Here is a 57671-nt window from a genome sequence, read left to right as displayed (position 1 = left end):
AAAAAATCGTTTGAACGCCTAATAATGATCGATTAGCCTGCCCCATAATCCGGAGATTAATTGAATAAATTGCCGTCATCGTTAAAATTCCGGCTAAGAGAATTGGCACTTTTCCTTTAGTGTAAAGTAAACCAGTTACTAGACCAGCAAGGGCCCCCGCTAAGGCTGCCAGCAGACTAGCTAACAAGGGATTCATCCCTTGCGCAATTAAAGTAACGCCTGTAGCCGCACCAAGCGGAAAGGTTCCTTCAACTGTCATATCTGGAAAATCTAAAATTCGAAAGGTTAGAAATAAACCAATCCCCAATGTCGCCCAAAGTAGGCCTTGCCCAATTGCTGAAATAATTAACTGCATCTTACTCTCCTACAATCTTTGCCTTGTTGTATTCATTTGGAATTGTCAAACCAAGCTTGTTTGCTTCGGCTTTATTAATTACCAAATTACCCTTTTTCATAAATTCAACTGGCATCTTGCCTGGTTGCTTACCCTTTAAGACTTGGGCAATCATCTCACCAGTCTTAACACCAATTTCTTTTTCGTTAATTGATTCAGCAGCAACACCGCCCTGCTTTACCATCGTATCAACCGTTGGGAATACTGGTACCTTTGCATTATCGGTATTTTTCAATAGCGTTGTGAAGGCTCCTGCAATAGTGTTATCAGTTGGTACGAAGACGGCTTGCACGTTGTTATTATTAACCATTTGTAGTGATGTTTGATTCAAATCATTTGAAGAAGCAATCGTGTATTCCTTAACTTCGATACCAGCGGCTTTTGCTAAACTAGCCATCTTTTTTGCTTCAGTGGTTGCTGAATCATCGGATGAAGTATAAATAATTCCTAGCGTCTTTAAATCAGGCATGAAAGTCTTCATCATCTTTAATTGAGCAGCCAATGGAGCTTGGTCAGAAACACCGCTAACATTACCACCTGGGTGGCTATATGACTTAACTAATTTTGCACCAATTGGATTGGTTGAAGCCGAGAAAATCACAGGCTTACTAGTAACTGTATTTGCTACGGCAATTGCGGCTGGAGTAGCAATTCCAACTGAAACATTTGCTTTTTCATTAGCAAACTTCGTTGACATTGTTTTTAGATTGCTCTGATCTCCTTGGGCATTTTGAAAATCAATTTTCACATCCTTGCCTACTTTATAGCCAGAATCAGCTAACCCAACTTTAATTCCGCTATAGATTTGATCCAAGGCGGGGTGTGACATAAATTGCAAGACGCCAACGGTTGGCACCTTAGCCTTTTGAGCATTAACCCCTGAATAAATACCGGCACCAGCTAAAACGGCTACAATTACTGCTAAAGTTCCTACAATCTTCTTGTTCATAACGCTTCTCCTAAGCTTAGATAAATTTACGTGCAGACAAAACAAAAAGGTCTGCACGTATCCGTGCAGACCTCTCAAGAAATCCTTATGTCAGCACAGATTCGATATGCGAGCTCTAAAAAGAGCACGTACCGAATCTGCTTATTTCACAGTCCGGCCGTGTTAACGGCGCCACCAACCATTTAATTGTGAAATATGCTTACTCATAATAATCTCCTGTTAAATCTTTAATAAATTTCTATGAGCTAAATGATAAACGCTCTAATTTACTTTGTCAACCCTTTTAATTAATTATCAATACCATAGTTATAATCGGCATCTTCCATTGTCTCCAACTCACCTAAGCGATAACCATTACCAACTTGTGAAAAGAAGTCATGATTTGAAGTTGTCGTTGAAATTCCATTCATCACTACTGGGTTAACATCATCCGCAGTATCTGGGAATAGTGGGTCTTGACCAAGGTTCATTAAAGCCTTATTGGCATTGTAGCGTAAGAAGGTCAATACTGACTCAGACCAACCCACTTCATCATAAATTGCGTGAGTAAAGTTCGTTTCATTGCTATACAAATCCATTAGCAAATCATACATCCACGTCTTTAATGCTTCTTGTTCCGTCTCTGGTAATTCAGCCAAACCACGTTGGAACTTGTAACCAATATAAGTTCCATGAACTGATTCATCACGCAAAATTAATTTAATTATTTCGGCAACGTTGTTCAATTTATTGTGACCTAAATAATATAGTGGTGTATAGAATCCTGAGTAAAATAAGAAGGTTTCCAAAAAGACAGACGCAATTTTCTTTTGCAAAGGTGTGCCTTCGGCATAAATCTTTTCAATCCGTTGGGCTTTATATTGTAAAAACTCGTTTGAATTTGTCCAAGCAAAAATCTCATCAATTTCGGCCGGTTGATTCAAGGTCTCAAATATTGAAGAGTATGACTTAGCATGAACTGACTCCATGAATTGAATGTTATTTAAGACTGCTTCTTCATGTTGAGTCCGTACCGACGCCTTCAAAGAGGCCATTCCATCTTGTGATTGCAAAGTATCAAGCAGAGTCAACCCACCAAAAACTTTACCCACTAAGTCTTTTTCGGCAGTACTGAGAGTCCGCCAATCATCCAAATCATTTGAAAGTGGAATTCGTGTATCGAGCCAAAACTGCTCAGTCAACTTTTCCCACGTTGCTTTATCTATTGCATCTTCAATTGCATTCCAGTTGATTGCAATATAATTATCACTCATTTAAACAATCCTCTTTTTCTCCACTCCGTACAAAACTAAAATCCCTAGTTATCTTAGCTATGCAAAAAACAAATAACTCATGTTCAGGTTAAGTCAACTTACCATCAATCGTACGCGAATTATTGCTCTATGCTGTACTCTGACTCATCTTCTCTAAATCGAGCAAGATTCGCATTCATTTACGCCAAACTCTTCCATATCATCTGTATAAGTACGTACGTAATAAATTGATTTCACGCCCTTATTATAAGCATACAACCGTAAGATATTTAAGTCACGTGTTGTCATCTTATTTGTATGACCAATTTTCCATTCGTACAAGTCTGCGGGGAGTGTTGCACGCATAAAGAAAGTCATTGCCATTCCTTGATCAATGTGCTGTTGAGCGGTCGCGTAAACATCAACAACACGACGCATATCAATATCATAAGCCGATTGATAATATGGCAAAGTTTCATTACTTAGGTATGGTGCTGGATAGTAAATCTTACCGATTTTCTTTTCTTGACGTTCTTCAATTCGATTAACAATTGGCTGTAATGATGCAGTTGCATCATTAATGTAAGAAATCGAACCAGTCGGTGCAATTGCCATCCGATAGGCATTATAAATGCCATGTTCCATAATTGATGCCTTCAAGGCGGCCCAATCAGCTTGATCAGGGAAATGATGCTTAGCAAAAATTGCTTGCACCTTAGCCGTCTTAGGTTGCCAATCTTGTTCTACATATTTATCAAAGTAACTTCCTGACGCATAATCTGAATCGGCAAAGCCAACAAAACTTTCACCACGCTCGATTGCGATTTGATTTGAAGCTTTAAGCGTATAGTAGTTGAGCATTAAGAAGTAAGCATTGGTAAAATCAAGCGCTTCAGCATCACCATACATCATCTGATTCTTAGCAAAGAAAGCATGTAAGCCCATTGCACCTAAACCAATTGCATGCAGCTCATTATTACCGTTTTGTACACTAGGAACAATATCTAACTGTGAACTATTTGATACGAAAGTTAAAGCCTTAACCATTGCTGTAACGGATTGTTCAAAATCTGGCGTTTCCATCAAATTCACAATATTAGTTGAGCCTAGATTACATGATACATCCGTACCCAAAATCGTATACTCTTGTCGATTATTGATCGTTGAAGGTCGCTGAACTTGTAAAATCTCTGAGCATAGATTTGATGAGATTACCTTACCGGCAATTGGATTTGCCCGATTGACCGTGTCGATATTAATGATATATGGATAACCTGATTCTTGTTGTAACTTTGAAATTTCATTTTCAATATCACGTGCCCGAACCTTCTTCTTGCGAATATTTTCGTTAGCCACCATATTGTCATATTCCGCCGTAATATCAACGTAATTAAAAGGCTGGCCATACTCGCGTTCAACGTCGTAAGGTGAGAACAAAAACATATCTGCATTCCAACGTATTAAGTCATAGAACTTATCTGGAACAGTAATTCCCAAAGAAAGCGTTTTTACCCGGATTTTTTCATCCGCATTTTCCTTTTTCGTGGCAAAGAACTCCATAATATCTGGATGAAAAATTGATAAATAAGCTACTCCGGCTCCATTACGTTGCCCCATTTGATTTGAATATGAGAATGAGTCTTCCAAAAGTTTCATAACTGGCACAACTCCAGAAGCAGCATTTGCTATCCCTTTGATTGTTGAACCTGCTTCCCGTAAATTAGAAAGATTAATTCCAACACCGCCACCAATCTTCGATAGTTGTAAGGCTGAGTTAATCGTCCGACCAATCGAATTCATATCATCAGTGCTTTGCAGGATAAAACATGAGACTAGTTCACCCCGCCGCGAACGTCCGGCATTTAAAAATGATGGTGTTGCTGGTTGATAACGTTGATGCACCATCTCATCAGCCAACTGTAATGCTAGTTTTTCGTCACCAGCTGCATAAAACAAGGCATTAATTGCTACACGATCGGTATAGCTCTCTAAATACCAATCACCATCATTAGTTTTTAGAGCATATTGAGCATAAAACTTATATGCTGCCATAAAAGATTTAAATTGGAAATTGGCATCAGCTAAAAATTTAAACAAGCGCTCGATAAAAGTAAAATCATATTGCTCGATTGTCTTTGCATCCCAAAAATCATTTGTCAGCATATAAGATACACGGTCAGCTAAACTACTAAAGCTTTTCGTATTTGGTTGCACGTTTTCAGCAATAAAGGCGGCAAGCGCCTCGTCATCCTTTTGTAATTGAATGCTACCATTCAATGGTATGTTGACTTGATTATTTAAATCAAAATAAGTCACTTTATTAGTATCAAGCGTTGATAAAGACATATATTCCCTCGGTTCCTGTTCTCAAAGTAAAGCGGAATTTCACGAAAATTGCACCGATTCTTTGAGAGCAATGTTTGTATAATTTAAATTGCTTCCATCAAAGTAGCCAGCAAATCAGGTCTAAAACCGTTAATCGGTTCAAAGTCTTGTGCCATCACAACGGGAACTGATTGGTACCCTTGTCCCTTTAGAAATTTTAAGGCCTCAGCATCCTGAGAAACATTACGTTCCTCAAAGGAAATACCATATTGTTCTAATGTCTTTTTTGTCATCTTGCACTGAATGCAGTTATCTTTTGTAAATACAGTTATATTAGTCATATCGACACCTCACTTAGTCATCTAATTAAAAACCCTGTCATGAGTTTACCAGTGAATATAACAGAATGCAAATTTTAAAATTTTCGGCTTAAAGCTTGATATATAAGGGTTTATGATGATTATTTCATTTACTTTACAAGAATTAAAATAACTTTCCGTTAGCTAACTTTAACACAAGCCTTGTCGTTACTGACTTATCTTCATTTAAAAAAAAATGTGGATATTTTACTCAAAAATTATGCTTTATGTCCCTGTTGCAATGCAATGTCAACTAGCGTAATCTTTATTAATAACTAGATATCTTCGTGATACAATTCATAAGTATGGGGTTTAATATGATCGTTCGGATTTTATACATTTCACTTGGTGGTAACACACGTCATTTTATAAAAAAATTACAGGCTTATGGTCAACAACTTGATACTTCTATACAAATTGAAGCGAAAGAAATTACTGATGCTAGCTTTGATTCGATTGAAACAACGCCTTATTTTGTGCTTGTTCCTACTTATCTGGATGGTGGTAATGGAATTGATAATGGGGTCAAGGAGATTATGACTAATCCACTTCATGAACAACTTAGCTACCAAAATAACGCTGACCAATTGATTGGGGTTGTTGGTTCAGGTAATAAAAATTTTAACGTACAATATGTCCTAACTGCACGTCGTTACGCAGAAATTTTTAATGCTCCCCTAATTGGGGATTATGAATTGCGGGGCAATGATCAAGATGTAAAAAGGATTTTTAACGCTTTAGTTACAAGGCAAAAAGAATACCTAAGCACTCAAAAAGACTAATCTATAAAAAAATCGCTTTAAAACAGCAAAAAATATTTGCCGTTTTAAAGCGATTTTCATTTGTCGATTAAATTATCTTACTTAATCATTATGATTTCACGCTCAATCAATTCTTGTAAGTAAAAATGATATAGTTCGATCAATTCAGGATCTTTTTGAGCCAACTTAAAAATATCAACTATCGCAGTACCGCTTGAATTAACGGTTTTAATCTTCATTCCCGTCAACTCTTTATTAATCACTACCTTTAATTTAATTGAATGTGCCAGGCCTTTACTTGGTTCTAAAGCCCGTTGCATTACATAAGCACCAGCGTTATTTTGAATAAAACCGGTATCACTCAAAGCATATTTTTTTAAAGCTGGGTTAAAAGCATAGGTTTGCTCATCGCCAGTAACTTTAACAATTTTTTCAAAGGCCATCAATCTGCTCCCTAAATAAAAAAAGACTGAACCCAAAACGGTCCGGTCCAAATTTGTAAACGAATCGCTTACTTGTTAACTGCGTCCTTCAATGACTTTCCAGGCTTGAATGCTGGAACCTTTGATGCAGCAATTTCGATTTCTTCACCAGTTTGTGGGTTACGTCCCTTACGGGCAGCACGCTCACGAACTTCGAATGAACCGAAACCAACGAATGAAACTGTCTCGCCAGCAACCATAGTCTCTTGGATTGTCTCCAAGAAGGCGTTTACTGCCTTTTCAGAATCTTTCTTAGTCAATTCTGTCTTGTCTGAAACTTTTGCAACAAATTCTGCCTTTGACAAACTCATGTTAAATACCTCTTTCATGTTTGTAGCCTTATTATACTAATACTATCAAGAAAAATACAACCTTTTAAGCAAATTTAGTCGTTCTTTCTAAGAAAACTTATATTATTCAACATTATTTTCCCAGTATTGCCGATTTTCTTTGTAGCGTTTTCACTGTGTTTTTATATTATTTAACTACTCTGGCAATTAAGGTGTCGGTAAACTGCTTTAATTCTGCTTTAGCAGTCGTATTGGGGCTCAAATTTACCCGTACGCTAGGAGCGCCTTGGCTTGCTCCTGCTTTGATAAACTGAGCTTCAAATTTATCAACAGCTTTAGCAAAATCTGCACCATAAAACACATCTCCCGAACCAGCAACCCCAAAAATTTGACCATGTAAATCAACCATTGCTAAATCTTCATAAAAATCTAGCGCTTCATCTGGTAAGGAACCTTTATCAAAGGTATATGGTACTACCACCACAATATCATTTGTGGCTGCCTGTAAGTCATATGGGTCAGCGTTGATGATATCTTCTTTTGTCACTTCTACACCGTGGCTTTGAAAGTTTTTGATAATTTCATCCGCAACATCCTCATTATTACCTGTGATTGTCGCATATAAAACAAGTGCTCGCACCCTATTCCCCCCTATCTACTTTCGGCTTAAAACGGATGATTATCATATTCAACCCATGAACCGTGGGAATCTTGAATCCGTTTAAACATTTTTTCCATATCAATCAAAGAAAATGTTACCACAACTGGACGGCCATGCGGGCAATTAAACGGATTTTCACTCTTAGCCAATTGTTCCAATAAGCCGCGCGCCTCGAAGTCATTCAAAGCATGATTAGCCTTAATAGAACGTTTACATGCCATCATAATTGCCGTACGCTCACGGAAATCAGCTACTGTCATCTGACCTTCTCGTAAAATCCAATCAACCATTTCACGAACCGTGCTTTCTTCTTGACCAGCAATAAACCAAGCTGGGTGTTCGCGAATTATCAACGACTTATCGTCAAAAGGCTCAAGATTAATTCCAACCGCATTTAATTCCGCTTGATGCGCCTGAATTTTGATAATATCAACTGGCGCATATTCTAAAATAATTGGTACTAAAAATTGTTGTAATTCTTGCCCTTGGCGTCCAATTTCATCACGATAATACTCATATTTAACCCGTTCTTGCGCCGCATGTTGATCGACTAAATATAGACCATCTTCTGCCTGTGCAAACAAAAAGGTACCGTGCATTTGCCCAATATAGCTTAATAATGGGAAGCGTTCTTGGCCATCACGCTTCGTTTGCTTATCAAAGTCTAATTGAGCTTGACTACCAGCAAAAGGTGTACCACCTTCATTAAATGGTGTAAGGTTCTCTGAATGAGCATAACGAGCTGCAAAGGCCTGCAATTCGCTAGCATGCAAATCTGCTTCTGCATGGATTTCCAGTGGCTTGTGCGCCAAATCTGCAAATTCAGTTAAATCAACATCTGCTAGAGGCGTCTGATTGCTTGTTTTATCATGCAAACTTGTATTTGATTCTCCAAACTCACTAGTCGGACTTACAAAGACAGCTTGGCGTTGTTGTGATATATCATTCAACTGCATAATGAAGGGTTGGTCAGCTTCATTCTGGGTCTCTTGCTTTGCACCCATATAATTATCATAAGCATTTGGAATTAAATTTTCCGTTTGCAAGCGTTCTTTTACCGCTGTTTCAATTAAGTCCATTAATTGCGTTTCTTTAGATAGTCGCACTTCTTGTTTTTGTGGATGAACGTTGACATCAACTAATAATGGGTCCATTTCAATTGCTAAAACTGCCATTGGAAAACGACCGACCATTAATTTTGAACCATAACCTTTGATTAAGGCCTTTGTCAACTGATAGTTTTTAATATAACGCCCATTAATTAAGACTGAGATATAATTTCGACTCGCTCTGGTTAGTTCAGGTAAAGAAACATATCCAGTCACTTTAAAGTCAGCATCCTCCGCTTGAATCGCTAACATCTTTCGTGCTTGTTGCACACCATAAATGGCCGCCAGTACCTGTTGAATATTGCCATTGCCAACTGAACTGGTCACTGCTTTATCGTTATGTACTAAGCGAAAAGCAATCTCGGGATAACTTAGCGCCAAACGATTAATAATATCAACAATCTGCGCCAATTCAGTTTGCTGTGATTTTAGATACTTTAGCCGCGCTGGTGTATTAAAAAACAAATCTTTTACTGTGATTGAAGTTCCTTTTCGAGCATCGGTTCCGCTCTCCTCTAGCAGGCTACCACCACGATAGTGTACTAGCTTTCCCTGTTCAGCTCCTGCTGTTGCACTTTTTAAAATGACATCAGCCACTGAAGCAATTGACGGTAAGGCCTCGCCCCGAAAGCCTAGTGAATGGACACGAAATAAATCGTTACGGTCAGTTATTTTTGACGTTGCATGCCGTAGGAAGGCACGAGTTACTTGCCCAGCTTCAATTCCGTCACCGTCATCAATCACCGTAATGGTCTTAATTCCCGCCTCTTCAACCAAAACATCAATTTTACTAGCATTGGCATCGATTGCATTTTCAACTAATTCCTTAACTACTGATGCAGGCCGTTCAATCACTTCACCAGCTGCAATTTGATCAGCTAAAATCGCTGACAATTCATGAATATCTGCCATTAGTACCCCCCTTTAACTATTTTTTAACTTATCTTGCCAATTTTGTACTTTTAACATAGCATCAAGCGGCGTTGTTGTCGCAAGATTCAAGGCCTTTAGAGCATCTAAAACTGTTTGCGTATTAGCATCTAATGGTGCTGTTGCAAACAAATCTAGTTGTTCGTCATCAGTTGAGCTAGGTGTTTTCACTGGCAAATCAGATACTGGCTCTGCCAATGCACTGGTTAAATCAACATTAGAATCATGCGCCTCTAAACGGGCCAAAATTGTATCAGCCCGTTTAATCAAACTTGCAGGTAAGCCAGCCAATTTAGCGACATTAATTCCATAACTTTGATCAGCCGGTCCTGGCAAAACACGATGTGAAAAGACTAAATTACCATCTTCCTCCGTAGCTCCTACATGCACATTTTTAAGTTCTGCTAACTCTGCTTCAAGGGCGGTCAATTCATGATAATGCGTTGAGAACAATGTCTTAGCATGGACATTGTTATGTACATATTCAATAATTGCTTGGGCTAAGGCCATACCATCATATGTCGCTGTTCCCCGACCTAATTCATCAAAAAGTATTAATGAATTAGCAGTTGCTTGTTGCAATGCTGTATTTGCTTCTGCCATCTCAACCATAAAAGTCGAGTTACCAGAAATCAAATCATCTGCTGCCCCAATCCGGGTGAAAATTTGATCAAAAATTGGTAATGAAGCTGACTTTGCAGGTACATAGGAGCCAATTTGCGCCATTACAACCGTTAGTGCAAGCTGTCGCATATAAGTTGACTTTCCCGACATATTAGGGCCTGTAATCAATAAAATTGTATCATTAGCAGTCATTGTAACATCATTAGCTACATAACTTTGTTGACCCAAAACCTTTTCAACAACTGGGTGACGACCATCAACAATTTTAAGTTCATGTTCATCAACAAGTTCTGGTCGTACAAATTGTTCTGCCTCAGCCACTGTGGCTAGTGATTGTAGAACATCGAGCTCAGCTAAGGTAGCAGCTAATTTTTGCAGTCGTTCAATATTTTGCTTAATTTGGTCACGTACTTGCGTAAATAATTGATATTCTAACTCGCTTGACTTGGCCTCAGCCTCTAAAATCTGCTCTTCACGTTTTTTTAACTCAGGAGTTGTAAACCGCTCAGCATTAGCCAAGGTCTGCTTTCTGGTGTAACGTGTTGGGTCTAAACGTGGAATGTTTGCCTTCGTAACCTCAATATAGTAACCAAAAACCTTATTAAAACCAATTTTAAGCGATGATATACCAGTTACTTGACGCTCTTTGGCTTCCATTTCAGCCAACCATTGCTTGCCATGTTTCATCACATCCCGATAAGTATCTAGTCGCGAATTATAACTATCCCGAATTACCCCACCATCTGTAACCGAAATTGGTGGCTCTTCTGTAATGGCTTGGCTAATAAGCTTTTCAATATCTGTTACTGGGTCTAACCGAGCTAATAAATCGCCAAAAATCGCTGCGTCAAAGTTTCCAAGTGTAACCATAATATCTGGTACTTGCCGAAGTGAATTTCGCAGTTGTAACAAGTCACGACCATTGGCCGTTCCGTAAGCAACTCGACCAACCAATCGTTCTAAATCGTAAACTTGTTTTAAAGCTGTTTGCAATGCATCCCGGCCAAAAAATTCACGATTTAGTTCGCCAATTTTATCATAACGATGTTCTAGCGTTGCTCGATCCAAAAGTGGCAGCTCTAACCACTGTTTAAGTGCCCGACCACCCATTGCTGTCATGGTATGATCTAACAACCACAAGAGTGTCCCAGAACGTTTTTGCGTGCGTAAATTTAGCGTTAATTCAAGATTAGCACGTGAATTACGATCTAGCTTTAAATACTGTGATATGGCGTAGGCTTGGGCAACTTGCAAATGGTCTAAAGAGCGTTTTTGCGTGGTAAATAAATAACTTAGTAACGTATCAAGTGCTGCTAATTGCTCGGCTTTTTCAATTTTTTGTCGTAAATACGAAATCTCAGCATTACTATTTAACTCACGTTGATAAGAAATTAAAATTCCTAAACTAGTTAAATTGGCTTGCAAATCAGCTGGTAGATTAGTTGTCGTAACGACTTCTTTGGTTTCCAAACGACTTAATTCATTTAAAACTGTGTTTACACTGACCGCAGTTGTGACCTTTAATTCACCAGTTGAAAGGTCTGAATAGGCTAAGCCAAATTGACCAGCGCCAGCTTGAGCGATTGACACTAGATAATTATTCTCTTTTGCACCGCTAACAGAAGTTGACATCCGAGTTCCCGGCGTGACTAGTTGAATTACATCACGGCGTACCATGCCTTCTGCCTCAGCTGGATTCTCCATTTGCTCAACAACGGCTACTTTATAACCTTTATCAACTAAAATATCAATGTAATTTTGAGCTGCATGATGAGGCACTCCCGCCATTGGTATTGGGTTTACTGAATTCTTGTTACGTTGCGTCAAGGTTAATTCGAGCAATTGTGACCCCAAAATTGCATCATCGTTAAATAATTCGTAAAAATCGCCTAACCGGTAAAACAGGAAGGCATCTGGATAATTTTTCTTTATTGCATTATATTGCTGCATCATTGGCGTTTCTTTATTTTTTGCCATTATTTTCCTCACCTTAATTTTTAAAAGCACAAATAACTATTTTTGCTTAATTAATTTTATTTTAGCGATTTAAAAGAATAATTAATAGAGCTAGTCTAATTCTAACTAAAAAACGCTCACTGAAAAGAATTCAGCGAACGTTCATCAAGACTAATTTTTATCTGAATCAAACAAGCCCTTTAAACCAGCTAATGGCGTGTTGGTACTTTCTGGCTCTTCAACTTGTTGCTTTGCAAAATCATCCTCAGTTAAAACAGCCCAACCCTCACCGGCTGGTAGTGGTGCGCTTACATCTTCATCAGCTAAAATTTGCAAAGGTACTTGTAAAACGGTGAATTCAATTACTGCCTGCAAAAAGTCGATGACACCATCCTCAACTAGCATGACCGAATCTTCAAGTTCGTACTTTTCTTCGTGTCCTGCATCCTGTAAGTATACCTCGTCAATTGCAAAATCAACTGGTAACTCTACTGGTGTCAAAGAACGTGATGACGGTACTTGCAGTGTCCCTTTAACTTGTGCATGCACGATGATATCGGTTTGGTCCGCTTGCGCAAAGCCAGTTACTTCAAGTGGACTTGCATCAATAATTAAATCGCCAAAATCTTTTTTGAATGTCTCTTGTAAATTGACCGTTTCTTTAAACGGAAAAGCTTCTTCTCGATACTTCGCTAATTCGCTAAATTGCCATTTCAGCATTGTACTCATTCCCCTTTTATCAATAATGCTTGTCTTTTGAAATCCTGCTCCAATTTCTGGGCATATGGTTTACTCATTTGCTGATAAACTTGTCCAGCACGAATATCTAATTTCAAACGACCATGCACATCAGCTTTCGTCACCCGATTAATTACCGGTAAAGTGATGTTCTCACGTTCCTGCTTAAGATACTGACGACCGCTTACAGTAGTGCCTAATATTCGTAAATAAGGTGTCTGCCAAGCATCCATCATTTCTTCAGTCGTTATGTTTAATAAAACATATAATAAAGTTCGTTGTAGCCGCGCCCAAGTATAACGTTTGCTTTTAAAAGCTTGTTGAAATTCGGACCAACTAATCGAAATTGTAAGCATCTTTTTTAGACGATAAGCCAAACCATCACCTAATTGGTAGATTTTTTCTAACTCTGCGACCGGCGTCGTTAAAACCTTATATTTAAGATAATCAAACCAAAAATCCATAAATGGTTCCACCTGACCGCCTAACGCTAATTCCTTAGCCAGGCTTTCAGGTAGGTAATTAGCTAATTCCGCTACTTTGCCTGTTTCAACTAATGCTCGCAATGCTGACGCCGATGCAATCGTTTTATCTTGAATTTTTTGGTCATGATAGCCCGCTTTAATCCGCTGAATCGGTTGCAACTGAATCTGTTCAGTTAGTCCTAGGTCATTAATTGCTGTTGCGTAGGCAAAAGCAAGCATATCATTAGGCTGTTGAATTTTAATACCCGTTTGCTCATAAATTACTTGGTTAAAACTAGTTGCATAGGTTTCATTAAAGGAAGTAAATTTTTGACTTGCTTGCAAACTATCTTTTGCTTGCTTAGCTAAGGTTAGAAAATCAAGTTCAGCATGCTCAGCACCAAAAACTAAAGTTTTAACTTGCATTGCTGCTAAACTTTGAACTGCCCCTTTAGCAAAAATATGCGCTGCTTGTACAGCATATTGAAAAGGTAGTTCAAGTACAATATCAACTCCCGCTTGCAGGGCAGTGTCAGCTCGTATCCATTTATCAACGATGGCTGGCTCGCCACGTTGAACAAAATTACCACTCATAATTGCAATCACAACATCAGCACCACTTGCTTTTTTGGCTGTTTGTAAATGATGAATATGACCATTATGGAAAGGATTGTATTCTGTTATTAAACCGACTGCCTCCATCTGTCACCTTTTCTACTTCTTTTTTGCGTTAAAGAACCAACGAGTTGTCTTTGCATCAGGTGCCTGTTTTCCAAAATCTGCTGTTACTTCAATATCCGTAAAGCCTGCCGCTGCTAGCAAGTTTTTATATTGTTCAAGCTCGTAGGTGCGCTCTGTATGAATTTCTTGGACTTGTTGAAAAGCATCTAGTTCATTTTGATAAACAAAGAACGTCAATTCGTGCTCAACCGTATGCTGCGCGGCTTCAACGCCATAAGAAGACCACATGAAAGCTCGTTCGTCGTCATGCCAATTATACATATAGCCTGGGTAGACTACATCAGTTTGATATGGCGTGATTACATCAAAAACAAATTGTCCTTGATCGACTAAGTGGTCAGCAACTTGTTTAAATGCTGCTAATAACTCAGCCTCATTGGCCAGATAATTGAAAGAATCCGCAAAGGACGTAATTGTGGCAAATTTTGCCGTATAATCTGACCATTCCCGCATATCACCAACAATTAATGGCAATTCAATGTCCGCTTCATCTGCATGTTGTGCGGCTAAAGTTAGCATTTCTTCCGACAAATCAAAGACAGTAACATCTGGAAAACCAGCCTGCTTTAACATAATTGCTAACCGGCCAGCCCCACCAGCAAGTTCCAAAAGTGGACCTTGTGGACTCTTTACAGTTGCCACCGTATAAGTTAGCCAATCTTCATAAGCGCTCTGGTCAAAAAGTTCATCATATAGCTTAGCAAAGGTTGTGTAATTCATTACAACTCTTCCTTAACCAACCATTGATCGATTGCTTGTTCAGGCGCCTCACTCCAAAGCTTTTCTAGGTTATAGAATTGACGGGCATCCGTCTTGAAAACATGAACCATAAGGTCACCAAAATCAAGGAGGACCCACTCGGCTTCATTACGTCCTTCATGACGCCGTAATTCGATCCCAGCTTCAGCCAATTTATCTTCAATTTCATCAACAATTGCCAAAACTTGGCGGTTAGTTGGTGCATCCATAATCAAAAAAGTATCAGCTACTAGGCTTACTTCATGAATATCTAAAGCAATGATGTTTTCAGCACGTTTTGCATCAGCCGCTTTAACAGCAATTTCTAGGGTTTCTTCTAATGTCATTATATACTCCATGTATTGTAGGTTTCTAAAGTGCCTGGATATACCGGCACCTGTTTATCAATTAAATAGCTTAAGGTATGACGCGTTTGCCAACCAACGCTAGCAGCTAAATCTTCAAAAGCAAGTGCCCGAACTTCCGCAACACCTGGAAATTCGCGACCAACTTCAATGTAATCTGCCATGTAAATTATTTGGCTTAACTTAGACATGTACACTGCACCAGTCGTGTGGTTACGCACGGCATCTAAAATATCTTCATGCATAATTTTTAAATCATCTTTAATCATCTCAGCCCCGACAATACCATGCCAAATGTTATTACCCCAAGGAATCAAAGTTGGACTAAGTTGCTTTTCTCGTATAACAGTTAAAAAGTCACCATCTGAGCGTTCTTTAGCATAATCATGAACCAAAGCCGCAATTGACGCTATTTCAGCTGGCACACCCCACTTTTCAGCTAATTGTAAAGCCATTGTCTCTACTCTTAACACGTGCTCATAGCGTTTTACTGACATTGCTGCCTTAATTTTCTCTAATAAATCATTACGGTTCCCCGCAAAAATGTTCATTTGATAATTAATTTCCGTCATTTTAAATAAAGTCCATTCTCAAAAATATATGCTGCCACCATATCCGGTACTAAGTACCGAATACTTTGCCCCCGCTGCAACCGTTGTCGAATATCTGTTGAGGAAATGCCAATATCAGTAACTGTTACAAAATTAACCGGATAATTAGTCCGAACCACTTGCCCTGGACGATTAACTCCAACAAAATGTACTAACTTGAGTAAATCATCAATTCGATACCATTTTGTCAAATAGTTTACTTCGTCAGCGCCAATTATAAAATAATATTCATAATTAGGATGTTCCAATTTTAACTGCAACATTGTATTGAAAGTGTAACTTTTCCCCCCGCGTTGTACCTCTAAAAGCTCAAGTGCAAAACGACTATTACCAGCAATCGCAGCTTGTACCATACTAGCCCGGTGCCTTGGATCTAATGCCACTTTAGGATCAATATGAGGTGGCATTGCATTAGGCATAAACATCACCATATCCAAATCCAACACATTAGCAACCTGTTCTGCAATTAGCAGATGGCCTAAGTGTGGTGGATTAAAGGTTCCCCCTAAGATACCTATACGCTTTTTCTCACCAGTAAAGTCAAATTCAACCTTAGTTTGTACTTGTGCTTTTAGTGAACTTACCATCTCACTTCCTCCAGCTAATTCTAATTAAATATTTTGAACCTGGGCTGAAATTTTTCGGTTCTCAAGATCTTTAGATTCACCAAACAAAACCAAAGTATGGCCAATTGTTTGTACTACTTGAATATCACTGTTTTCCTCAATAAAATTCTTTGCTTCAGCTACTTCAACATCAGAATTTTGAAGAATCGCTACCTTAAACAATTCACGTTTATCAATGGCACTTGCCAATTGATCTAACCAATTTTCGGTTAGTCCTTGCTTACCAATATTAAATAGTGGGCGCATCGCGTGTGCCTCAGCCCGTAAAAAGCGTTTTTGTTTGCCGCGTAAAGTAATCATTAAATCATTGCCTTTCTAATTAAAACGGAAACCCCTTCAGGGGCCCACCCGGCGATTACAACATTTGCCGGTACAGTAATCCAACCAAGCCCATCAATCACAAGATCTGACTTTTCGGTAATCTTATACTCATGTCGAACTAACTTTGGCAAACTTGCCAAGTTTTCAGTTGTTGGTGGTGCTAGTAGTTCACCAGCATGCTTAGCATAAAATGCATCCGCATTTTCTGATTTTGTCCGATGAATCATCAAATTATTTTCAAAATAAGTCGTAATTCCAGTCCGTGGACCTTGGATATAATCAAAACGAGCAAGTGCCCCGAAAAATAAGCTTTGCTCATCGTTTAATTGATAAGTTCGTGGCTTAATTTCTTTTTGTGGCGCTACATACTTTAAATCTTGCGCAGTTAAGTAATGCGCAATTTGATCTTGGTGAATAATTCCTGGTGTATCAATGATAAAAGTTTCATCATCAAAAGGAATTTCGATACGGTCTAAAGTAGTACCCGGGAAGCGCGATGTAGTAATTACATCCTTTTTCTCACCAGTTACATACTTGATAATTTGATTGATTAAAGTTGACTTTCCGACATTAGTCACACCAACTACGTAGACTGACCGTCCCTTACGGTATTTTTCAATTAATGCCAATAAAGCTGGTACATCAGCCCCACTCTTTCCTGAGGTTAAGGCAATATCCATTGGTCGTAAACCAGCAATATTTGCCTGTTGACGAATCCAATCTTTAATCTTTGATTGTTTCAAAGACTTTGGTAGAATATCAATCTTATTACCAACCAATAAGATTGGATTATCACCAACAAAACGATGTAATCCAGGAATCAAAGAACCTGAAAAATCAAAAACATCAACAACATACACTACCAAAGAATCGGTCGCTGAAATTTGGGTTAGCATCCGGCGGAAATCATCATCCGTTAAAGAAACCGGCTGAATTTCGTTATAATTACGTAAACGGAAGCAACGTTGATCCAAAACCTCACCATTTTCTAGGCCTTTAATCAAAGCTGACATGGGTGTATACCCAGCTGCCGTCTTATCAGTTGTTTGAATTAGAGCACCACAGCCAATACAGCGTAGCCCTTCATCAAGATATTTTTGTACTTCTAACTCACTAATCAAGCTCATTCCTCCAAGTTAAATCTGGGTTTGCTGCTAACATTGCTTTTTTTATTCCTTTTTCAAAAAAGCGATTGATTTGGGTATTCCACTGATCGGTTTCAATCAATGGTTTAACTAAAATCGAGCGAATCCCATAGTTATGGGCAGACCATACATCCGTTATTAATTGATCACCAACCATTACAACTTCTGATTTTTTTAGGCCTAGTTCTTTTACTGCCGCATTCAAGCCACGTACCATCGGTTTTAATGCCCGGGCAACGAATGGTAAGTTTAATGGATTAGCTACGCGCTTAATCCGACTAGCAGAATTATTTGAAACAATCATTACTGGTATACCGGCCTTACGCATTGCGTGTAGCCATTCATGTAATTCGCTAGTGCCATCTGGGTTATTCCAGGCAATTAAGGTGTTATCTAAGTCAGTTAAAACTGCTTTAATTCCTTGTGACTTCAGCTGTTCGGGGGTCAACTTGTAAATGGCTGTCACCATCCAAGTTGGTGTAAACTTGTCAGTCATGCACACTCTTCCTTTATAATTTGTCTCTTATATTATACGCAAATTATCTTACAAACACAAAGTAAAACAAACCAAATAAAAACTATCACTTTCACATCTTTTCCTAGGTCGCCTTAAAGACGCAACTAAGTTCATTTTTTGTGAAATGATAGTTTTGCTTTAAATTATTTAAGCTTCGTTATATTCTTTATGGCCCACTTTTTCTTCACCAAGTGCCACAAAATCATAAGATAATTTTGAATTACGGTCAAATTCAGCAATTGCATACTCAATAATTGCATCAATCAACTTTGTGTATGACAATCCTGAAACTTCCCACATTTGTGGGTACAAAGAAATATTTGTAAAGCCAGGTAAAGTATTTGGTTCCCCTAAGTATGGTACGCCATCGGCATCAAGCATAAAGTCCATCCGCGTTAAACCGACCAAGCCCAAAGCTTTATAGGCATCCAAGGCCATTTGAGTAATTTCTGCTGCTAAAGCTGGCTCCAAAATTGCGGGTAACTCAAAGGTCATACCAGAGGCATCAACGAACTTATTCTCATAATCATACCAACCATCTTTATCTGGTAGCACAATTCCACCAATCTTTGATGCGCGTGGTTGCTCATTACCCAAGATGGAAATAAAGACTTCGCGTGGTTGGTTTAAGCCAGCTTCGACCAATACCTTGTAATCATATTGGAAAGCATCGGCTAATCCCTTTTGATATTCCTGTTCATTAGTTACTCGATGAATTCCGACCGAAGACCCCTGCTTGGCAGCCTTAACAAAGAGCACCTCAGTCCCTAACTCTGCTACTAATGTTTCATAGCTATAAGCATCCTTATTTTGATCCGTCAAAAGGACGTACTGAGTATTACGAATACCAGCTTGGTTCAAAATACGCTTGGTCAAATCTTTATCAAATGATAGCGCTGATGCTGCGGTACCTGCACCAATAAAAGGTTTTTGTAGGATTCTAAACAAAGCTTGTAATGTTCCATCTTCGCCTAGATTACCGTGTACAACCGGATAGAATAAATCAATATCTTTCATCTCAGCTAAGGCAGCAATTGGTGCCAATGGGTCGTGCAAATCAACTTCGGCCATTGCTGCACTAACTAACGGATCCTCATCAGCCCCTTCAAATACCGCCCAAGAAAGGTCCTTACCCATAAGGTAACCAGCTTTAGAAATTAAAAACACCGTTACATTGTACCGGTCTTTATCCATTGCATCGTAGATATTACGAGCAGAACGCTTTGAAACATCATGTTCTGAAGAATTTCCACCAAAAAATAGAGCAATATTTAATTTTTCTGACATTGTTTAGCTCCTGTCAATTCGATTTTGTCTTAGCCTTTAGTATAGCATACAATTCGCCTGACTTGTGTATATAAACCAATAGGCCTTCCCAAGTAAAAATACCCGTCTGCAAAGCGCAAACGGATATTTTTAAACTTATTATTTAAAACGACACACTAATCAATTTACACTGCGCATTTCATCGCAATTTTTTAGTCGTCCTCTGCTTTCTTCTTACGCCGCTTAGCTGCAATCATCCAGCAAGAACCGGCCGCAACTGCTACCGCAGCCTCAGCTGCAATTGTTGCATCTTTTTGCAGATCGTCGGTCTTACCAAGATTCTCCTGACCTACAGCCTTAGTAAGCTTATGGTCAGTATTATCAGAGCTCGTTGCGACTTTGCTTGCTGAATTAGCCGAACTAGCCGCTTCATTTGCAGCGGAGCTAGTTTGTGCTGCGGTACTAGTCGTAACGGTTGCACTTGCATTTCCCTTACCTAGATGAAGCAGTTTCAAAGCTTCGACCCAAATTCGATGTCCACTTGATTCACTGATAATTCCAGCTTCCGCCACTGGCGTTTGTGAATTCACCTCAGTTACTGCCGGTGCTTTCCCACTATCGTCATTGGTAGCTAGACTATCGCTTACTCCTACATTACTACTCATTGAATTGCTACTAGTCTGCGTACTTGATGTGTTTGCATCACTCGTACTCGTCGTTGGAGCCGCATTTGACTGAGCGGCTGAATCACTTTGCGCTAGCGCAAAAGCACTAGTCAAAGCAGTACTTGTCGCTGAAGCAAGTGTGTCAAGTGCGCTAGTGGCAGCAGCGGCGGCACTTGCCACAGTACTGTCAGCACTCGCAGCAATGGCACTGGCATTTGAAACAACCGCAGCAGCCGAACTTACCAAGGCACCGTAACTAAGTTCTGCGGCACTATCACCAGCTGCCAAAGCACTAGCAGTAGCACTTTGGGCACTCGCTACAATTTGAGCCGCTGAATCTGCTAGGTTAGCCGCTGACATTGCAACACTCGCGGCGCTAGTGGCAATACTAGTAGCGCTGGTCAACGTGTTTTCAGCTGTCTGCGCTAGACTCAAAGCAACATTGGCAGTATTTGCAGCGCTACTTGCAATGCTATTCAAACTTGCAAAACCACTATCCGTTGGATAAGCATTTGTTAATGAACTAATTGTTGCGGTTGCCTGATTAGCAACACTGGCTGCTGATCTAGCGGCAACTGCATTGGCAGTCGCCACATTGCTCTGGTCCACCATACTGTTAGCTAAGCTATTAGCTGTTACGGCGGCTAAGCTGGCCGTGCTATTGGCCGCCGTTGTACCAGCAATCGCATTCGCATTTGTCAACGAATTGGCAACTGAACCAGCACTCGTGGCAACAAATGCGGCTGAATTGGCAATATCTGTGGCTGAGGTTACAACCGTAGCCGCGCTAGCAAGTTACTCGTAGCAACACTATTCGCACTCGCCGCAATACTAGAAGCATTATTTGCAACTTGGGCGGCACTCAAAGCAATTGCATATTCACCATTTGAAGTTGCAATTGCCGCCACGCTATTAGCGCTGGCTGCCACACTCGCTGCTGACTCAGCAATCACAGTCGCTGAATTAGCGACTGATGCGGCACTAGTTGCGCTGGTCAAAGCAGTCCCTACAACATTGGCGGCTGAACTAGCAACTTGTGCGGCTGAATTGGCTACTAAAGCAGCTGAGCTGGCAGCGTCAGCCGCACTGGCCAAGCTACTATCATTTGGATAAAGGATTGCATCCGAAAGTACAGTTTGTGCGGTTTCACTTGCTTGGGTTGCAGCCGTGCTAGCTGCTGCAGCTTGTGAAACCGTACTTACACTAATCGTTGTTGCATTGGTAACCGTTGAGTTAGCTGTATCAGCTGCGGCTGAGGCCGCACTAACAGCAGTCGAAGCATTGAGATAAGTATCATTGATTGCCAATGATTCTGCGACTAGCGCTGCACTATTTGTGGCTACCATTGCACTGCTTGCCGCGGCTAAGTCACCATCTGTAGCATAACTAGCAACTGTTTGCGCCAAACTAACGGTTGCACTTGCCGCTAAACTCAAAGCTGTATCGGTTGGATAAGTTGTTGCCTGACTTGCGGCCACCCCAGCTTTAATCTGTGCAAGCGATGTATCACTGGCCAAAATGTTCGCAGTTTCTGATGCTGCTGCCGCTAAGGCACTCTGCGCTAAGGCTGAGGCCGAAGTTGCCCCCGCCGCTGCATTCGCAACTGTTGTAACTACACTTTGTGCAAAGACGACATCAGCAGCCACTTGACTGGTTGCTTGAATTGCTACACTTTGTGCGCTAGCGGCTGAACTAGCATTACCAGCTACGGCATAGCTTTGTGCCGCAGCCGAAGCACTATCAGCAATACTTGCCTGTACTGTTGCATCACTAGCGGCTGAACTAATCAAAGCGCTGCCACTCGATACTGCCTGTACCGCACTATTTGCGTCAGCCGTTGCCGAAGAAACTGCTTGAGCTAATGAAGCTATGACCGTATCATCGGGCACGATGGCCGCTTGGCTAGCAAGTTCACTGCCAATCACCGCTGTTAGGCTGGCCGCACTATTGGCTGTATCACCCATAGAACTAGCAGCCGCTGCGTAATTATTTACCATCGCGGCATTACTATCCGCATTGTAGACGACACTAGTTTGCGTAGCATCAATGGCGGCCATCGAATCCGCAAGACTAGCAGCCTGTTGAGCTGCACTGGCTGCACTGCTTGCAACACTCGCTGCATAGCTAACCAAAACCAAAGCGTTGCTTGCTGCAACGGCGGCACTACTTGCCGTACTTGCCGCAGAGCTAATCAAAGCAGCATCGCTGCTAGCAGCCGCAGAATTGCCAGCTGCTAAATCACTAAGCAAAGTTTTTTCACCACTGTTAGCAATATCAGCCGCACTATTGGCCAACTGCGCCATTGAATTTGCGGTATCAACTGCTGTACTTACTGCATTCGCGGCGCTATTTGCCACTGCATTGGCACTAACGGCCGTTGCAGCGACTGATGATAGGCTGAAATCAACTGGATAGGCACTTGCATCAGCCACTGCTGTCGAAGCTGCCGTATTAGCCAAGGTCACACTACTATCCATGTCACTGACCAAACTACTAGTGGCCGTTGTAATTGTATTGACAGCATTAGTGGCATTACTTGCCGTATTCACATTTGCACTTACAATACTCGTCAACTCACTTGTTGCTAATGAGTTTGCCAAACTCAAAGCACTACTGGTTTCGCTGGCTAATGAACTGGCCACCACAGCCAAACTATTAGCAACTGCATTAGCATCTGAGGCAGTACTTAATTCACTACTGGTCATATTTGCATAACTAGTTGCAATTACCGCTGCACTTGAAGCTGAGGCCGTATCACCCGCATTGGCATAACTATCAGCCAAACTTGCCGCACTATTCGCTAAGCTAGCATCTAGTTGTGCATTTGAAGTAGCTAAAGTAGCCGTGCTGGCAGCACTATTTGCTAAACTTGTCGCTGAATCGGCCAGGGCCTCATCCCCTGTCACCAAATTGGTTAGTGAGGTCAAACTTGCATTATCACTGTAGTCATTTGCAATTGAGGTCACATCATTAGCGTTTGAAGTAACCAGCTGGGCAGCACTACTTGTTGCATTAGCGGCATCAACTGCTGTGCTAGCCAGCTGATTGGTAACTGTTGCATTGCTCGTTGCTTGGTCAGCTGCTTGCATTGCCTGACTAGCTAAGAATGAGTTGGCGACACTATCGGCAAGACTGGCAGCACTGGTTGCCACACTAGTTGCTGACGTCAAAGCAATTGCGGCTGAACTTGCTGTACTTAAAGCACTTGATGCTAGTGCATTATCACTGATGGCTGCATCTGCGTAACTATTCGCATTGGCCGCTGCGCTTGAAGCAGCCTGATTATCCCCAGCCGCCACGAAACTTGCAGCTTGTGCAGCGGCAGAACTTGCATTGGCTGCTGCCGTATCAGCTGCTAGAGCGGCAGAATTAGCAACGCTATCAGCTGTCATAATTGTGTCTGTTGCACTGTTTACGATGCTATTAGCGCTAGTTGCATCACTAGCTGCACTTGCAAGCAGACTATTATCTGGTAGATTTGTCACCTGTGATAAGGCATCGCTGGTCGCTAAACTAGCGCTGGCATTCTCATCCACAGCCGTACTTGTAATTGCATCAACATTCGTTGCCGTTACACTAGCATTTTGGGCATTATCCGCAGCTGTACTTGCAAGCACATCTGCCATCGACACTGCATAACTGCCAGCCAAGGAAGCGGTCGTATCTTGGGCTGCCGCCGCCACAACTGCTGTACTACTTGCAACACTAGCGGCGCTTTGTGCTAATGAATTAGCACTACTTGCCAAAGCATTAGCGGTGTCAGCAGTAGCAGCTGCGCTTTGTGCCACACTTGCCAAGGAAGCCGTAACAACACTCGCACTCTGGGCTAATGAGTTAGCATTACTTGCAGCAGCACTGGCTAGCGTTGCTGCGGTGCTATCAGTTAGGTTAGCACTGGCTTGATTAGCTAAACTAGCTGCATTGCTTACCGCAGCACTAACCGCCGTATTCAAACTATCGGCTGCACTGGTGGCACTACTTGCCTCCTCAATTGCGCTACTTACCACGCCTGCTTCTGCACTAGCAACACTAGCCGCACTACTTGCCAAACTAGCACTACTATTCGCAGTATTTGCGGCACTAACCGCAATCGCTGCCGCATCAGCCAAGCTAGTATCCGCTGGATAAGCACTAGCAATACTCAGGGCCGTGCTAGCAGCCTGGCTCGTGATGACTTGGGCACTAGCTGCCTGCGAACTATTGATTCCTGCCACACTAGCGGCGCTATTGGCAGTATTAGTTAGGTTGGCTGCCGTATCAGCTTGACTAGCCGCTTGACTAACTAAAATTGCATTAGCGGTTGTGTTAGCTGAATCAATTGCGCTTGCTGCACTCGCAACAACACTAGTTGCACTACTAATTATCGCTGTGGCCGTCGTAGCAAGACTCACAGCCGAGCTGGCCTCGCTAGCCGCTAATGAAGCCACGCTTGCTGCACTAACTGCTACGATAGTTGCACTTGATGCAACATTACTTGCGCTGGCCAAGGTAGCTGAATCTAGCGTGGCCTGTGCGTTGGCGGCGCTGATTGCTGTCGAATCGCCGGTCGTGGTTGCACTAGTCAAAGCGCTATTACCACTTAAGACTGCTAAATAGGCACTATCAACCACATCAGTTGCTGAACTCAAAATAGCATTAGCGCTACTTGCAACATCTGCGGCACTGCTTGCAATCATTGAATCACTACTTGCAACACTATTGGCCAAATCAGCTTGCTGAGCAGCTGAACTAGCTTGTACTGCGGCCGTGCTTGCTTGTTGCGCAATCACACTTGCAACGCTAGCCGTTGAAGCCAAACTAGTATTAGCTGGATTATTCGCGGCAATCGTACTAATCGTGTTAGCTGTATTAACCACGCTACTTGCCAATAAACTTGTTGCTAGGGCATTTGAATCAGCAACCGTTGCGTGGCTTTGATTAGTATCAGCAGCCACAGAAGTTACATCAACTGCACTCACTGCAGTTGAATTGGCCTGCGAACCTGCCAGTGAATTAGCTACGGTTGTTGCACTATTTGCCAGCGCACTATCACCAGTCGCTGCCGCAGTTGAAGCAGCTGCAATTTCAGCTGCAATCAATGATTGGGTCAAACTATCATTAACTGAAGTCGCCAGGCTTTGCAACGTGTTAGCCGTACTAATCGCAACCGTTGCATTCGACTGGGCAGCTGATGCCAAACTTGTAATTCCACTGGCACTATTTGAAATGGCAATTGCCAAACTTTGCGCAGCTGCTAAATCACTATTAACAGTCGCTGTATCGCCCGCAATTGCCGCACTCTGGGCATCACTTGCATAAGTGGCCATTTGTGCTTGCATACTTGCTACGCTCGTACCGTCAGTCCAAGCCGTTAAGGAACTAAGCGTTGCCGTATCCGTATAACTACTTGTAGCCGTTGCGGCAACATCGGCCAAACTATTGGCGGTACTAGCCGTTGCCGTAAAGTCACTATTAAGACTAGTGGCTGATGCAATTAAACTATTGGCACTTGTTGCTGTACTTGCAGCCGAATTTACAGCCCCACTCAATGCTAAGGCAGCCGCGGCTAAACTATCAGCTGTGTTTATATTTGCCGTAATACTATTTGCCAAAGATTGTACCTGCGCAGCTGATGCTAAGTTAAGCGCTAAAGGACCGATTAATGAATCAGCGACGCTGGTTGCACTTGTAGCAGTCACATTAGCCGAACTAAGGGTTACAGTTGCATCACTTGCTACGTTTGCAGCTGAACTGGCTCCACTCAAATCATTCAAAGCGTTATTAGCATAACTTGCCGCTACTTGTGCCGCACTAGCGGCTTGATTTGCATCACCTAAGCTTGCATAACTGCTTGCCAGTACCGCGGCGCTGTTAGCAGCACTCGCAGCATTGGTTGCATCAATGGCATAACTACTTGCAATTGCATTGGCAGAATTTGCCAGTGTCAAAGCCGTATCAGCTACCTGTGCAGCACTCGTTGCCACACTTGCTGCACTGGCAATTGAAGCATTATTGCTACCATAAAGGCTAGCGGCACTAGCCAAAGAATTAGCTAAAGAATCGGTAACACTGGCAGTACTCTTAGCCGTTGTTACATCTGCGGCTATCGAACTAGCCAGCAGATTTGTTGCTGGTGCGGCACTGCTTGCTAGGCTGGCCGCACTAGATGCAGCCACGGCGGCTGAGTCTCCACTAGCCAAAATTGTTGCCTGACTTTGCGCACCAGCAGCCACAGTACTAGCACTTGTAGCAACCAACATAGCGCTATTTGCTAGGCCAGCGGTGCTACTTGCCAAACTATCATCAGTCGCGATTGTGGTTGCATAACTTGTGATTGCACTAGCATAACTACTTGCAGCTAATACATCACCAGCAGCCAAAGCACTACTTAATGCTAACGATGTCGTATTAATCGCAGCTGATAAGCTTGCAGTTGCACTTGATGCGCTCGCAATTAAGCTTGCAGCGCTGGCAACTGTGCTTAATGCGCTGGCGGTTGTACTTGCCGCACTCACGGTCTTTGCTGCTAATGAAGCTAAGTTCGCATCAGTTGGATAAGCATTGGCATAATCACTAACAACCGTATTGGCTGAATTAGTAGCCATATTAGCGTTACTAATAACTGTATTAGCATTTGCCACTGCACCACTAGCACTGTTCAAATCAGTATTGGCCTGACTAACAACAGTCAAAGCAGCGCTCGTAGTGCTATTAGTATCAAGTGTTGTCTTTAGCAAGGTAATTGCGGTTGAATTTTGCATCACCACAGCATTAGCTGAACTTGCCGCACTGGCGGCACTGTTAGCTTGTGCTAAGGCGCTACCGGCCACAGCTGAATCACTCAGCGCCAAGGTTGCATATGATGCAGCCGCACTGGCAGCACTAGCTGCGTCTACATTGTCCCCTGTATTCGCATAACTAGCCGTTAAGCTAGCCGCACTTTGCGCAAGGCTGGCCAGCACACTGGCGGCATTACTTACCAACGTTATCATACTTGCATTGTTTGGATATGCGGTTGCCACGATACTAGCGGCTAAATTAGTATTATCTGTGCTAGCATCCATGCTAGCGGTACTTTGATTAACACCGGCTAACTGACTTGCATTTGAACTTGCCGCACTCGCCGCACTGGTTGCACTCGTTGCGGCTGTATTGGCACTGGCCCGTAATTGCACACCATAGGCAATATTACTTGCCTGGCTACTTGCATCAAGCATTGCACTATTTGCCAAACTAGCAGCGCTAGCGGCAATACTTTCTTGACTGTTGGCAATTATCAAATCAGCACTAGCAATGCTTGCATATGATGCCGCCAGCGAAGCGCTAATTGCTGCTGATGAATTTGACCCAGCATTAGCTTGATTTTGTGCTGCTAGCGCATAAGATTGTGCCATCGAGGCCGCACTTGATGCGTCTAAGTAAGCACTAGTAGCCTGACTACTTGCCCCACTAGCCACTGTCTTAGCACTCTTAGTAGTTGCTAAGTCACCAGCGATACTGCTAGCAGCTTGGGCCATGCTTACATTCGCTGGATTTTGCGCCACAATACTGTTAACCAGACTGGCATAACTACTTGTGTTAGTTGATGCAGCGCTGGCCACTGTCAAATCGCTCTTAGCACTCGAAGCGACAACGCTCGTAGCGCTTGCCGCAGATCTAGCCAATGATGCACTTGATCCAGCAGCACTCGCACTCAAAACGCCTGCTGCCAATGAGGCCGCTGATGTTTGATCATCATTTGCGGCAGTCTGCGCCCAAGTTGAAACTACATCATTTGCAATAATCCATGCAAAATTCAAGGTGAAAACATTCAACTGGCTAGCGACCAAGGAAGCATCCGCCGACGCCGCTACTTGAGCCAAAGAAGCATCTGAATAATCACCAATTGCGGCATAACTTAATGCAGCGGCGGTGTCTGACGCAACTGCTGATGAGGCTGTCACCACATTACCAGCATAGCCAATTTCAGTGTTAACCATTGAAGCTGTATTGCTGGCATTTGAAACAGCATTTTGGGCCAGACTGGCAGTTGAACTGGCAATGTTGGCCAATAGACTATTAGTTGGATAGGCCGCGGCTTCTGATACGGCAACGCTAGCAATCGAAACTGCTAGTGAAGCCGAACTATTAGCTGCACTCGCCTTTGTTGATAACGAAGTATAAACCGACGCTGCTGATTGGGTTGCAACCGCAACCGAAGCATTACTACTATCAGCCAAAGCGGCAGCGGACATTGCATTGGTATAATTCCAAGCCTGCGAAGTTGCCAAACTAGCTACGATTGCCAAGCTAGCCGTGGTACTTGTCGCGTTTGAAACAGTTGCCACCAAACTATTGGCGGAATTTAAGGCCGAACTCATCAGGACTGCATACGATGAAGCGGCCGCAATGTTATTAGCGGCTAAGGCTGATGATTCTAAATTAGCTAATGAAGTGAAGATTGCATATGAAGGTGACGTTGAACCATTACTAATCGCATTAGCGGCTGAACTAGCCGTTGCAGCGGCAACTGCGGCGGCAGAAGCAGCACTAACAGTTAGGTTATACAAGCTATTTACCGCAGTATTGGCGGCCAGAATACTTACATTTGAGTCAGTTGCCACAACGCTTGTTGCTGTGCTGACAGCTAAACTAGCCGTCGAAGGTGTATAACCCGCCAAAGCTTGCAAAATATTAGCCGTACTTGAAATGTAGTTATTAGCCACTGTGGCATTACTTGCGGCCATACTCGTTAATGATGCTTCTGAACTAGCTGCATTGACGATGTTTTTCATTGAATTCATCGCTTGTGCAGCCGCATTAGCAGCACTGGCATTTGAAACCGCGGTATTCAAAGTGTTGACTGCGGTTGAAATCGTTGCGGCCATGGCACTTACGCTCGCAGCTGAAAGCACCGCCAAAGATGCAGCAATTGAAGTCGCAGAACTTTGTGAACTCAAAGCGGACGCAGCACTAGCAGCCCCACTTAGATTACCAGCAACCACCATACTTAAAGCATTGCTAGCCGTTGTAGACGCTGCCAGGACATCAACAATTGCCAAGCTTTCATAATAGGTTGCATTAGACATTTGCTTAACAGCCGTACTTACAGCTGCGCTCGCACTTGAAGCCAAAGCAACATCAGAATTGGTTGCCGCTGACATTGAACCAACCGCCGTGTTATAAGCAGCTAAAGAACTGATGTTTGTCGCTGCGGAAGACAGGGCTGTGTTATTTGATGCTACCATTGCTGAAGTTACTGCCATGCTGCTAATAGCAGCATTGGCCGAGCTCGTCAATGAACTTGCGTATGATTTGAAATAATCTGAAGTAGCTGTATAAGACATTAATGTGGTCGTAGAAGCTGCCAGTGAGGCCGCCGAACTTCCAACTAACATTGCTGAACTTGCAACAGCCTCAGCACTAATTGCTGTTGATACAGCCAGGCTGTAAGCGAGTGCGGCTGATGAAGCCTGACTAGCCGCTGTAACTGCACCACTGTTGTTATCACTAGTATTATGTGCCGCTGCAAGAATTGCCGCACTGGTCATACTATCAACCGCCGCTGCTAATGATGATGCTGTAGCAATTGCTGAGCTAGCTTGGCTGGCGGCGCTAGCAGTTGTACTAGCAGCACTATTAGCTAGGCTTGTTTGGGTTATAACCACTGCATTCTCACTTGCTAAAGCTTGGTCACTAGGCCAAGCTGCTGCATAAGAAGCCGCTGACTTAGCATTTGAGTTAGCTTGACTAGCATTGGTACTCGTCACTAAGTTCTGTGAACTTACCAAACTAACAGCACTATTATCTGCAGCGCTTGAATTGGCAAAGTTAGTGAAGGCTTGGCTTTGGGCGGTCATCGCCGTTGACATCGTTGCTGCATTGGTTGTCACATAGGCAGCCGTAGCCGTAGCGCTTGATGCCTGAGCTAATGATCCAACATAAGCAGCCACATAACTACTAGCAGTCGTTGCGTAACTGTTTGCTGCAACGTTATAACTTGAAGCCACAACAGTATAACTTGCTGCATTAGCAATATCTTGAATCGCTAGCGAAGTTTGTGCAGTTACAACTGCTACCGCTGAACTAGCTAAAGCAGTATTCCCCGCTTGCGCGTAACTATTAGCGATATTTTGAGCACTATCCGCAATACTAGCAGCCACTGAAGCCGCCGAAGATTGACCACTCGCTTGTGAAGCGGCACTCGCTGCCGCACTATTCATTGCAGCTGCGGCTGAAATTGCGGCCGTAGCGGAAGTTAATTTAGCAGTGATTGCTGCCAAAGAAGCCGTCATACTCGTGATAACTGTTGCATCAGAAGCCACCACCCCACTAGCAGTATTCCAAGTTAATCCACCATAATAAGCAGTTTTATCATTACCAGCAATTGCGGCACTAGCAGCCGCAACTGCGGCGGACATTGAATTGACAGCAGCGACCATACTAGCAATTTGACTATTCGCTGTTGATTGCGCATTTAAAGTAGCCACGGCTGAACTGGCCGCCGCAGCGGCACTAGCAGCATAAGCCACCGCACTGGCCGCTTGGTTTGCAGCCGAATTAGCGGCCGCATCAGCCGAAATAGTATAAGTGACAATAATTGTGTTGTTAGCTGCGGTTGCGGCAGAACTAGTAATATTATTTTGTACCGTAGTGGCCGTAGCCGCAGCAAAGGTATATCCTGCAATGCTTGGCGCTGCATAATCATAGGCATCACCAGCTGTCGGCGTTAAGTCACCATTTACGACGCGAACCGTATCTCCAATGTTTGCTGTAATTGTTGCAGGGGCTGCAATCTGATTTCCATTTGCATCAACATAGTTGACCGCAACTGGACTAGTTCCCTTAGTTGCCGAGATTGTCCCTGGGGTATAGCTGTACGAAACAGACGCAATTGTGCCCCCATCGGCCACTGCCGCCAACGTCATGGTCTTATAAACCGTGACATTTGTTTGGGTAATCGTAATTGGCGTACCAGCCAAACCGGTCACCGCATTGATTGGTGTCACAGTATAAACTAGCGTGCCAGTCACAGTTCCGTCAGCATTAACCTTAGTTGGCGTCCAGGTGACACTGATTAATTCTTTAACTATATAAGAACTACCAGATTGGACACCGTAATCACCGGTAGCTGAGCCAACATATTGGCTACTAGTTGGCGCTGCATTGGTGGTCATCGCGGTTCCCACTAATGAGCCACTTGCATTTGTGGTCCGAATAACTGCATTAGCAGCATTGGCATAAGTAAAGAGGGTTGCACCATCCATTGCACCTAAATAAGCATCATGCCCAATGAAAACAGCATCAGCCATGCCGCCAATTCCATAACCACCGGCTTGCGGATAGGTCACCGTTGCGGTTATCTGTGCACCAACTGAATTATTAGCCACATTACTGGCAATTTCACTCGCTGTTTCTGGGACCAAAACAAACCCAAAGCCATTTCCATATGATGAAGCCTGGTTCGTAGTAGCGGTAAACGTCCCTGAAAATGATGCAGCAGATGTCATATCAATTGCACTATTTTGAACAACATAGTCCATTTGATTTGATGATGCGCTGCTCAACATCTGCACCGTCCCATCAGCCGCACTGCTCGTAGTAGTTACTGTTGAACTACTAACGGTTGTTGTATTACTCGACAGCGCATTAGCAGCATAAGAAGAATTCGCAGCCGCTGAAGAATTGCTTGTACCTGGCGTAATAATTTGTTCACCCGCCGGCGCAACCGACGCATTGGAACTCACTGCGACACTACTGCTAGCACTGACTGCTGAACTCGCCTGTGACGAACTTACGCTACTACCCGAACTGACTGCACTCGCCGCCGAATTAGTATCTACGGTTGGTGGCGTTGTATCTGCTGATGCAGTTGGTGTTGTAATTGTTAACATGCCGACCGCTGCCATGGGTAACAAAGCGGAAGCATACAACCAATGCTTCCCCTTTTTCCAGGCTCTAAAATGGGTGTGTTTGAAAATATCTTTATGAATTAACGCTTGAACTTTTGGATTATCTTTCATTGAGGGTGCCTCTTTCTCTCATTAACGCTCTCATTTGAAACTTTTTTGCAAATTTAAATGCAAAATATATACCTTGTAATTATATACCACAAAACAATTTCCGGGGAATTTCAAAACTCAAATCCTGATAAATCAATTGATACTTTGGATTTAACCATTTATATAAAAATATAAAAGGTATTATAATTATCTATATTAATTAATTAATATTTGCTTCGTAAAATACTACTTATCGGATTTTTAAATCAGTTGTTTTAAATGATTAAAAACCTGCCTAAGCTAGTAAAACACTTGCTAATTGATATAGCGCTTACATCACCAACTTAAAAAGCTTTAAAGGCAAAATCCACTTAAAAACCTGTATGGTTGAATTCAGGAAAAGACAAACAATTTATACAAAACAATTTTTTCATGCCAAGGATTTAAAATATTCAAGTAATATACTCAAATTTCAAATCCTTACTATTTTGTGTCACTTTTTTAAAGTACATTGCACCTTAACCTTAGTAAAAACAAAAAAACCAACGATATTATCGCTGGTCTAAACTTATATATTTACATTGTGAACTTTTTTCTAATTAGGCTAAAAAGTTTCGCGCCTCATTCAGATAGTCATAAATGTCACTTGGTAGGTTTTTACGTAACAGTAGTGCTTGGAATATGCGCATTTGATTATAAAATTGATGCCATTCGGCCTCAGTTGTTGGTTGTGGCCGCCGCGTCAATTCTTGTCGCCATTGTTTCAAGACCTTCAAAAAATAATTAGCATAAAGGTCATTCATATTAACAATATGTGTGATATAGGCTGCTATTCGTTGGTTTTCCCCCATAACGAGTGGCCCATCCAAACGCTTAAGCCGCTCAACTAATAAGGTCAATAAGAATAACTTATCAGCCCGCAACACATTTACATCGGCGGTTAGCTCATCAAGAAGATTTGCAATGTGCATAAAGGTGTGTGCCCAGCCTTTTTCGCCCACGAAGCCCCGATAATCCCGTTCCAAAGCTAAGTAGAGGGCTACCTGTTGAATCATAGCTTCACGCAGTTGGTCACCGAAAACATCCTGCGCCTGATTACGATTAGCATAGTTAAGCATTGAGAGTAGGAAAACTGTGAATGAGCGCATAAAAATGCCATCATTCTCTTCCTCAGTTATATGGGAAAACAATACGTTATCCTGTAGCAAATACCGTGTCATTAATAGCAGCTGTCTTTGTGAAAAAACACCATGTTGTAAGGCATCCGTAATAAAGAAAAAAACACCTTGATCGCGTAACTTTGGATCTGTTTGCCTTAGACCACTTAAAATTGCAATCAGTTCTGCATCTTCAAGCTGTGTACCACCTTCTGTTCCTAATTCAGCTTGTTTATCTGCCAACAGCTTTTGAATTTTATCTAGTTCTTTTTCATTTAATTGACTGACTGGTGTTGGCTGATCATAATCAAGCTCATCCAACAAGCGACCTAATTCAGTTCCTAAACTATCAAGTAATTCACCGGCATGCACACGCCGCCGAACATCCTGCAAGGCTTGGCGAAAATCCTCTATTGTGTAGTCCATAATTTCGCATCCTCTCAATATAATCACTTTCTTAATGTTAAAGTAAATTCCAGTAAAACACAATTAACCAAGAAAAGACAATGATTTACGTCAGATTTTCTAGATGTATGGCTGTGCAGTTTCTTAATTCAAAAAACTCAGGAACTTTATTAAAGACACCTGAGCTTTATTTTATTTCTTTACTTCAAAGAACCTGTGAAGGTCTCTAAATTTGTATTTAATTGTGCCTGCAAATTAGTGATAAACTTCTTAGTCACACGTCCTTCAAGATTATCAGCTAATTCATAGCGATTTTGCAAAGCCAATACTAGCTTTGAATCAAAGAAACCATCTACAGCTAACCCTAAACCTTTTTGCATTACCCGGACAGTCGCTGAACCTTGTGCCTGTGCATCAGGAACAAAATCAAATCCTTGATCGTTATCAAAATTGGCCTGATTTGACAATGGTTGTGAACTAATCACACCATCAGCTGGCAAACCTAGTACCGTTTGCATCTTCTTAATCACCAACTCACTAAATTTTCCATTTGGTGCTAGCTTGGTTTCATACTTAACAGTATCTCCAGTTAAAGCAGCAATGCGCTTTAAATATGCCTGCCAGGCTGCTGGTTTTGCTAATGATTGGGGACATTCCGTTGGCGTAAACTCTTGGTGCATATGCACATCATTCACCGATAGCCCATACTTCTTAATTAGTGATGCAATAAATTTAACTGAGCTAGCTAGGGTTGCCTTAGAAAACTCCCAGGTTGGTGCACCAGTGCTATTTAAATGTTCAACCCCAATTGAACGTAAATTAACACTCCAATTGCCGGCATGCCAAGCTGTATCTTCTGGTGCAACATAAAGTTCAACCCGCTCATCCTTCACACCATAGTGTGCTGATACTCCCGACTCATCCCAAGCCTTTGGAAACAAGTCTGCTTGTGTTGTTGCCATTCCATGAATCACGATCATCTTAATTGGGTAATCGCTACGACCAGCACTTTCCCATTGTTGCCCCCAAGATTCACGCATATCAATAATATTCATAAGCTCCCTCCAATAGTCAATTTATTGTTCCTTTAACAATCTTTTTCAATCGTTAATTTGAACACCTTTATACTAACGTGCATTAACACGCACTTACTTGTCAAAAGCCCCTCACTTATCAATCAATTCCAGCAAAGCTAATTAGTCAAACATAAAAAGCCATTTACTGCTATTCAAATCGCAGTAAACGGCTTTCAATCGTCATTCATAATGGCCATAATCAGACAAAATTACTACCTGCTTATTTGCTTGATTAACTTTATAGACAACTCGATGCTGTCCATTAATTCTACGTGAGTATTTACCTTCAACTGGGGGCTTTAATTTTTCGAATCGCTGATTAATTTTAAAGGGGTCATCTTTTAATTGTTCAACAACTTTTAGAAACTGACTTTTCAAATTGGCTTTGCCTATTTTTTTCAAATCAAGTTTTGCTGAATTTTCAATCACAACTTCAAAATTGGCCATTATAGGTTATCCCAATCGATATCATCGATATTCGTAACCCCAACTGAATTTTTCTCGCGTTCTAGCGCATCTTGTAACTGTCCGTTCATCATCAAAGCCATGGTTTCTTCCATCGCTTCATAATCTTTACGATTAATAATGACAGCGTCTAAATTTTCATCTTTTTGTTGAATAATAATAGGCCGGTGTTCAGTAGCAGTATCACGTAAGATGGCAAAAAAGTTTTGCCGTGCGTTTGACGGTGTAAAAGCTTGCTGCATAACTCGTACCTCCTTCTTGTACAACAATTATATCACTATAGTTGTACAGATATCAAGTACAATATCTTCAGTCTTATTAACGCACTAATACACCCAACAAAAAAGAGCAAGCTCAAGTTGAGCTCACTCTTAGTATTTTACAGATTATTAACCTAAACGAATCAATTAACTACTCTTCTAGGTGGAAGTAATAAGTCGAAACCGTTACATTTCGTCGACTCAAAGCAGCCCGTAAGCGTAACGAATTTTGATTATGCAAGGCATGCTGCCAACTCTTTCTTGGCACAAACTGTGGAATCAAGATTGTCAAAGAATGGTTCCGCTCTTGAGCACCCTTAGCAATTTCATCAACGAAACGGCTCGCAGGTTCAGTAATTGAACGATAAGATGAATGAATATCCACATAGCGTACATCTGGGAATTCATCTTTAAATTCAACACCCAAACGGTGCTCCTTAGCCGGATTCGAATCAAAAGATACGTGCATTGCTAATACCCGATCACCAATTGATTGGGCATAGTCAACTGCTTGAGCAGTAACCTTGGTCAAGTTTGATACCAAAACAACAACTGTTGCACCATCATAATGATGCCGCTTGATTGGCTCTTGTGAAATTACCCGTAATTGCTTAGCAACCATTTGATAATGGTGGTTAATCTTTGTAAAGACTAAGGCCATAATCGGCATCAAAATCAAGTAAGGCCAAGCAGATTGGAAGTGTAACCAGAATAAAGTCACGACTAACAAGCCAGAAATTGCAGCACCAATAAAGTTAATCATTGCCTTAAACTGCCAATGCGCACCACGCAGACGATTCCAATGAATAATCATTCCTGATTGACTCAATGTGAACGGTGTGAAAACACCAACCGCATATAGTGGTATCAATTCTTCAACTGAACCATTGAAAATAAAAATCAAGATGATTGCGCCGACCGCCAAAGAAATAATTCCATTTGAGTAGCCTAACCGGTCACCCTTATCCATATAACTATGGGGCATGAACTTATCTTTAGCTAAATTAAAGGCAAGCTGTGGGAAAGCTGAAAAACCAGTATTTGCAGCCACGGCCAAAATCAAAGCGGTCGATAACTGAATAATGTAGAAGGCTACCCCACGACCATTAAAGGTCCGCTCAGTAATTTGGGCCAAAACCGTCGTATCATTTTTAGGTACGATACCATAATAATATGACAAGAAGGTAATTCCAGCAAAGAAGAAGCCAAGGATTGCTGACATCATCAACAAGGTACCTGCTGCGTTTTTGGCCTTAGGTTCCTTAAAGTTAGGAACGGCATTTGAAATTGCTTCAACTCCGGTCAATGAAGATGAACCACTTGAGAATGCTCGTAGGAACAAAACAATTGAAATGCCACCAGCTGATTGACCAATATGGGCCGTTGCCATATATGGTACTGCACCCGTTGCAACATTATACAAACCGACAACCAACATAATGGCAATGGTAAGGATAAAGAGATAGACCGGAATCATCAAGAATGTTGCTGACTCCCGCACACCTCGAAGGTTAATCACCATTAGCCCTAAGATAATTAAGATTGAGATTAAAATTGAGTAAGGTCGCAGACCCGGAATCGCAGCTGCAATTGCGTCCATTCCTGAGGAAACGGAAACGGCAACCGTCAACATATAATCAACTAGTAGCGAACCACCAGCAACTAAGCCAGCCCGCTTACCCCAGTTTTCTGATGAAACCATGTAAGCTCCACCACCACCAGGATAGGCATGGATAATTTGCTGATAAGAAAAGGTAATCGCTGCCAAAAGTACCAAAACAAGAATTGCAATTGGAATTTGCATCCAAAGCGTTAATGCACTAACTGCAAACAGCGCAATTGTTACTTGTTCTGGTCCATACGCAACGGATGACAAAGCATCCGGTGACAAAAGTGCCAACGCCTTGAAACGATTCAAGTGCTGACCACCTTCGTCCAAAGTTTTGAGCGGTTTTCCAATCAAAACTCGCTTAAGAAAGCGCCACATTATTTCACTCCTAATAATTAAAATTTAGACAATCCCATAAAGGATTAATGTCTGTTCACAAAAGTTATTACAAACACTCAACGTTCTATTCTATGACCTTAACTTACAATTGTCTACACATATCTTGAATAAACTCGTAAGCCTTTTTCTAGTCGGCTTGACTAAAGCGTTTGGGCTTACCTTTATTCTTTGAGTGTTTCCGTTTAGCCTGCTTTTCTTTTTCAAAACGTTCTTCGCGGCTAACTTGCTCAACCACTGGTTTTGACCGCTTAGTTGCCTTCTTTTTATTTTGACCGCCAAGCACAATTTTTCTTGGCTTGGTTGCCGTATCAGCACTTACCTTACTTGAATTTGTTGCTGGCTTGGTTGGTGCTTCAACTGAACTGGTCGTATCAGTTACAACCTCTGCGCGTTCATTTTGTTGATTTCTTTGCCCGGGTTTACCAGTCAAATTAATTTCAACCGCAACTTTTCGTCGTAGGTCACGCAAATCGTGGTCATTACCAAAGGAAATTACTTGACCAACCTTACCCATACGACCAGTTCGTCCAGCCCGGTGTGTATAAGTTTCACCATCCCGTGGTAAATCAAAATTGATTACCGCTGAAAGGTCCGTAATATCAAGTCCTCGGGCTGCTACGTCTGTCGTCAATAAGAATTTAGCCTTGCCCTTACGAAAATCTTCTAATGACTTTTGCCGTGTTGATGATGAGTCACCACGCACTAAGGTTGCCATGGCTACATGTTCATGGGCAAGATAAGATGCCGTAATCTTTAATTGCTTAGTTGTATTAAAGAATACCATTGCTTGGAATTTCTTTTGCGCTGCTAATTGCCGTAGCCGCTTGGCACGTTGATCCGTTGCAGTTAGCCAAAATTCATGTTCAATTGCACTCGGAATTGGTACATCACGTTGGTCGATTTGGACAAAATCACGATCAAAGAGGCCTGCAGCAACACTTGGGTCAAGGTCAGTCGCCCCAAACAAAGCCACCTGAACATCAGCATCATCAATTACATCCCAAACTTGGTCAATTTGATTAGCTGTTTCTTCTTGTAACAAAATATCTGCTTCATCTAAAATCAGAGTCTTAATTCGCTGTAATTTTAACTTCCCACTAGCCACTAACTCAGCTACCCGGCCTGGTGTTCCAACTAAAATCTCAGGATGCTTCTTTAAGCGGTCTAACTGATTTTTAACGTTTGCTCCACCTGTAATTGATAATACGCGTAACCCAAGTAGCGCCGCCCACTCACGCATTACGCGGGTTGTTTGCATCGCTAATTCTTGTGAGGGTGCTAAGACTAAAAGTTGCTCCCCGTCATCAGCAGTCAAACGCGGCAGTAGGGGCCAAACAAAGGCCAAAGTCTTACCCGTCCCAGTTGGCGCCAAGGCATTAATTGATTGACCCTCAGCTAAGGCCGTTGCAGTAGCCCTTTGAATTGGCGTCAGTTCGGTAATCCCCACTGATGTTAAATGTGTTTCGAAGCGTTCGTCCATATTTGTCTCCTTATCTTCTTAGCCGAACCATTGACTAAACAGTTCTGATTCTACTAGCTAAACTAATAAAATTGCTATGTATTAAGGGTCAGATGATTGCTAAATAGAATTAACATCATCCGACCCTTAACTTAACTTATTATCCTATGTCACTGCCCTTATTTGTCAGCTGGAAAGACAATTCCGGCATCAGCCCGCAAAGCAGTTAACACCAAATTAACGCGCTGACTCAACATTAGTAAGTCTTCGTACTCTGCCTTGGTTTCAACTGGATGATTTATCATATCAGCAAAAACTTGGGCTTCTTGAACCATTGGATTAGCCGGTGCCAAGCCTGAAATCACTTGCTCCTGACCTTGTCCATCGTTGTATTTGACTTCTTCTAACTCAGCGATATTAGAAATCAAAATTGTATCACGTAACCCTAGAATTTCTGAATGCAAATATGAATTCGCTTGCTTACCAAAAATCAAAGTTACGTCAAAGTCTGCGTAACGTAAAATTGCAACACCACGTCCATCCCCACCATTACGCAACCGCGTTGCAAAGTAGTGCTGACTTTGTGGTAGCCCAAATAACTTAATTGCTGCATAGAGTGGATAAACACCCAAATCAGTCAAAGCACCCGCTGCAAACTTAGGGTTTAATACATTGGGCTCTTCACCAGCTAAGTAGGCATCAAAACGTGATGAATACTTCTCATATACGAAGGTTGCACCAGAAATATGCGCCATCTGCGCAATTTGTTCTTCAATAACTTTAAAATTAGCCTGATGAATGTGCCGGGCTGCTTCAAAGAAACGCACCTTTGGGTTTTCACGTAATAAGGCATATATTTTTTCAAACTCGTTTGTGTTTGCAAAGGCTGATTTCTCAACAATGATGTGCACCCCATTGCGAATTGCGATGGCTGCTTGCAAAAAATGTAAACTATTTGGTGATGCAATATAAACAACATCAATCCCGCTCGTCAACATATCATTCAAATCTGTGAAGACCGCTGTTTCACCAACAAAATCATCAGCAAAGGCCTTACCCGTCTCAAAATGTCGCGAATAAACCGACTTTAGTTCATATTCACCAGAAAGATACGCGGCTTCAACAAACATCTTAGTAATCCAATTTGTGCCAATTATGCCAAGTTTCAAAGTCATGTAGAACCTCCTCTTAGGCATTCTTTTCAAACACCGTCACTGATTCAATATGGGTTGTTTGTGGGAATTGGTCCACTGGTTGAACCTCACCCTTTATATGATAACCATTTTCAATAATTTGGGCTGCATCCCGAACCAAAGTTGCTGGATTACAGCTAATATAAACCAACTTTGCTGGTGCCATCGCAGTTGCGGCATCAATTAGTTCTGGGGTCAACCCCTTACGTGGTGGATCAACGAAAATCACATCCGGTTGCACTTCGGCTTCTTGCCAAGCGACCATTTGCTCTTCGGCCTTCCCTAAGGTAAAGCGCACATTTTTGATACCGTTTAGCTTTGCATTACGCTTAGCATCTTCAACGGCACCTTCGATAATTTCCACACCGAGCACTTCGCGAACCTGTTCAGCAATCGTCAAAGAAATCGTACCAATTCCAGAATAAGCATCGATTACCAAATCATCAGCCTTTAACTCAGCCTTTTGAGCAGCTAACTTATATAGTTGCTCCGTTGTCTGTGGGTTAACTTGATAGAATGATAGTGGGCCAATCTCGAACTGCTTACCAAAGAGCGTATCCTTGATGGTCTTATTACCCCACAAAACATTATTTTCAGTTCCCATGATGACATTCGTCTTAGCTGGGTTGATATTTTGGATAATTGACTTAACCTCTGGGAGTGCATCAGTGATTTCACGAACAATTTCGTCAACCAACTGTAGCTTCTTGGTACGGGTGACCAAAACAACCATCATTTCATGGCTATAATAACCACGTCGTACCATTACTGTCCGGATTACGCCTTGGTGCTTAAACTCATCATAGGCTGGCACATGGTACTTTCGCAAAATATCACGTACGACGATGATTGCCTTATCAATCTCAGGATCTTGAATATAATAATCTTCAATTGGGACAAGGTTGTGTGAATTACGGCGGTAAAAACCAGTTGTCAATTCACCCTTCACTTCACGCACTGGAATTTGGGCCTTATTACGATAGCCGACCGGATTGTCCATGCCGATTGTTGGCGCAATTTCAGCCTCAACGTGCTGCTTTTTGAATAATTCAGCAATTTGATTCTGCTTGTACTCTAGTTGTGCATCGTACTTTAGGTTTGCCAAGGGGGCAATTCCCGTGATAATTGCATCTTGGTCAACATCATGATTACGATTAGGCGAATCTTTCAAACGCTTAATCACGCGACCAAAAGCAAAATTCTTTTGTACTTTGGTAATCCCAACTTTAACCACTTCACCAGGAATTGCGTTGACTACAAAGATTGGAAAATCTTCAAATTTTACAACACCTAAACCTTGATAGGTTAAGTCGACAACTTCTGCCTCGAATTCTTGATTCTTAATAACGGGGGCTTTGCTCTTCATAAATTTCTCCTTATATTGGACTTTGCGACGTCCATGCCCCACCAGTATAACACGAAAAACTACCAATCAGCCGATAAATACACCAGCTCGTACTTCGGAGACAAAATATAGCGAACCCGTAATAATTGTTGGCTGGTCGGGTTTAGTTGCCGCCAGCGCCGTCCGCCAATCCGGGTAAACTAGAATATTTGCTAAAGCTGCATCGTCATCTAATTTTGGTGCACTAACCGCTTGGCGGCTCCCTGGTGCTTGAAATTCTGCTACCGCTAACTGAACTTGCGGTAACTTAACTAAAATTTGTAACATTGCTCGATACTCTTTATCCGTTAAGGCGCCAAAAATTACCTGAATCGGCTGCTCAGCGAAATTTTCTCTAATTGTCTGTGCTAATTGTTCGACCCCGGCTACATTGTGGGCCCCATCAATAATTAATTGGGGTTGTTTTTTTAGTGTTTCAAACCGGGCTGGCCAACTAACTGTGCTCAAGGCATTGATTACTTGGTTCTCAGTTAATTCAAGTTTATATTTGGCTAATACAATTTCAGCAAGTCGCAGGGCAACGCCGGCATTTGCTACTTGAAAGCTTCCCTGTAGATTTAACGGTAACAGTCTAAAATGATTACGACCTTGAAAATCAATTAACTGCTGCCCATGTTCTTGACCCACCTGGCGACTAAAGAAATCGTGACCCAACCACGCAGCTTCCAAATTAAGTTTCTCAATGGCTAAATTCACAACACTCTGGGCTTCAGCTGGTAAAGTCCCTAAGACAAGCGGCACACCTCGCCGTAAAATCCCAACCTTTTGCGTGGTAATTTCCGCCAAAGTCTTGCCTAGTATTTTCTGATGGTCATAACTAATTGAAGTAATTGCAGTAGCCAATTTGTTGCTGGCTGGAACAACATTTGTTGTGTCCCACAAACCACCAATCCCAACTTCTAAAATCACTACGTCAACCGGATAGCGCGCAAAATATAGAAACATTAAGGCGGTTAGTGTTTCAAACTCGGTTGGTCCCGCATCAACACCTTCTTGATCAAGCTGGCTGACCACTGGGGCAATTTCTTGCATCAATGCTAACAAACGTTCATCCCTAATTGGTCCGGCATCGTCTTGGATTCGCTCATTAAAGCGCATAATATATGGTGATGTGAAAAGGCCCACCGATAAATTTGCCTGCCGCAATATTTGCGCTAGCATCTTACTCGTTGAGCCCTTACCATTTGTACCAGTTATATGCACATATTGTGCTTGTAGGTGCGGATTACCTAAGCGGGCAAGCAACGTCTCAATTCTTTGAAAACTTGGGGTCTTCTTCCACTTACTACGTCCATGGATAAAATTAATTGCTTCCGCATAGGTTTTAATCATTATTTTAACGTCCAATCAATCTCTTCTGGCTTTACAAAGGCCAATTCAAATAAGAAGCGCTCAATTCTTTTTTGCGACCACTTATGGCCTTGATCTGGCAACAAACGATAGGTCTTTAATAAGGTATCTTTAACCCATTTCGCGTTTGCTTCTTTAATCGGTGTATTTTGCGCAATTAACTGCCCAAACTGCTCATTTGTAAAAGTTTCTCCCCGTGCGACCATTCTAACGCCTCCTAGTAAGTATTCCTTAAGTAATTATACGGGTTTTAGCAGCCAAGTAAAAGGCTTTCAACCTGACCAACTCCATCAAACTTTAGCCAAATAAAAGCTACGCTAAGTCATATTTTAAACCTAGCGTAGCTTTTTTTTAATTCACAATATTTGCCACTAACTACTTAGCTGCTTTTAATTCTGCTAAACGAGCCTCAGTTGCTGCTAATTTAGCTTCCCAGTCAGCTAGCTTCGTTTTTTCTTCAGCAACCACAGCTGCTGGCGCGTTATTAACAAACTTTTCATTGCCAAGCTTGCCCTGACCACGCTTAACTTCACCCGCAAACTTCTTAATTTCACCTTGTAAGCGAACGATTTCTTCATCTAAATCAATCAACTCAGCCAAAGGCACAATTACCTCCGCCCCAGAAATCACTTGAGTCATTGCTAACTTAGGTGCAACGATATCCGCACCAATTAACAACTGCTTTGGCTTAACAAACCGGTTGATATAGTCAGCGTTGGCATTGAAGATTGCTTGTAGCTTTGCATCATCAGTCTTAATCATCACATCAATTGCCGTTGACATTGGTGCATTGGCTTCCGTCCGAATTGTCCGCACTGCTTTGATTAAGTCGATTAGGCTTTGGAAATCTGCCTCGGCGGCTGGATTACGATAAGCTTCATTGACAACTGGGTAAGCGGCACTAACCAAAGAATCACCTTCATGCGGCATAGTAAGCCAAATTTCTTCGGTCACGAACGGCATAATTGGGTGCAAAAGGCGGAGCGTTTGATCCAAGACGTAAGCTAAGACATTTTGCACAACTGCTTTAGCGGCCTCATTATCACCATTCAAGGTTTCCTTAGTCATCTCGATGTACCAGTCAGCAAAATCATTCCAGATGAAATTATAAAGTGCACGTCCGGCTTCACCAAATTCAAACTTATCAAAGTTTTTCTCAACTGAATCAATTGTTGCCGTCAAACGTGACAAAATCCACTTATCGGCCAATGATAAGTTAGCCAATTCTGGTTGGGCGCTGCTCGTTGTATCCGTCAAATTCATAATGACATAACGTGAAGCGTTCCAGATTTTATTGATAAAGTTCCAAGCTGCGTCCATCTTTGTATAAGAGAAACGCACATCTAGCCCCGGCGTTGAACCAGTAGCCAAGAACCAGCGCAAGGCGTCAGCCCCGTATTTCTCAATCACGTCCATTGGGTCAATTCCATTTCCCAATGACTTTGACATCTTACGGCCTTCTTCATCACGAATTAAACCATGAATCAAAACATTCTTAAAGGGACGGCGACCAGTAAATTCCTTTGATTGGAACATCATCCGGGCCACCCAGAAGAAGATAATGTCATAACCCGTTACCAATGTGTTGGTTGGGAAATAGCGTTGGTAGTCAGCTGAATTTTCATCGGGCCAACCCATGGTAGTAAAAGGCCAAAGGGCTGATGAGAACCAAGTATCTAGGACATCAGAGTCTTGCGTCCAATTTTCAGGGTCACTTGGTGCTTCCATACCGACATACATTTCACCAGTTGTCTTATGATACCAGGCTGGAATCTGGTGACCCCACCAAAGTTGCCGTGAAATAACCCAATCATGAATGTTATCCATCCAACGAGTAAAGGTATCTTCAAACCGTGGTGGATAAAAATCAACCCGGTCTTCTGAAGCCTGCATGGCCAAAGCTTGCTCAGCCAATGGCTTCATCTTTACAAACCACTGGGTTGATAGCCGGGCTTCAACCACAACACCCGTACGTTCTGAATGACCAACTGAATGGGTATAAGGTTCTACCTCAAGCATCCAACCAGCATCAGTTAAATCAGCGACAATGGCTTTACGTGCATCATCCCGATCCATACCAACATACTTACCAGCACGCTCATTCATTGAGCCATCTTCGTTCATGGTGTTGATACGCTCAAGGTTATGCCGATTACCAACTTCAAAATCATTTGGATCATGTGCTGGTGTTATCTTAACCATGCCAGTTCCAAAGTCCATCTCGACATACTCATCAGCAATCACCGGAATCTCACGTTCAACCAAGGGCACCTTAATCGTCTTACCAATAATACTTTGATAACGGGGGTCGTTTGGGTTTACGGCCACGGCAACATCACCAAACATGGTTTCTGGACGTGTTGTTGCAATTTCAATGTAGTCTTTACCATCCAAAGTCGTACCATCGGTAAATGGATACTTAACATGGTAAAAGGCTCCTTCAACATCCTTATAAATAACCTCGATGTCAGATAAAGCGGTACGCGCCTTCGGGTCCCAATTAATGATGTACTCACCACGATAAATTAAATCTTTTTGATACAGGGTCACAAAGACCTTACGCACCGCCTCAGATAAACCTTCATCAAGCGTAAAGCGTTCGCGGTCATAGTCTAATGACAAGCCAAGCTTTCCCCATTGCGCTTTAATGGTACTTGCGTATTCATTCTTCCAGTCCCAAACTTGCTCAACAAATTTTTCTCGACCTAAATCATAACGTGATACACCTTCTTCAGCCAAACGTTGCTCAACTTTAGCTTGAGTTGCAATTCCAGCATGGTCCATTCCAGGTACCCAAACTGTATCAAAGCCCTGCATCCGCTTTTGACGAATTAGCATATCTTGCAAAGTTGTATCCCAAGCATGCCCTAAGTGCAGCTTACCAGTAACGTTTGGTGGTGGAATTACAATTGAATAAGGCCGTGCCTTAGCATTACCTGATGGCTTAAAACGTCCCTCTTGCACCCACTTATCATAGCGACCTGCTTCAACCGCCGCTGGATTATACTTTCCCGGCATTTCTATTTCGCGCATATTATCCTCATTTCCACTAAAACAAATAAAAAGCCCCGTTCATCTATATTCATAGATAAACAGGGCGACTAATTAACTCGCGGTACCACCTGAATTGAGGTCAAAGCCCCATCTCATTAAAAACTTAACGCGTTTTACACGGTGTGGCTACTCACTTAATTCACCAACACAGCCCATTAGCTACCTTCTCAAATAAAGCCGCATACATTCTCACCAACCATGTACTCGCTAAAGTCGTCTTTATAGATACTCTCTAATGCAATGCCATGTCATAATTTTACGGTTAAATATAATTAAATGCAATAGGCCTAAGCGCCTTTTTTGGTTTTATAATACGCTATCTACTAGTTTACAAAACTAGTAGATAGCGTTATGATATTTAAAAATGACGGAGGTGTTTAATTGTGATTATGCCTAAAAGTAATTTTCGGTCTAGCCGAACCTACCAAATTATCTATGAAATTTTAAACAGTGTCACCCATGGCCTTGGTGCTTTAGTTGCCGTTTCAGCAGCTACTTTGATGTTAGTCTTAGCTGTTATCACCAAACAAAGTCCCTTAACAATCACCGCACTTAGTATCTATGCTGCCTCAATTATCATTTTTTTGTTAGCCTCAACGCTATTCCATGCACTCATCTTTACACGTGCCGTAAAAATCTTCCAATTTCTTGACCATTCAGGTATTTACCTAGTTATCTTAGGTTCTTATACCCCCTATACTTGGCTCTTCATGCCAAAAGTAGTTGGCTGGACAATTTGGGGCATAATCGCCTTCCTAAGTGTAGCCGGTATCATCTATGACTTACGCTTTTTGGGGCGCTGGCCTTGGCTTTCTACTGGTATCTATCTAATCATGGGATGGCTAATTGTGATGGCTTTCCCTCAATTACATCAAACGCTGACCCCCTTCGCCTTTAATACCCTCCTAGCTGGTGGGGTCACTTACTCTTTAGGTGCCATGGTTTATCTCTTTCCTAAAATTCCCATGGGGCATGTCTTTTGGCACCTCTTTGTCCTTGGAGGCGCAACTTTAATGTATATATCGCTCTTTTCGATGCTATTCATTGGTCACTAAGGCAAACAAAAACCACCATTTAAAATGGTGGTTTTTTTCATAACTTAAATTAAGCCCTCAAAGGCTAACAACTCACGCTTCCAAGTCACGCCGGCGCGGTATTGACCGATACTGCCATCCTTAAGCAAGATGCGATGACAAGCCAATAAGACTAGGATTGGATTTTTACCAACTGCTGAAGCTACCGCTCTAACTGCCTGCGGATAACCTAGTGCTGTCGCTAATTGTGAATAGGTCAGGGTTTTATTTGAAGGTGCCCTTCTTAAATACTGCCAAACTGCTTCTTGTAGCTTGGTACCCTGCCAATCGACTGTAAAATCAGGTAAGGCTTGATGATTTAAGTATGCTTGCACTAATTTTGCATACTGTACTTCCGTTGCAAAGGTAAAAGTAGCTGGCTCAAACCAATTTGTATATTCAAGTAAAGGTTCTGCGGCTAGACTAACAAATTTTAGGCCTTGTTTTGAATAAAACAAAGTGATTTGCCCGCTTAAAAATGGATACTGCTCTACTTGCATCTTGCCCGACCTCACTTAGTTATTATTTGGTTGGTTGACCCGAACCCGCATCGCTTGCACCCCTAAAATATCAAGGAAATAAGATACTATCGGCACACCGACAATCAAGCCCCAGGCCCCAAGCAATCGCTCCATCACAATTAAGGTTACAAAGGTTACAAAAATTGGTAAGTGCGTACGACCGGCCATTAAACGAGGATGCAAGAAATATGATTCAAATGAATGAATGAGGATAATTAAAATCAAAACCTCAACAAACATCCAAACGCCCCCTGTTACAAAGGCCATCATTGATAATGGAATAATTGAGATCAATACACCAGCAACTGGCACAAAACCTAGGATAAAGACAATTACTCCCATAACAAAAGGACTAGGTAGCCCAATAAAGAGTAAGCCAATCACCGTTAAAATCGTATTAATTATTGTAATTTTTAATTGGACCTCAACAACTGCTCCAAGATGTGCAATGAACTTTGATGTCAGAAAATAGATATTTTTAAACAATTTAGGATGGTTTGAAGTTAAAAACTGACGGCCAAACTTATCGATTCTAAACCGTGTTAGAGCAAAAATAAAGGACATAAAGACTGATAATAACACCATTAAGGTCACATTGCTAAGCACTCCAACTGTGTGGAGCAATTGACTTGCCCAGGTCTGCCAATTAGAGCTAACTTCTTTGACTATGTCTAACTTTTTTGCTAAATCGGTTGCATAATCTGCCAAAACCGGATACTCTCGCAATCCCTTAGCTATCGCATTGGGAATTAAAATTGCTTGATTATAAAGTACCGGGAAAATATAATCGATTGCTAAGATTAATAGGCCTAAGACCAATAAGTAGGTCGCAATTACCGCTAATGGATAAGGTAAACCAGTTTTTTTAGTAATTTGGTCACTAGCTTGAATCGCTAAGTATGAAAAGATAATCAACAATAAAATCATTGAAATCATCTCATGAAAAATAAAAATCAATGCGATTAAAAAAAACAGCGTCGCATATAGTTGTACGTCATCGCGCTTTAAGAAGCGCACAATATAGTCCATAGCCAATCCCCTTTACTACTTTTTCTCATGTAGTCAAGTATAACACCTTGCAAATCGTAAATTAACTAAAAAAGTTTGTACAAATATATTACAATCCAGGATCATAAATATTTGTACAAACTTTTAAGTTTAAAGCTTACGAATTGCTTCAATTCTTTTATCAATTGGCGGATGACTATCGAATAGCGAAGCCATCTTTTTCTCGCTAGCCAAAGGATTAGAAATGTATAAGGCAGCACTAGCTGGCGCAACATTTTCTTCATCCATCGGCTCACTGGTCGAAATTTTTTCTAAAGCACTAATCATTGCTTCTGGGTTACGTGTCAACTCAACTGCACCCGCGTCAGCCAAATACTCACGATTTCTTGAAATCGCCATTTGGACCATTGTTGCTGCTAAAGGTGCTAAAACTAGAACTAGTAGCGAAAACACTAAAGCAACAATGTTATTACCATTATTGCGATTATCGCGATTCGAACCACCAAAGAACCAAAAATTAGTACCCAAATTAGCCAGCAAAGCAATCGCTGATGATAAAGCAACCGCTAAAGTCTGTAAGCGAATATCATAGTTTCTTACGTGAGTCATTTCATGGGCCATCACCGCTTCTAATTCAGCCCGATTCAAGCGTTGAATTATCCCAGCAGTGGCCGCTACCGCTGCGTGTTGTGGGTTATTCCCCGTCGCAAAGGCATTTGGGCTGGCATCATCAATGATAAAAACCCGCGGCATTGGCACCTGTGCAACCAAAGCCATGTCTTCTACAATATGCCATAATTCTGGTGCTTGCTCAGCACTAGTAATTTCTTTGGCATGGTTCATCGCCATGACGACCTCGGTCGACTGACTAAACATATAGCCCGCATACACTAAGCCAATGATTAGAGCGATAATAACCCCGGTTTGCGCTGAACGCCAGATGAAATAACCTAAAGCAGCACCAACTAAAGCAACGAATAAGAAGAAACCAAAGAAAAGTAGGACAGTTTTACGTTTGTTGCGCGCAATCTGCTCAAATAACATTGCTTCCCTCCAATCCTTTACATACCCTCATCATTAAAAGAAATATCAGGCACTGCTTTTTCTTCAGCTGGTGTAGTCAAGAACTCACTAGGCTTGAAGCCGTGCACACCGGCCACAATATTTGTTGGAAAACTCTGCAACTTCATATTGTAATTGGCCGTTGCCGTGTTGAATAGTTGGCGTGAGTAGGCAATTTTGTTTTCAGTATTAGATAGCTCTTCCATCAACTTATTGTATTGATTTGAAGCCTTCAAATCTGGATAGGCTTCACCGACTGCAAAAATTGACTTTAAACCAGCTGTTAGTTGGTCAGAAATCTCCATCGTTTGCTTAGGATCAGCACCAGTTGGTACGTTCATCAATTGGTTACGTAAACCAATAACTTTTTCCAAAGTTCCTTGTTCAAAACGCGCATAGCCCTTCACGGTTTCTAACAAGTTTGGAATTAAATCATTTCGACGCTTCAATTGTACATCAATTTGGCTCCATGCCTCAGTGGTATACATACGTGATTTTACAAGCCCGTTATAGATTGAAACCCATAAGACGGCTAAAACGATTACAATTGCTACGATAATTAGAATAGTCATAAATTACTCCCTTCAAATGTCTTACTATAAATCATAACAGAATTTTAGGCACTTTCGGTGATATTCCTAAATTCGTATTTTTATTCTCGATAATATTTCCAAGGTTCTTCAAGATTAAAGGCCGCATCCGTTGATACCACTAAGCCTTTTTTAAAACGGGTCAACAACCACTCTTGCAAAGGAGCTGGAATCGCTAATAAATTCATATCACTTGGTGACAAAGCATAATGAAGCCCCTTTTCGTCAGCAGTCACAACTTTTTGTACCCAATTAGGTTCAACAATTAATTCACGACCCAGTGCAGCACCAGCCACCCCAGCAGTTACTAGCTGTTCAACCTGGGCTGGTGTCCGCAAAAGTCCCGCAACAATCAGCGGAATATCGCCTAACAAATGTAGATATTTAGCATACAGTGGTTCCGAGTCTTCGCGGTCCATGAAGGGGCTTTGAAAGGCATCTTTGAGGGACAAGTGGAAATAGGCAATCGGACGTTTGATTATTTCTTGTGCCATCCGCAAAGCTGCTGGATGCCGGATACCAACCGGCGTTGATTCCTCTGGTGATTGACGATAACCAATAATAAAATCTGTATCCGCATACTGATTACGAATCTTAATTACTTCATCTAACACCGCTAATCCATAGCGCATCCGGGCATTTTCATCCCCACCCCATTCATCATCACGGTCATTTGCATGCGCTGAGAAGAATTGTTGCAATAAATACATATTGGCACCATGAATTTCGACACCATCAAAACCCGCCTCATACGCCCGGCGAGTTGCCTGTCCAAAGGCAAGGATACTATCCAAAATTTCATTTTCCGTCATTGCCCGCGGTACCGCCATACCAGCTTGGTGACTAACAAGATTGGATGGGCCAAGAACATCCTCATGCGGAACCGCAGCTGGGTCAGCAATCCGACCACCAAATGATAGCTGTAAAATTGCCAGTGCACCTTGATTTTGAATGGTTTGTGCTAAGCGCTTTAGACCGGGAATTTTATCATCACTGTCCGCCCCAATTTGCCCCGTATAACTTTGTGCTGGTGCTGAAACATAAGCCATTTCCGTAATTACCATGCCCGGGCCAGCCGACCGTAGTTGATAATACCGTAGTTCTGCCTCGGTCACTTCCCCCGTTGCAAAGGATGAACGCAATGTTGTTGGTGGCATAATAATATGATTTTTAACTTGACGGCCATTTGCCAACGTAAAAGGTTGTAAAAATTGATAACCCATCCGCTTTATCTCCCTATCTGACTTTGAATAAAATTAGCACTAAGTAAAAAGAGCCGGACAAACTAATATCCCGCTCTTTTTTAATTGACGATTACAGCTTATAGATAAGCATTAATTGAAGCTTCGATTGCAGCTAATTCTTCATCAGCAGCAAGGGCGCTTTCACCCTTAGTTCCAATATAGAATTTAATCTTAGGCTCAGTTCCTGAAGGCCGAACGGCAACCCATGAACCATCACTCAACCAATACTTAAGCACATTCGCCTTAGGCAAGATCAATGGCTGCTCTGCTTGATTAGTTAAGTCAATTTCAAGCTGACTAGCAAAGTCTTCCAACTTTACAACTGCAACGCCACCAAATTCAGTTGGCATATTTGTCCTAAACTTAGCCATTAGTTCAGCAATCTTGTCGGCACCATCAATACCAGCAAAGGTCAATGAATTAGTCTTTTCAACATAGTAGCCATACTTTTCAAAGAGTTCTTGGAGGCCATCATAAAGAGTCATACCAAGTGACTTATAGTAAGCAGCAACTTCAGCCAATAAGACAGTTACTTGGACTGAATCCTTGTCGCGAACAAAGCCTTTGACCAAATAACCATATGACTCCTCAAAACCGAAGAGGAAGGTATGTTCATTAGTATCCTCATAGTGTTGAATTTGCTCAGCAATGTATTTAAATCCAGTCAAAACATTGACAGTCGTCACACCAAGGTTAGCTGCAATCGCAGTTGCAAATTCTGATGACACGATTGACTTCACTAAGGCACCATTAGTGGGCAAAGTGTGATCAGCTTGCTTAGCAGTCAAAATATAGTTAAGCAAAATTGCACCAATTTGATTTCCAGTCAACAACTGATAGTCACCAGTTGGCATCCGAACAGCTGTTCCCATTCGATCGGCATCTGGGTCAACCGCAATAACAACATCAGCACCTTCGCGCTTGGCTAAATCAATTCCCATTGCCAAAGCAGCATGGTCTTCAGGATTTGGTAGCTTGACCGTTGGAAAATCACCATCTGGTTCTGCTTGCTCAGGAACAATCGTAACTTGTTCAAAACCGGCATTATGCAAGGCAGCACCAGCAATCTTCGCACCAGTACCATGCAGTGGTGAATAAACCAACTTCATATCCTTACCAACAGTATCAATCAATGCTTGATTAATTGTTACGGTCTTAATTTCGGCCAAATAGGCTTGATCAACCGCATCACCAATAACTTCAAGCAAGTTTGCTGCCTTCATCGCTTCAATTGATTCAGCTTTGACATTAAACATGTCAGCTTCACGGATTGAAGCTGTTACAATATCTGATTCTTTAGGTGGCATTTGCCCACCATCTTCACCATAAATCTTGTAACCATTGTATTCTTTAGGGTTGTGTGAAGCTGTAATCATAATTCCGGCATAAGTATGCAAGTAACGCACCGCAAATGACAACTCTGGCGTTGGCCGTAGGCTTTCAAAAACATAAGCCTTAATGCCATGTGCTGCCAAAACCCCCGCTGCTTCATAAGCAAAATCTTGTGAGAAATGCCGTGAGTCATAAGAAATCACAACGCCTCGTGTCTTAACATCGGCTGCTTGCAAGTCCATCAACCGTGCAAGACCCTCTGTAGCTTGACGTACCGTAAAAATATTCATCCGGTTAATTCCAGCCCCTAATAGGCCCCGCATCCCAGCAGTTCCAAATGATAGTGGTTGGTAAAAAGCATCCTCTTGGGTTGCTGCATCCATTGAACGTAACTCAGCTGCTAGAGCACTGGGCATCTTTGGCTCATCTAGCCATGCTTGATAAACATCTTTCCAAGGCATTAACGTGTCTCCATTTCAGATAAATTTGCTTTTATTATACCATATGAACTAAAAGCCGCCCTAATCAACAAAAGGGATTTATCAACTAATAAATAAGTTGGTTAAAAAAATCGTTAGCTAAATAGCCAACGATTTTAATTTTTCTATCCTTGTATCAAACCAGTATTAACTGGCTCACGGTAAACCAACTTCTTACGCTTAGCGTCTTTCAACAACTTCGTCCACTCTTCCCAAACAGCTTCTTCAGAGAAACGCTTTGAGAGTTCATACGAGGCGTCTGACATTTTTTGCAACTTCGCATCATCGGTAAATAGTTCAACCAACTTTTCAGCCATCGCATTAATGTCTTCGAAGGGTACAATGTACCCATTCTTGCCGTCAACAGTTAACTCATTTGGCCCATAATTGACGTCATAAGTCACACCAACCATACCGTGTGCATAAGCTTCCATCATGGCCAAATTAAAGCCTTCCATCATTGAAGCCAAAAGATAAACTTGATGGGTTCGTTGCGCTTCAGCCACTCCGGCTGCATCCGCGTACTCGTGTCCCGTTGCCCAGGTCTTCAAATCTGGATAGCGACTAGCTACCTCATCAATTGCCTTCTGGGCTGCATCTTCATTGCTATGGTCAACATACCCAAAGTAGTCCAGGGTAATGTCTGGAACCGTCTGCCGGGCAATCGCAATTGCTTCCATCATGTGGTGAACCCGCTTGTCATGGGCAATTCGCATGGTAACGGCAACTGAATGTGGCTTTCGATCACTCATCTTAACCCGTGGTTCGTTAATGACGTCATCTGGCACCACTCCAACGGAGATTGTATACAACTTGCACTTAGGCTCAAAGCGCTTTTTTACATCAGCGGTTTGCTTCTTAGTTGCTGAGATAATCGCATCATAAGCATTGGCATTCGTAAGCCCGTACTCATAGAAATTATTTAGCACTGAGTTCATTGTGTCCTGCGCATCACCCGCATGTGAATTATGCAAATGCAAAACTGTATAAGCTGGTCGGGTTAGATGCCGGAGCGCCCAATCACCAACGTGAGTCCGGTCAATGATAAAGATATTGGCACTCTCTGCATTCCAGTAATCCTCATTAATGGCATTGTAGAAATGCAAAGTTAATTCATCAATATTTGAGAAAACATAGATACCACCGTCTGGTTCAATCAACCGCCAACCGGTCTTTTGCAAGGTGTTATTGGCATCAAGGCAGTTAAAGGTTTCCAAAACCACGCGCCCCGCCGTATCGTACCAAACTTCTGTACCAATCTTGTTATCAGGCGTATACCACTGTGATAGGCTCAAAAAACCACGTGAATCATAGAAATCAACACAGTATAGGTTACCATAAGCATCAAATAACTCGACTGCACTTACCCGGCGAATTGGGTCATTGGCCATGAACCGTACCCGGGCAATCAATTGTTGCTCACGGAAAACTAAGAAGCGTGAATATTGATCTTCTAGTTGATATGATAAATTATCAACCCCAAAATCGAGATCTTCAACTTGAATTACCTTTTCCTCAACGGCAGTCGCCTTTTGGAAGTAATCAAACATCGCCAAGGTTTCATCGTCACTGACCCCATTATCATTTAAGAAATGGTGCAGATTTGGATTCCACTCACGAAAGACCAACTTAAAAGGTTCTTGGTGCGCCCGGAAAAGTTGCGCCCGCTTTAGTTGCGCATGTTCAATTCCTGAGTTCTTCTCATTAAAACTTGAATTTAGAAAAAATAGCATTTCTAGTTCTCCTTCGCAAAAATGTTATTAATCATTTGCTTTGTATTTAACCACTGTTGCCAAGCCGCTGCTTGGTTAAAGTTTTGCGCGTAATCATAGGTTGATTGTTCTAAATTGCCCTGCAAAACTTCCACTAAGGCTTTAACGGCCGTATCTACAGCGGCATATGGGACAACTTTACCGCTAACGCCTGCTTGGACTAGCTCGTTTACCCCATATTTAACCTTATAGGCCACCACTGGGACACCGTGGGACATGGCCTCAAGAATGTGCATCCCAAAGCCTTCACCCTTTGAAACTGAAAGCAAGGCCTTAGCTTGATCCAAAGCTGGTCCCAAGACATCATCAGTTTGATACCCCTTGAAGGTAACAACTTCTTCAAGACCGAGGGCTTTAACCCGCTCTTCGACTTCCTTTTGAACTTCGACTGGTGAAGCATAGCCATAAAAGTCCAAAGTTACATCCGGTACTATGTTTTTGACCCGGGCAATAATCTCCAATACATCGATTGGGTTGCGTTCTGCGGCAACACATCTTTGTACCTCTAAACGCCGATATATCAACATCGAAATCCGTTGTATTATGCAAAGGACTCACTACGGGACTCACTACTTTTTGTAAGTAAGAAAACATATGAAACATATTAAAAATTCAAACTCTACCCATTATATGTGTAGTTTATAAAATAACCCTCATCGAATAATGTCGTCATTCTATCTTGAATGGCGTTTTTTTATGAATTTTATTAGAATTTCTAATTCATAAAAACTTCATGTTGAATTCAAACAATATCAATTAAGTTCAATTATATTATCTAAATATAATATTTATTTGAGAGAGAATTGTTTGTGAGGACCTTTTTATAATGAAGCAGTTTAAATTTATTTCATCTAATATCCTTTTGGGGACTATTATAGCCATAATTCCGTTTGTACTTTTTTACCATCCAGGGATTAAGCCAGAAGGATTCCATTTTGAACGCAGCACAGCTTTAAAATCAAAAACTACTGATAGTAATAACAAATTTAAAAATGCTGCTAACTTGGTTAAAAAAGAAGTTTCGAAAATTATTTTAGAATAAAAATAAAAAAGCCTCACTAAGTAGAAATTAATCTACCTAGTGAGGCTTTAATATGAAATCGAAAGAAGGATTATCCTTTCTTTTTTTACAATTAAATTCTACTACTTAACATACGCAAGCTTCAACCAAACCGGTTCACCGTTCATTTCAATCTCAATTGAATTACCTACACGGCTAAGCACCTTATAGTTATCATTCAACGTAAAGTACTCCATTAGTCCGTTGTTACCTTGTGCTACTTGATTGCTCAATGCATTACCATAGCGGTCAGTTAACGTCATACTTTGAACTGGAATGTCGTTGTTATAGTCGGCTACTGGAATACTCATATCATCATTACGGGCGTACCAAGCACTGTTGTAGGTCTTCCATGAATCAACTACATATACACCGTCCAATGAAACCGTATCAGTTTTGTTTGTGTTTGGTTGAGTAATTGAACTATTATCGTTAGCTCCATTGCCGGTTGAGCCTGTTAATTCCGACCAATTGCCATATAAGTAGTCCCAATCATAACCGCCACCATCTCCATATTGGTAAAAGCTTACTTTATTCCACCAAGGAATGTTTAACATTTGATTTTCAGCCCATTCCTTAATTTCAGGAGTCAATGTTGTGTTCCCCATATACGGATAAAAGGCTACCCAAAGTGGATGGTCTGCAATATCTGACCAGTCAAACCGGCCATTTGCTCCCTTAGCAAAGAAGTAACTAGTATAGATACCAACCTTTTTGCCTGTAAGTTGTTGTACCTCGTCCATGAATTGCTTTGGCTCGTTTCCTGTGAAGTGATTACCGTCAACTGCTCCCTCTTCAAAGTCTAACCACAAGGTTACATCAGGATTTGCAATATCCGCTGCACTCAGTGAATTAACAAAGTAATGAGCTTGTGCGATCACATCGGTATCAGACCGTAGGTAATGGTAATAGCCTAAATGTTTTCCTTTTTGTTGAGTCTCAAGAGATTGACTATACATATATGGATTTGTGTAACTTGTTCCTTCTGTAGACTTCACAATAGCAAAGTCCCAGTTATCAGCTAAATAATTACCTTGGTGGCTGCTTACATCTGTACCGTAACTATCCGCATGAACCGAATCATTAGTAACAGCCATTCCACCTGCAAACAAAAAGGCCGTTGCAGTCGCAACAGCCAAAATTTTAAATTTATTCACTTGCTTTCTCCTTATCTTGATTCCGCTTTGAAATTTTACCAATGGTTGAACCACCCAAAATAGATGCAATCATTGCCACAACTGCGTAAATAGTGTTTGACACTTCTTCACCAAACGGTAAATTCCAAATCTTAGCAACGGCTAAATAAAAAGTCGCTAATGCAGTAAGAACTGTTGTAGCGACTGATGCAAATTCAATTTTATTCATGTTCACCTTCCTTAAATTCTAGTGCATAAATACGCTTCTCATGATTATCCAATCGCTCATCAGTAGTATGTTCAAGTTGCTCAAATTTACCGCTTAATCTATCC

General features: G+C 41.8%; 46 protein-coding genes and 1 other annotated feature (1 of these 47 running past the window's edge). Of the genes, 3 read left to right on the top strand and 43 right to left on the bottom strand.

Going from position 1 to position 57671, the window contains the following annotated elements:
- From TT13_RS03455 to nrdH, 5 genes are all read right to left on the bottom strand, one after another.
- Positions 1-355, bottom strand: the start of a protein-coding gene (locus TT13_RS03455) for an ABC transporter permease (protein ID WP_027698700.1). The gene continues 548 nt to the left of window position 1, outside the view; only the first 355 of its 903 coding nucleotides appear in the window; the start codon lies at positions 353-355; its stop codon lies beyond the left edge, outside the window.
- Between the two features lies 1 nt (position 356).
- Positions 357-1343 carry a tryptophan ABC transporter substrate-binding protein gene (gene trpX / locus TT13_RS03450; RefSeq protein ID WP_027698699.1) on the bottom strand — a complete coding sequence of 329 codons (987 nt, stop codon included), beginning with the start codon at positions 1341-1343 and terminating at the stop codon, positions 357-359.
- A 287-nt stretch (positions 1344-1630) separates the two neighbouring features.
- Positions 1631-2596 (bottom strand): class 1b ribonucleoside-diphosphate reductase subunit beta, encoded by a 966-nt coding sequence (nrdF, locus tag TT13_RS03445; RefSeq protein WP_027698698.1) that lies wholly within the window; start codon positions 2594-2596, stop codon positions 1631-1633.
- Positions 2597-2749: 153 nt separating this feature from the next.
- Positions 2750-4921 carry a class 1b ribonucleoside-diphosphate reductase subunit alpha gene (gene nrdE, locus TT13_RS03440; protein WP_027698697.1) on the bottom strand — a complete coding sequence of 724 codons (2172 nt, stop codon included), beginning with the start codon at positions 4919-4921 and terminating at the stop codon, positions 2750-2752.
- Between the two features lie 83 nt (positions 4922-5004).
- On the bottom strand, positions 5005-5241 hold the full coding sequence (gene nrdH / locus TT13_RS03435) for a glutaredoxin-like protein NrdH (RefSeq protein WP_027698696.1): 237 nt from the start codon (positions 5239-5241) through the stop codon (positions 5005-5007).
- A gap of 335 nt (positions 5242-5576) precedes the next feature.
- Here nrdH and TT13_RS03430 point away from each other — a divergent pair, with 335 nt between their 5' ends.
- Positions 5577-6041, top strand: coding sequence for a class Ib ribonucleoside-diphosphate reductase assembly flavoprotein NrdI (locus tag TT13_RS03430; RefSeq protein ID WP_027698695.1), 465 nt, complete (start codon positions 5577-5579; stop codon positions 6039-6041).
- A gap of 77 nt (positions 6042-6118) precedes the next feature.
- Here TT13_RS03430 and TT13_RS03425 read toward each other — a convergent pair whose 3' ends face one another.
- From TT13_RS03425 to TT13_RS03290, 28 genes are all read right to left on the bottom strand, one after another.
- Complete coding sequence (locus TT13_RS03425; protein WP_027698694.1) at positions 6119-6463, bottom strand: cysteine desulfurase; 345 nt, start codon at positions 6461-6463, stop codon at positions 6119-6121.
- Between the two features lie 68 nt (positions 6464-6531).
- A complete protein-coding gene (locus TT13_RS03420) occupies positions 6532-6813 on the bottom strand; it encodes an HU family DNA-binding protein (RefSeq protein ID WP_145912332.1) in 282 nt (93 codons plus the stop codon).
- A gap of 166 nt (positions 6814-6979) precedes the next feature.
- Entirely contained in the window at positions 6980-7432 is a 453-nt protein-coding gene (locus tag TT13_RS03415; protein ID WP_027698692.1) for a flavodoxin domain-containing protein, read from the bottom strand.
- A gap of 26 nt (positions 7433-7458) precedes the next feature.
- Positions 7459-9474, bottom strand: a complete 2016-nt coding sequence (mutL, locus tag TT13_RS03410; RefSeq protein WP_027698691.1) for a DNA mismatch repair endonuclease MutL — start codon at positions 9472-9474, stop codon at positions 7459-7461.
- A 12-nt stretch (positions 9475-9486) separates the two neighbouring features.
- Complete coding sequence (mutS, locus tag TT13_RS03405; protein WP_027698690.1) at positions 9487-12093, bottom strand: DNA mismatch repair protein MutS; 2607 nt, start codon at positions 12091-12093, stop codon at positions 9487-9489.
- Positions 12094-12243: 150 nt separating this feature from the next.
- Positions 12244-12792, bottom strand: a complete 549-nt coding sequence (locus tag TT13_RS03400; protein ID WP_027698689.1) for a YceD family protein — start codon at positions 12790-12792, stop codon at positions 12244-12246.
- A gap of 5 nt (positions 12793-12797) precedes the next feature.
- On the bottom strand, positions 12798-13976 hold the full coding sequence (locus TT13_RS03395) for a nucleotidyltransferase (RefSeq protein WP_027698688.1): 1179 nt from the start codon (positions 13974-13976) through the stop codon (positions 12798-12800).
- Between the two features lie 12 nt (positions 13977-13988).
- Complete coding sequence (locus TT13_RS03390) at positions 13989-14735, bottom strand: class I SAM-dependent DNA methyltransferase (RefSeq protein WP_027698687.1); 747 nt, start codon at positions 14733-14735, stop codon at positions 13989-13991.
- Positions 14735-15100, bottom strand: a complete 366-nt coding sequence (gene rsfS / locus TT13_RS03385) for a ribosome silencing factor (protein WP_045476567.1) — start codon at positions 15098-15100, stop codon at positions 14735-14737. The genes TT13_RS03390 and rsfS overlap by 1 nt, the downstream gene beginning before the upstream one ends.
- Positions 15100-15690 carry a bis(5'-nucleosyl)-tetraphosphatase (symmetrical) YqeK gene (yqeK, locus tag TT13_RS03380; protein WP_045476565.1) on the bottom strand — a complete coding sequence of 197 codons (591 nt, stop codon included), beginning with the start codon at positions 15688-15690 and terminating at the stop codon, positions 15100-15102. Before yqeK ends, rsfS begins: the two co-directional genes overlap by 1 nt.
- Positions 15687-16316, bottom strand: a complete 630-nt coding sequence (locus TT13_RS03375; RefSeq protein ID WP_027698684.1) for a nicotinate-nucleotide adenylyltransferase — start codon at positions 16314-16316, stop codon at positions 15687-15689. The genes yqeK and TT13_RS03375 overlap by 4 nt, the downstream gene beginning before the upstream one ends.
- Before the next feature lie 24 nt (positions 16317-16340).
- Positions 16341-16655 (bottom strand): ribosome assembly RNA-binding protein YhbY, encoded by a 315-nt coding sequence (gene yhbY / locus TT13_RS03370; RefSeq protein ID WP_027698683.1) that lies wholly within the window; start codon positions 16653-16655, stop codon positions 16341-16343.
- On the bottom strand, positions 16655-17797 hold the full coding sequence (yqeH, locus tag TT13_RS03365) for a ribosome biogenesis GTPase YqeH (protein WP_045476564.1): 1143 nt from the start codon (positions 17795-17797) through the stop codon (positions 16655-16657). Before yqeH ends, yhbY begins: the two co-directional genes overlap by 1 nt.
- Positions 17790-18317, bottom strand: a complete 528-nt coding sequence (locus TT13_RS03360) for a YqeG family HAD IIIA-type phosphatase (RefSeq protein WP_027698681.1) — start codon at positions 18315-18317, stop codon at positions 17790-17792. Before TT13_RS03360 ends, yqeH begins: the two co-directional genes overlap by 8 nt.
- Before the next feature lie 168 nt (positions 18318-18485).
- Positions 18486-19625, bottom strand: a complete 1140-nt coding sequence (locus TT13_RS03355; protein WP_027698680.1) for a D-alanine--D-alanine ligase family protein — start codon at positions 19623-19625, stop codon at positions 18486-18488.
- A gap of 191 nt (positions 19626-19816) precedes the next feature.
- Positions 19817-20971, bottom strand: coding sequence for a hypothetical protein (locus TT13_RS03350; protein WP_027698679.1), 1155 nt, complete (start codon positions 20969-20971; stop codon positions 19817-19819).
- Positions 20972-21039: 68 nt separating this feature from the next.
- Positions 21040-32250, bottom strand: coding sequence for a beta strand repeat-containing protein (locus TT13_RS03345; RefSeq protein WP_027698678.1), 11211 nt, complete (start codon positions 32248-32250; stop codon positions 21040-21042).
- A 578-nt stretch (positions 32251-32828) separates the two neighbouring features.
- Positions 32829-33812 (bottom strand): DUF2785 domain-containing protein, encoded by a 984-nt coding sequence (locus tag TT13_RS03340; RefSeq protein WP_027698677.1) that lies wholly within the window; start codon positions 33810-33812, stop codon positions 32829-32831.
- A gap of 179 nt (positions 33813-33991) precedes the next feature.
- Positions 33992-34846 (bottom strand): peptidoglycan recognition protein family protein, encoded by an 855-nt coding sequence (locus tag TT13_RS03335; RefSeq protein ID WP_052348526.1) that lies wholly within the window; start codon positions 34844-34846, stop codon positions 33992-33994.
- 201 nt (positions 34847-35047) lie between these two features.
- Complete coding sequence (locus tag TT13_RS03330) at positions 35048-35314, bottom strand: Txe/YoeB family addiction module toxin (protein WP_027698676.1); 267 nt, start codon at positions 35312-35314, stop codon at positions 35048-35050.
- Entirely contained in the window at positions 35314-35574 is a 261-nt protein-coding gene (locus TT13_RS03325) for a type II toxin-antitoxin system Phd/YefM family antitoxin (RefSeq protein WP_027698675.1), read from the bottom strand. Before TT13_RS03325 ends, TT13_RS03330 begins: the two co-directional genes overlap by 1 nt.
- Positions 35575-35743: 169 nt before the next feature.
- On the bottom strand, positions 35744-37579 hold the full coding sequence (locus TT13_RS03320; protein ID WP_027698674.1) for an APC family permease: 1836 nt from the start codon (positions 37577-37579) through the stop codon (positions 35744-35746).
- A gap of 148 nt (positions 37580-37727) precedes the next feature.
- A complete protein-coding gene (locus TT13_RS03315) occupies positions 37728-39080 on the bottom strand; it encodes a DEAD/DEAH box helicase (RefSeq protein ID WP_027698673.1) in 1353 nt (450 codons plus the stop codon).
- A gap of 158 nt (positions 39081-39238) precedes the next feature.
- Complete coding sequence (locus TT13_RS03310) at positions 39239-40234, bottom strand: Gfo/Idh/MocA family protein (protein WP_027698672.1); 996 nt, start codon at positions 40232-40234, stop codon at positions 39239-39241.
- A gap of 13 nt (positions 40235-40247) precedes the next feature.
- A complete protein-coding gene (gene rlmD / locus TT13_RS03305) occupies positions 40248-41618 on the bottom strand; it encodes a 23S rRNA (uracil(1939)-C(5))-methyltransferase RlmD (RefSeq protein WP_027698671.1) in 1371 nt (456 codons plus the stop codon).
- 66 nt (positions 41619-41684) lie between these two features.
- On the bottom strand, positions 41685-42989 hold the full coding sequence (locus TT13_RS03300) for a bifunctional folylpolyglutamate synthase/dihydrofolate synthase (protein WP_027698670.1): 1305 nt from the start codon (positions 42987-42989) through the stop codon (positions 41685-41687).
- Positions 42989-43213 carry a hypothetical protein gene (locus tag TT13_RS03295; RefSeq protein WP_027698669.1) on the bottom strand — a complete coding sequence of 75 codons (225 nt, stop codon included), beginning with the start codon at positions 43211-43213 and terminating at the stop codon, positions 42989-42991. Before TT13_RS03295 ends, TT13_RS03300 begins: the two co-directional genes overlap by 1 nt.
- 169 nt (positions 43214-43382) lie before the next feature.
- Positions 43383-46040 (bottom strand): valine--tRNA ligase, encoded by a 2658-nt coding sequence (locus tag TT13_RS03290; RefSeq protein ID WP_027698668.1) that lies wholly within the window; start codon positions 46038-46040, stop codon positions 43383-43385.
- A gap of 57 nt (positions 46041-46097) precedes the next feature.
- Positions 46098-46311 (bottom strand) — a binding site (T-box leader).
- A 139-nt stretch (positions 46312-46450) separates the two neighbouring features.
- Here TT13_RS03290 and trhA point away from each other — a divergent pair.
- Positions 46451-47116 carry a PAQR family membrane homeostasis protein TrhA gene (gene trhA, locus TT13_RS03285; RefSeq protein WP_027698667.1) on the top strand — a complete coding sequence of 222 codons (666 nt, stop codon included), beginning with the start codon at positions 46451-46453 and terminating at the stop codon, positions 47114-47116.
- A 44-nt stretch (positions 47117-47160) separates the two neighbouring features.
- Here trhA and TT13_RS03280 read toward each other — a convergent pair whose 3' ends face one another.
- From TT13_RS03280 to TT13_RS03245, 8 genes are all read right to left on the bottom strand, one after another.
- A complete protein-coding gene (locus TT13_RS03280) occupies positions 47161-47634 on the bottom strand; it encodes a methylated-DNA--[protein]-cysteine S-methyltransferase (RefSeq protein WP_027698666.1) in 474 nt (157 codons plus the stop codon).
- 15 nt (positions 47635-47649) lie between these two features.
- Positions 47650-48684 carry an AI-2E family transporter gene (locus tag TT13_RS03275; protein WP_027698665.1) on the bottom strand — a complete coding sequence of 345 codons (1035 nt, stop codon included), beginning with the start codon at positions 48682-48684 and terminating at the stop codon, positions 47650-47652.
- A gap of 129 nt (positions 48685-48813) precedes the next feature.
- Positions 48814-49707 carry a zinc metalloprotease HtpX gene (gene htpX, locus TT13_RS03270; protein ID WP_027698664.1) on the bottom strand — a complete coding sequence of 298 codons (894 nt, stop codon included), beginning with the start codon at positions 49705-49707 and terminating at the stop codon, positions 48814-48816.
- A 17-nt stretch (positions 49708-49724) separates the two neighbouring features.
- Positions 49725-50297 carry a LemA family protein gene (locus tag TT13_RS03265; RefSeq protein WP_027698663.1) on the bottom strand — a complete coding sequence of 191 codons (573 nt, stop codon included), beginning with the start codon at positions 50295-50297 and terminating at the stop codon, positions 49725-49727.
- Positions 50298-50377: 80 nt separating this feature from the next.
- Positions 50378-51538 carry an oxidoreductase gene (locus tag TT13_RS03260; RefSeq protein WP_027698662.1) on the bottom strand — a complete coding sequence of 387 codons (1161 nt, stop codon included), beginning with the start codon at positions 51536-51538 and terminating at the stop codon, positions 50378-50380.
- A 98-nt stretch (positions 51539-51636) separates the two neighbouring features.
- Positions 51637-53352 (bottom strand): phospho-sugar mutase, encoded by a 1716-nt coding sequence (locus TT13_RS03255; RefSeq protein ID WP_027698661.1) that lies wholly within the window; start codon positions 53350-53352, stop codon positions 51637-51639.
- Positions 53353-53495: 143 nt separating this feature from the next.
- A complete protein-coding gene (locus TT13_RS03250) occupies positions 53496-55103 on the bottom strand; it encodes an accessory Sec system glycosyltransferase Asp1 (protein WP_027698660.1) in 1608 nt (535 codons plus the stop codon).
- Between the two features lie 2 nt (positions 55104-55105).
- On the bottom strand, positions 55106-55669 hold the full coding sequence (locus TT13_RS03245; protein WP_027698659.1) for a glycosyltransferase: 564 nt from the start codon (positions 55667-55669) through the stop codon (positions 55106-55108).
- A gap of 299 nt (positions 55670-55968) precedes the next feature.
- On the opposite strand from TT13_RS03245, the gene TT13_RS03240 reads away from it, so the two are divergent.
- On the top strand, positions 55969-56184 hold the full coding sequence (locus TT13_RS03240; RefSeq protein WP_027698658.1) for a hypothetical protein: 216 nt from the start codon (positions 55969-55971) through the stop codon (positions 56182-56184).
- Positions 56185-56285: 101 nt separating this feature from the next.
- On the opposite strand, the gene TT13_RS03235 is transcribed toward TT13_RS03240, so the two are convergent.
- Both TT13_RS03235 and TT13_RS03230 read right to left on the bottom strand, forming a co-directional pair.
- Positions 56286-57359 carry a glycoside hydrolase family 25 protein gene (locus tag TT13_RS03235; RefSeq protein WP_027698657.1) on the bottom strand — a complete coding sequence of 358 codons (1074 nt, stop codon included), beginning with the start codon at positions 57357-57359 and terminating at the stop codon, positions 56286-56288.
- On the bottom strand, positions 57352-57567 hold the full coding sequence (locus tag TT13_RS03230) for a phage holin family protein (protein WP_027698355.1): 216 nt from the start codon (positions 57565-57567) through the stop codon (positions 57352-57354). Before TT13_RS03230 ends, TT13_RS03235 begins: the two co-directional genes overlap by 8 nt.
- Positions 57568-57671: the final 104 nt, after the last annotated feature.

Source organism: Weissella oryzae SG25 (assembly GCF_000691805.2).
Lineage (GTDB): Bacteria > Bacillota > Bacilli > Lactobacillales > Lactobacillaceae > Weissella > Weissella oryzae.
Note: the sequence above shows the minus strand (reverse complement) of the source record. Positions and strands in the feature narration are given on the sequence as shown.

Coding starts and splice junctions, on each gene's coding strand:
- mutS (WP_027698690.1), bottom strand. CDS start 12,093: ATGGCAAAAAATAAAGAAACGCCAATGATGCAGCAATATAATGCAATA.
- TT13_RS03360 (WP_027698681.1), bottom strand. CDS start 18,317: ATGACTGACAAGTTTACACCAACTTGGATGGTGACAGCCATTTACAAG.
- TT13_RS03340 (WP_027698677.1), bottom strand. CDS start 33,812: ATGGACTACACAATAGAGGATTTTCGCCAAGCCTTGCAGGATGTTCGG.
- TT13_RS03250 (WP_027698660.1), bottom strand. CDS start 55,103: ATGCTATTTTTTCTAAATTCAAGTTTTAATGAGAAGAACTCAGGAATT.
- TT13_RS03335 (WP_052348526.1), bottom strand. CDS start 34,846: ATGAATATTATTGATATGCGTGAATCTTGGGGGCAACAATGGGAAAGT.
- TT13_RS03315 (WP_027698673.1), bottom strand. CDS start 39,080: ATGGACGAACGCTTCGAAACACATTTAACATCAGTGGGGATTACCGAA.
- TT13_RS03255 (WP_027698661.1), bottom strand. CDS start 53,352: ATGCCTTGGAAAGATGTTTATCAAGCATGGCTAGATGAGCCAAAGATG.
- TT13_RS03400 (WP_027698689.1), bottom strand. CDS start 12,792: ATGCTGAAATGGCAATTTAGCGAATTAGCGAAGTATCGAGAAGAAGCT.
- htpX (WP_027698664.1), bottom strand. CDS start 49,707: ATGTTATTTGAGCAGATTGCGCGCAACAAACGTAAAACTGTCCTACTT.
- TT13_RS03420 (WP_145912332.1), bottom strand. CDS start 6,813: ATGAGTTTGTCAAAGGCAGAATTTGTTGCAAAAGTTTCAGACAAGACA.
- trpX (WP_027698699.1), bottom strand. CDS start 1,343: ATGAACAAGAAGATTGTAGGAACTTTAGCAGTAATTGTAGCCGTTTTA.
- trhA (WP_027698667.1), top strand. CDS start 46,451: ATGCCTAAAAGTAATTTTCGGTCTAGCCGAACCTACCAAATTATCTAT.
- mutL (WP_027698691.1), bottom strand. CDS start 9,474: ATGGCAGATATTCATGAATTGTCAGCGATTTTAGCTGATCAAATTGCA.
- TT13_RS03265 (WP_027698663.1), bottom strand. CDS start 50,297: ATGACTATTCTAATTATCGTAGCAATTGTAATCGTTTTAGCCGTCTTA.
- yhbY (WP_027698683.1), bottom strand. CDS start 16,655: ATGATTACTTTACGCGGCAAACAAAAACGCTTTTTACGGGCTGAGGCA.
- TT13_RS03330 (WP_027698676.1), bottom strand. CDS start 35,314: ATGGCCAATTTTGAAGTTGTGATTGAAAATTCAGCAAAACTTGATTTG.
- TT13_RS03280 (WP_027698666.1), bottom strand. CDS start 47,634: ATGCAAGTAGAGCAGTATCCATTTTTAAGCGGGCAAATCACTTTGTTT.
- rsfS (WP_045476567.1), bottom strand. CDS start 15,100: ATGACATTAGAAGAAACCCTAGAAATTGCTGTTAAAGCGGCTGATGCA.
- TT13_RS03260 (WP_027698662.1), bottom strand. CDS start 51,538: ATGGGTTATCAATTTTTACAACCTTTTACGTTGGCAAATGGCCGTCAA.
- TT13_RS03240 (WP_027698658.1), top strand. CDS start 55,969: ATGAAGCAGTTTAAATTTATTTCATCTAATATCCTTTTGGGGACTATT.
- TT13_RS03345 (WP_027698678.1), bottom strand. CDS start 32,250: ATGAAAGATAATCCAAAAGTTCAAGCGTTAATTCATAAAGATATTTTC.
- TT13_RS03290 (WP_027698668.1), bottom strand. CDS start 46,040: ATGCGCGAAATAGAAATGCCGGGAAAGTATAATCCAGCGGCGGTTGAA.
- TT13_RS03230 (WP_027698355.1), bottom strand. CDS start 57,567: ATGAATAAAATTGAATTTGCATCAGTCGCTACAACAGTTCTTACTGCA.
- TT13_RS03355 (WP_027698680.1), bottom strand. CDS start 19,625: ATGTCAGAAAAATTAAATATTGCTCTATTTTTTGGTGGAAATTCTTCA.
- TT13_RS03245 (WP_027698659.1), bottom strand. CDS start 55,669: ATGTTGATATATCGGCGTTTAGAGGTACAAAGATGTGTTGCCGCAGAA.
- nrdH (WP_027698696.1), bottom strand. CDS start 5,241: ATGACTAATATAACTGTATTTACAAAAGATAACTGCATTCAGTGCAAG.
- TT13_RS03325 (WP_027698675.1), bottom strand. CDS start 35,574: ATGCAGCAAGCTTTTACACCGTCAAACGCACGGCAAAACTTTTTTGCC.
- yqeK (WP_045476565.1), bottom strand. CDS start 15,690: ATGACGGAAATTAATTATCAAATGAACATTTTTGCGGGGAACCGTAAT.
- TT13_RS03320 (WP_027698674.1), bottom strand. CDS start 37,579: ATGTGGCGCTTTCTTAAGCGAGTTTTGATTGGAAAACCGCTCAAAACT.
- TT13_RS03390 (WP_027698687.1), bottom strand. CDS start 14,735: ATGAATTACACAACCTTTGCTAAGCTATATGATGAACTTTTTGACCAG.
- TT13_RS03310 (WP_027698672.1), bottom strand. CDS start 40,234: ATGACTTTGAAACTTGGCATAATTGGCACAAATTGGATTACTAAGATG.
- TT13_RS03300 (WP_027698670.1), bottom strand. CDS start 42,989: ATGATTAAAACCTATGCGGAAGCAATTAATTTTATCCATGGACGTAGT.
- rlmD (WP_027698671.1), bottom strand. CDS start 41,618: ATGAAGAGCAAAGCCCCCGTTATTAAGAATCAAGAATTCGAGGCAGAA.
- TT13_RS03275 (WP_027698665.1), bottom strand. CDS start 48,684: ATGGACTATATTGTGCGCTTCTTAAAGCGCGATGACGTACAACTATAT.
- TT13_RS03375 (WP_027698684.1), bottom strand. CDS start 16,316: ATGGTAAGTTCACTAAAAGCACAAGTACAAACTAAGGTTGAATTTGAC.
- TT13_RS03295 (WP_027698669.1), bottom strand. CDS start 43,213: ATGGTCGCACGGGGAGAAACTTTTACAAATGAGCAGTTTGGGCAGTTA.
- nrdE (WP_027698697.1), bottom strand. CDS start 4,921: ATGTCTTTATCAACGCTTGATACTAATAAAGTGACTTATTTTGATTTA.
- TT13_RS03395 (WP_027698688.1), bottom strand. CDS start 13,976: ATGGAGGCAGTCGGTTTAATAACAGAATACAATCCTTTCCATAATGGT.
- TT13_RS03425 (WP_027698694.1), bottom strand. CDS start 6,463: ATGGCCTTTGAAAAAATTGTTAAAGTTACTGGCGATGAGCAAACCTAT.
- nrdF (WP_027698698.1), bottom strand. CDS start 2,596: ATGAGTGATAATTATATTGCAATCAACTGGAATGCAATTGAAGATGCA.
- TT13_RS03430 (WP_027698695.1), top strand. CDS start 5,577: ATGATCGTTCGGATTTTATACATTTCACTTGGTGGTAACACACGTCAT.